The sequence below is a fragment of the Bacillus timonensis genome, from assembly GCF_004799755.1.
Taxonomy (GTDB): Bacteria; Bacillota; Bacilli; order Bacillales; family Bacillaceae_L; genus Ferdinandcohnia; species Ferdinandcohnia timonensis_A.
Window position 1 is genome coordinate 1 of the sequence record NZ_SLUB01000029.1, and the last position, 52,920, is coordinate 52,920.

The following is a 52,920-nucleotide window of genomic DNA, read 5'->3' on the forward strand; positions in this document are numbered from 1 at the left end:
CTTTTATAACAGCATTCCATCGCGCACAATTACGAATATCCCAAGTGATTAAGAATAATAAAATTTTCATAAAAAACTTTTAAAAACAGCAAAAGGCAATATCCCAATGGATATTGCCTTAAAATCACTTTGTCTATAAAAATCTCATCAATTTGCGTACGATTTGTTGATTTTTACATTTTCCTCTTCACTAGTTATTCCATCCTCTTTCGCTTCAGTCAATATTGTTTTCACATCATGTCCAGATGGATTTTGGAATAAGCGAAGCCCAAATTCCTGAGCAACCGCAAAAAGATGGTCAAAAATATCAGCTTGGGTTGTTTCGTACACAGCCCATCTTACATCATTTGTAAATGCATATATTTCAAGTGGCAACCCATGCTCAGTTGGTGCTAGCTGCCGAACCATCAATGTCATGTTCTGATTTATACCTGAATGCTGTTGAAGGTAATTGCTGATATATGCTCGGAATACCCCGATATTCGTAAGAGCTCTTCCATTCACCGGATTATCGCGGTTAATCTCATGCTTGATATTGTACTCTGCAATTTCTTGTTCTCTATTTGTGATGTAATTTGATAATAGTTGGATCTGTTTAAATTTCTCGATCATTTCCTCGGTACAAAATGAAATGCTAGCTGTGTCAATAAATAAAGATCGCTTGATTCTCCGCCCACCTGAGGACTGCATGCCTCTCCAATTGATAAATGAATCCGAAATCATGGCATAGCTCGGAATCGTCGTGATCGTTTTATCAAAATTTTGCACTTTAACTGTGACTAGTGAGATATCAATAACATCCCCATCTGCACCATACTTAGGCATTTCAATCCAGTCACCAACCCGAACCATATCATTGGAAGTCAGCTGCACCCCTGCAACAAGTCCCAGTAAGGAATCCTTAAATATCAACATAAGGACAGCGGATAAAGCACCAATTCCACTTAACAAAAGCAGTGGACTTTTCCCCATTAGATTCGCGATAATCAAAATAACCCCAAACGTGATAACAATAATTTTAACAACCTGGATATATCCTTTTATCGGTCGAGTTTTCGATACTTCATAGGTTTGATACATATCATTAATAGCGTTTAATATGCCACTAAGAACCATTAAACTGACGATGATGATATATGTATTGGCACCCATTTGAATCAAATGCTCATAATTGGGAAAGGTTGTAGAAAAGCGGTGAATGATGATCGCCGGAACAATATGGGAGAGTCTTCGAAATACCTTTCTCTCTAAAAGCATATTATCCCATTGATATTTGGTTTTGGTTACGATTCGAGTGATGATCTTAATGATCACTTTTTTTGTGATAAAATTCGCGACTATACAGATGAGCGCGATAAATAAAATCATCAATACACCCGAAAGGTAATGTGCCCATGTTGGATCCAATCCATATTCTAAAAGTTGCCTATTAATAAACTTCATATTTCCCCTCCATGGTATGTAATGCGTGTTTCCCATACGTCTGTAGTGAGATATATACCATTATAACAGAATAGTGCTGGCTTCTTCTTTACTAATGCATTACGTTTGTCCAAAGAATTGCGGATTTGGTTTGGGGATTTGCGTTGGCCCACTTTTTTTTGCGTCATTTCCCTCGGATTTGCGTCGGCCCACGTTTTTTTGCGTCGTTTCCCTCAGATTTGCGTCAGTCCACGTTTTTTTGCGTTGTATCCAAAGGATTTGCATCTACCCTGACGGTTATGCTTCGCACATAAAAAAGAGACCTAATCACAGTGACCAGGTCCAATTTAATGAAGAAGTGAGTAGTACCCTTTAAATACTCTCTTGTTTCAATCCATCTATAATATTTTCTTTTTTGACTTTTTGTATGGAATACAGCATGGCTGCCCCCACGATCACAAAGATCATGATAACCACAAATAAGATGCTCATCCACGGAAGATTAAATCCATATTCAAAGGTATTTCGAAGTGACCAATAGATTAGATACATGACTGCCAGGCTAATCGGAAGGCCATATAGTAGAGCCTTCACACCATAAAATATACTCTCATAATTAATCATTTTGTTGAAACCTTTTGGCGTCATTCCCACGGAGCGCAGCATCGCAAATTCTCGTTTACGAAGTGAGATGCTTGTTGAGATGGTATTAAAGATATTTGCAATCGAAATTAATGAAATCAAGGCGATAAACCCATACGTAAAGATTGACATCATGACAACCAGTTGCTCTTGTTCTTGTCTTCTTTGATAGACGTTATACACATGCGTACCGGAGTCTGTCATTTTATCCAGTTCGTCTTGTGTCGCCATTGGATCTGAGCTATTCATGTATAATTCAGCCTGGATTTCATTTTTTACCTTCTCATTATCTGATACAAGTTTAGTTAATACATCCTCTGAAACAATGATATCTAATCCACCTGGTCCACTCGTATTGACCCCCATTGGAAGCTGATCGGTTAATGAAGCAATTTCTATTTTATTAACGAATTGTTCTTCTTCATCGTCTTCATAGCTCATCGTATATAAATCTATCGGCTGCCCTACTTTTGTCTGGATTGATTTCGTTTCAACAAATTTTCCGGTCTCTCCATCTTCGTAGGAAATGTTTTCAATAAGGATGGCAGCTAGCGTATCTGTATTTTCAAGTTGCGTAGCATTCGTGCCCACTTTTGCAGCGTAATCCTTGAAACTTTCCCTATCTAAACCATATACCCTAACGTAATACTGAAATTTACCATTTTCTAGCAAAGAAGGGTTGTTTTCTACGTGGTTTTGCAATTCAATTGGTAGTTGGTCCTTCTCGATCCAAGCACTTAAATACGCTGTTTGAACAATAGTCGATTCTGTTACATGTTCAAGATTTGTAAACTGCACTAAATCATCTTTGTCAATTTGATCATTTATCAGTTGAATATCATAATTTATGTCTTCTTGGGATAGTTCAAGGGACTTTTTGAGATTATCTGTAAAAAACGAAACGGTTAAAAAGAGAACAATACTTATCACTAGCGAGAAAACAGTAGCTTGATATCTCTTTTTATTTCTCTTCAAGTTCTTTAAACCAATTTCAGCTTCCATTCCAAATAGTTTACGAACTATTTTTGACGTCTTAATTGTTTTCCCAGATATTTTGATATCCTGCGTTTGCCGGATGGCATCAATCGCCGATACCTTTGAGGCCCTCTTTGCAGGTATATAGGTTGAGATAAAAATCGTAATAATCGAAATTAGACACGCCACTATGAGTGATGCAGGTGTAACGATTACCTTAAGTTTTTCAGAAACATTAAGCGCCCCTTCAAGATAAGAGTTAATAAATGAGAAGGTTACTCCTATTCCTGCTAGACCTGAAAGAATCCCAATGGGAATACTAATTGCACCAATCACTGATCCTTCAAAAAAGACAGAATTCCGCTTTTGTTTTTTTGTTGCCCCTACACTTGATAGCATGCCTAAATGTCTAGAACGTTCAGACACACTAATTGCAAAAGCATTATAAATTAACGCAACCGAACCAATAATAATCACTGTCATGATAATTCCTGCCAATGAAAATAATGTGAGGCGGAGGCTATCATTATCTGTAACTCCATAAAAGCGTAATAAATCTTTGTTATAAGAAACAGAGTGGATCCCATTTTTTTTAGCCATTTCTTCGGAGTGTTTAAACAATGACCCTTTCACTTTTTCTAGCACAACTAGCGCATCCAATGTATGATTTGACGTCATGGCATTTTCATCTACGTATTTAATCACCGTATACCCTGGAGACCAAGTTGGCTCCCAAGTTGGGCGTTTGATTGTCCCTACGATTGTAAATGTATCATGAGTCTCAATCTTAAGATTTTCCGTGGTCCCATTTTCATCTGATTGCAAGGAGTAACTCTGGTCAAGTTGCTTCTCTTCTCCAGCTAGCATCCTTTGACCGATATCGACCGTTAGTGTGTCGCCAATTTTATATGCCACTTTCGCGTTCTTTGCAATTTCTTCGGATATGACAATCTCATTTTCAGAGAATGGTAGTCGTCCGTCTGCTAACTCGATTGGAAATTGCTTAAATCCAGCAGTGTTGTATTCTTTAAAAAACAAATAGGGTTTCCCTTTATTTTCTGACCCTTCAAGCTTGGCATAGCCAAGGTCATTTGAGAGAATCAACTTTTTCGTTTGGTTGTCATTTTCAATTGCCTGTATTTGTTCTTCATTAACGGCATTATATTTAACATGACATTCCCCATTTGTAGCAATATGATCTCGAATCATTAAGTTTAAAAACGAAACACCCAGTGTTGCAACCGCAGTGATCATGGCTACTGAGATGATTACACCAATGATTGTAACAAGTGTTCTGCGTTTGTTTTCCTTCAGATGACGAATCGTTAGTTTGTTGATAATGTTCATGGACGAATCACCTCATCCTTAGCAATCCTCCCATCCTCAATGGAAATAACGCGGTCTGCTTGAAGGGCAATTCGCTCATCATGGGTAATCACAAGTAAAGTTTGATTGTAGGTTTTATTGAACATTTTTAAAAGCTCAATGATTTCGCTGCTATTTTTACTATCTAAATTTCCTGTCGGCTCATCTGCCAGCATAATGGCTGGGTTACTAATCAAGGCACGACCAATTGATACACGCTGTTGCTGCCCCCCTGATAACTGGTTAGGAAGGTGGTTCAAGCGAGTCTCAAGACCAAGGATTTTCACGATATCTGCTAATTGCTTCGGCTCCACCTTATGTTCATCCAACAGCATTGGTAATGTGATGTTTTCTTCTACCGTTAAAATCGGGATTAAGTTATAAAACTGATAGATTAGTCCGATTTGTCTTCTTCTAAAAATCGCCAATTGCGTTTCATTTAAATCATAAATATCCGTGTTATCAATGAGAACCTTTCCACTAGTCGGACGATCAACCCCACCGAGCAAATGTAAAAGTGTTGATTTTCCTGAACCCGATGGTCCGATGATGGCTACAAACTCTCCCTTTTTCACTGTAAATGACACATTATCAAGCGCCTTAACTGCTGTTTCACCTTTTCCATATACCTTAGACAGATTTTCGATTTGTAATATATTCATTGGTAAACCTCCATATTTTCGCATCTTGAGTTCAGTATATCTGCCTAAGGTGACTATTAAGTGACTCTAAAGTGACGATTTATTCACTTTAGATAACCTGTTTATAGAATTTAATCAAAAACTGTGTACCTTCTCCCTCTACACTTTTTACTTCAATATCACCTTGTTGATTTTTAATAATACTATAGGCCATTGCAAGCCCTATTCCCACACTGCCCTCACTTGCATTTTTCCCCTTATAAAAACGTTTAAAAATATAGGGGAGATCCTCTTTGGCAATGCCCTTCCCGTTATCCGAAATGATAATCTCGGTATACATTGCATTTTCTGAAAATGAAATCAAAATATCTCCATCATTCTGTGTATGCTCCACGCAGTTTTTTAAAATATTAATAAGTGCTTCTGCTGTCCAGTTAAAATCCCCAACAAAAGTAACCTCTTTATCTCCATTCACTTTAAGGTTTTGTTGTTTAATATCCATTGGTACAAGAATAGGATGAACCGCACGCTCAACCAATTCTAATACAAAAACAATTTCTTTTTTAAACGGAACAGTACCTGCATCAATTTTCGAAAGCTTTAATAAAGATGATACGAGCCACTCAATTCTTTCTAATTGAACACGAATGTTATTCGTAAATTCAGCACGCTTTGAATCATCTAATTTTGCATCGCCTAGTAAATCAGCCATAACCATCATCGAGGTTAGTGGTGTTTTTAATTGATGAGAGATATCCGATATCGCATTCGTTAATTTAACCTTATCCTGCTGTAATAGCGCACTATGTTCAGATAGCATTAATGTCACTTTATAAATTTCATTTTTTAAAATACTAAGTTCACCTTCATGGTTATCTCTTACATCTAAACTATAAGCACCACTTGCAATTTTACGTAAATACCCAGAGAGCTTCTCAATTTCACGATATCTCCATTTTGTAAAAAGCATGCCACATCCGATTAGTAAGACGGATACGACAAAAACAAAGAGCGCAACTTGTCCAGAAAACAGAAAGTACGCTACTCCTATTGCAAGTAACGAAACGATGATTTGCATAAGAAGATAGAATTGGACTTCGCGGTTACGCAGCATGTCACTCACCAACCTTGTAGCCCATACCACGAATTGTCTTAATGATTTTTGGGCTTTGTGGCTCATCCTCAAGTTTTTCTCGCAATCTTTTAATGTAGACGGTCAATGTATTATCATTCACGAAATCACCCGCCACATCCCAGATCCGTTCAAGCAACTGCGCTCTCGTTAGAATTTGACCGATATGATTTGCAAAAATCAGCAAAAGACGGTATTCCAACGACGTCAGAATGACTTCCTCGTTATTTTTATAAACCTTCCCTTCTAATGTGTTAATCCGTATCTTATCGATTTCTATGATAGTTTTGGGCTGAGTCGCTGTTTGTTTGTTATACCGACGAAGGACAGACTTAATCCGAGACAAAAGCTCACGAATCCGAAATGGTTTTGTAATATAATCATCAGCGCCCATATCAAGACCCATAACAACATTCACTTCATCATCTAGTGCTGTTAAAAAAATAACTGGTTTATCACTTTGCTTTTTAACCAACTCACATAATTCATAGCCACTTCCGTCAGGCAACGATAAATCAAAGAGGCAAAGGTCGATCCCATGTATTTGTTCCGTGATTGCCTTCTTGGCATCCATTGCATGATGACAAACAACCGTCTCATACCCATCCTGCTTTAACGAATAATCCAAGCCAGATGCAATCGTCTTATCATCTTCAACAAGCAATATTTTCATAGGGACGGGACAAAGGGACAGGTCCCTCGTCCCAACACCTCCTATTATATTTATTAAAAACTTCACTTGAATATTTTAACAAAAATAAAAGCCCCTGGATATGTGGTTAGACATTTCCAGGGGCTCAAATTTACAGATAGATAAAATAAGCAATGAACGTAACAAAGAGAACATACATAATCGGGTGTACTTCTTTATGTCTTCCCAAAGCAAGCATCGTAACAGGATACATGATGAATCCTAAGGCAATTCCTGTTGCGACACTAAATGTTAATGGCATCATAATAATCGTTGTAAATGCCGGAATCGCAATATCGAGTTTCGTCCAATCGATATGTCGAACTTCTGCCACCATCATTGCACCCACGATAATGAGGGCGGGAGCTGTTATTTCGGACGTAACAACTGATAACAATGGCGAGAAAAAGAGAGCTAAGAAGAAAAATCCTGAGATGACGATCGACGAAAAACCAGTACGTGCACCTGCTGCAATACCAGCCGTTGATTCAATCAGGGAAGCAGTCGGAGATGTCCCTAGAACTGAACCGATAACAGTAGCGGAAGCATCCGATAATAAAGCAGGCCCCGCGTTTGGAATTTTATTATCCTTTAAAATTCCAGCCTGACTCGCAACAGCAATCAATGTACCTGCTGTATCGAAAAATCCAACAAATAAAAAGGTAAAAATGACAATAATTAAATCTGGTGTAAATACATTGGGAAGCTCAGAAAAAACAACACCAAATGTTGGCTCAAGACTTGGAATGTTCCCAATGATGGCTGTCGGCTTGTCGATGATTCCAAAGATCATCCCTACAATTGAGGAAATAACCATTCCGTAGAAAATGCCACCACGAATTCCCCGAACTAACATGATGGAAGTAATGATAAATCCGAATAAAGCAAGTACAGTTGGACCTGAAGTAAAGTCTCCGAGTGATACGAATGTAGCTTCGTTCCCGACAATGATTTTTGCATTTTTTAATCCGATAAAAGCGACAAAGAAACCAATCCCACCCGCAATCGCATACTTCAAATCCTGTGGAATTACATTAATAATTTTTTCACGCACTTTTAACACACTTAAAATGACAAATAAAATACCTGCGACAAAAACGCCGGTTAATGCGGTCTGCCAAGGAATTCCCATCCCGATAACAACGGAATACGTAAAGAATGAATTAAGACCCATACTAGGGGCAATCCCAATTGGATAATTAGAAAGGATACCGATAAGCAAAGAGCCAAGAATTATGGTTATTGCGGTTGCCGTAAAAACAGCGCCCTTGTCCATCCCTGATTCGCCTAGGACGATCGGATTGACCACAAGGATGTAGGCCATTGATAGAAATGTTGTAAGTCCACCAATAAATTCCTGTTTATATGTAGTTTGGCGTGTACTGAAATCAAAATAATTTTTCATACTTCTATATTCCCCATTTTGATGTGAATTATTTTTCAAAAACAAAAAAGCCTTGATAGTGTAATCCTACCAAAGCACGTACAAATGTATGCCAAAAGAATATTAAGATATCCTTATCAACCATTTGTAGTCAAGCTTTTTACGGTAGCCTGGTAGAAACAATCGGGCCATATTCCCGAATATATACAAATTACTATATTAATATAATTAAGAAAGTGTAACAGTGTTTTTATATCCCGTCAAGAAGTTTTTTGTTATAGATAATATAGAACAGAAGTGTTATAATAGATGTATAACAGAAGGGACGTAGGGACAGGTTCCTTGTCCCAGTTGGGACAGTGAACCTGTCCCTCTGACCCACAGATTGGAGGGATCAAAAATGATTATTCAAATTGAACCTGAATCCGAAATTCCCATTTACCAACAGATTACGAATCAAATCATCGAAGGCATTGCTAGAGGATCGATTCAGCCAGGTGATTCCCTACCTTCCGTGAGAACTTTTGCTACAGACCTTGGCATCAACATGCACACAGTCAACAAAAGCTATCACCAGTTAGAGAAAAAAGGGATTATTCGAATCATGCCAAAGTCTGGTGCAGTGATCTCTTCCCCTCAAGATTTTAATGAATCCTCTTTTGAACGACTAAAAAGTGATTATAAATTACTCATCGCGGAATCGCTTGTTGTCGGTATGTCTAATGAACAAATTCAAGAATTAGTTTCTTCGATTATTCAAAGTTTTAAAAACCCTATAAATAAGGAGGTTTAATTATGACTTTAGCTATCTTTCTTGTGATCGCGGTCATTCTAGCTGGTATTCAAACCGCTGTTCCTTTTATTGTGAAGCGCACAGTTATCTTTGGGGTTACGGTGCCAGAAAAACATATCAAAGATGAAAAGCTTTCTTCTTATAAAAAGAAATATGCCCTATTGGTTTCCCTTTTATCAATTATAGCTTTAGCAAGTTACGTTTCGTGGGTGCTTGGCAGCAGTCCTTCTGAGGGACAAACCGTTCTAATCGGAACCATTATTCAATTTGCGATAATCCTGTTCAGTTTTACTCTTTACTTTTATTTTCATGGGAAAACACTTCAAGTAAAAAAGGAAATGAAATGGGGAGAAAATACGACACAGGTACAAATTGCAGACTTATCAGCTCGTGCTAAGGACGAAATGCTACCATGGTATATCTTTTTACTACCGATGGTTATCACAGTTGGGTTGATTGGTTACACCATTGCACAATACAATCTTCTGCCAAACCAGATTCCAACTCACTGGGGAATTAATGGAGAAGCCGACGCGTTTACTGATAAAACACCAGTATCAGCGATTTCATCGCTACTCATGCTGCTAGTGATGCAGGCTATGTTCTTAACGATTATTATAAGCACAAAAAAATCAGGCATTAAACTAAGTGCAACAGCAACTAATGCATCACGAGCTAGACAACTCACATTACGCAAATATACAAGCTGGCTCATGTTCTTAACAACCATTTTATTGACCGGAATGTTTAGCTTCTTTCAATTAAGAACCATTCACCCTGATATCGTCGATGGGACAATTGTAAAAGCAGTTCCACTCATTTTTCTCTTTGTGACTTTAGGTGCTACCATTGCTTTTGCAATAAAAGTGGGGCGTTCCGATAAAATCAGTATTGGTGAAACAAATACAGGAATAAGAGATTATGATGACGATGTACATTGGGTTGGCGGTCTCTTTTATGTCAACAGACAAGATCCATCCATCTTTGTTGAAAAACGCTTTGGCGTTGGCTGGACCATTAACTTTGGGAACCCAATCGGATATTTTATTATCTTAATCCCACTTGCACTCATCATCCTGTTCAGTATTCTTTAAAAAACGACAAGCTGCGGCTTGTCGTTTTTTCTAGTTTGATGAAGGATTTAGTTTCATTTTTGTATCATAAGACCGGAAAAGTCTGCCGTAAAAATAAGCAAAACTGCCTTGTAAACCTGCTGCTAGATAAAAAGGTAAGGCCAACGCACCCAATCCAAACAGGTATCCTGCTAGGTATGGACCGATAGACATGGGAAGGCGCATTGAAAGAAGATTGATGCTTGATGCAAAGCCGCTACGATGACCTCGAGTTAGGCTCACACTCAGAGCCTGCTGAGCTCCTTGCGATCCTCGATTTAAAGCTGTCCGGAAGAGATAAATAATTGAAACAAGCGCATAGGAAGATAACAATGGCATTAAGATTAGGAGCAGGCAAGCAATGTAACGAACCATTACAATCGAATGAACATTGCCGTACTTGTGCGAAATTCTTGCTTGAAAGATCGAGGTCATCCCAGTTGCAAAAAAAGTGAGGGCTAACGTGCTGCCAATTTGGCCACTGCTGACCCCAAATTTCACTGAGAACCAATAAGCCATCATTGGCCCTGTCAATCCAATTGCAATTCCATTTAACACATTAATCCCAGCTAATTTTAAAATGGCTGTGTTTTCTTCTTTTGTTATTTGTGTATCTTGATTGGTTTGTTTTTTATCTGGTTTCTGCCTGTGCTTGACCTGTGCTTCTCCTTTTGTCGTTAAAATAATGGAGGCTGTCACAAGGGATAAGGCAAATGTAACGTAAAAAGCAAGTTGATAGGAGGAAGCTCCTGAACTAACACTCATTGTGCCAACCAGCATCGCACCTGTCGCCATTCCGAAAAAACTAAGCGCATTGTTCAAGCTATAGATTTTTCCACGCTCAGACGGTTTGATATAAGCTGCCAGCCAAGCCTGTTCCGCTGGAGCAAACGGACTTGCCGAACCGGCATCTGCTTTTCCAAAACCTGAAAAAGCGATGGCGATGAATAGTAAAATTGGGTTGATTGTCATGGTTCCGATCAATGCACACGCGGCTGTTAATAGCTCAGAAAGAAGAATGAACGGTTTCCTGCCGATCCTGTCACTATACATTCCGATTAGTGGTGCAAGGAAAACCCCAAGTAGCCCACCCGCCGCAAGCACAGTTCCGATTCGTATAGCGCTCCACCCTATCATATCAAGGTATAAAGCGAGAACCACAACCATCATGCCTTGTCCAATGCTTCGTATCGTATTGACCAACATCAGCTTTTTAACCACTGGATGTATTGCCGTTGTGTTGTCTTCTTTGATTAGCATCTTTTCACCACTTTATGTAAGGGACTTGATAGTAAAAGCCTTCCATTTAGGGGTGGTAATTATTCACAGGGGTTTTGGGGAGTTTTTTACGAGATGGTGGACTTTTTGAGGAGGGGATGGGTGGCGTTCGGGTCTTAATTACGCTTATGAGGACATGTTTGTCTACTCCTAAGGTTCTTTTTGGTTTTCATACCAGTGATGATGACAGGTTTATCTATTCCTACGATTCATTTTGGTCTTCATACCACCGATGATAACAATTTCACCTTTCGCTATGATTCATTTTGGTCTTCATACCCTTGATGATGACAGATTTGTCTACACCTACGATTCATTTTGGTCTTCATACCACCGATGATAACAATTTCACCTTCCGCTATGATTCATTTTGGTTTTCATAACCACGATGATGACATTTTTTCCTACCGCTATGATTCATTTCGGTCTTCATAACCTCTATGATGACATGTTTGTCCACTCCTACGTTTCCGTTTGGTTTTCATAACCCCAAATACACACTTCAAAAAAAAGATGCTAAAGGCAATTTTAAAAAATCACCCCTAGCATCTTCGTCAGAACTTCATTTTTCGATAAATCAATGGTTCTTGTTCCTCAACCATCTCACGATTCGCCGCCAGCACTGCTTTTTCGACGATATGATGATCTGGTGCCATATGACAGACGGGGTCCGTTGCTGCCGCGTCCCCAGTCAGGGCAAACGCCTGGCAGCGGCAGCCGCCTCCGTCTTGGTGCAGCAAGTCGCATGACCGACACGTTTCCGGCAGCCATTCATCCCCACGAAATCGATTAAACGAATCCGATTCATACCAAATATCCTTTAACGATTGTTCACGTACATTTTCAAAAGTGATTCCTTCTATCATCCCAGCCGTTGGGCATGGCAACACATCCCCATTCGGGGCTACAGTAAGCGCAATGGCTCCCCAACCGCCCATACACGGCTTGGGCGTTGACTCATAATAATCAGGTATAACCCATATGATTTCCATTTCTTTGCCGAAACGCTCTCTTGCTGCCTCGTATGTCTCACTTGCCCGCTGTATCTGCTCTTTACTTGGCAGAAGTTGTTCTCTGTTAAGCAATGCCCAATTATAAAACTGGGTATTGGCCAATTCCAGACGTTCTGCTCCCAATTCGTGAGCAAACGTAATGATTTCATCCAATGTATCAATATTTAACCGGTGCAATACAACATTTAACGATAAATGCATCCCCGTTCGTTTTACTGCTTCCACGGCCTGCCGTTTCTTTTCGAACGCCTTGAAGCCACCAATTCGATCAGATAGCTCCTCCGATCCTGCTTGAAAACTGATCTGAACATTGGCTAATCCGGCTTCCTTCAGCTTCATAGCTTTTTCCTCTGTCATTCCAATCCCGCTCGTAATCAGATTTGTGTACATTTCTAATGAGTTTGCATGTTCGATCAACTCATCTAAATCGCGTAGTAAAAGTGGCTCACCGCCTGAAAAATGAACCTCGACAACGCCGAGTTCTGCTGCTTCTGATAGCACCCGACACCAATCATTTGTGGATATTTCCATTTCTTTTAGTGTCATTTCAATAGGGTTGGAGCAATATGGACAATGCAATGGACAACGATGCGTGAGCTCCGCTAGTAGCGAAAAGGGAGGCTGCACTCTATAGTTCTTTGACTCTAGCATCTTGCATCACCACCCATCCTTCGTCCACCATTTTCAAAATAAACGTCGTGATATCCGCCTTCATGATTTCAAAATCAGGCAATTTCTCTGAGTCTAGCGAACTTCTCATTTTTTCGGTGATGGTGTGAATGGATTCATTTCCGTCACAAAAAGCAAGAATGGATGCGGCAGTGTCATTCAAAACCACCACCTTTTCTGGTAACAAAAGGAGATGCTTCTCTCTCACCTTATCGAATTTGAGTCGCCCCTTTTGTGCGAGTTTTGGAAAACAATTAGTCAAAATCCACACCACCCATCCTATTGAACTTAATTCGGAAAAGCTTTTTCGATTGCATCAAGCTGTGCCCAAAGTACATCACATTTAAACTGTAAGGCCTCCACGGCAAGCTGTTGTTCCTTTAATGTTTCACAATGGTCCAGTACGACATGTAAAGCAAATTTCGTATCTCGCGGTGCTTGTGTTAATCGATTTCTGAAATACCCGAGTCCGGAATGGTCAATCCAGGGATACAGCCGTTCAAGGATTTTTATCCGCTCCGAAATCAATATCGGGGAGAACAGTTCCGTCAATGAAGAAGCAACAGCCTCAAGCCACGGTTTTTCCTTCGCGAAGTTCACATAGGCATCTACTGAAAAACGAACAGCTGGTACCACATGTTCTTCACTTAATACCTCTTCGCGCGATAGCCCGACAACTTCTCCGAGCCTTAGCCATGCCTCAATTCCGCCCTCTTGCTCATCATTCCCGTCATGGTCGATAATGCGCTGAATCCATTCTCGTCTGAACTCTCTTGTCGGAAGTTTGGATAAAATAACCGCATCCTTGATTGGAACTGATATTTGATAGTAATACCGATTGGCTACCCAACCTCGGATTTGCTCCCGACTTAATGTTCCTTCATGCATCGCCACATGAAAGGGATGTTTGTCATGATAGGAAGAACGCCCGACATTTATTAATCTTTCTTTAAATTCCTCACGAGACCATGGTTTTCCAGCTTCATGTGAGACTCTTGCTAACCCTCCTTTTGGCATACTCAAACCTCCAATTCCATACCTTCATAGGCAATCTCAATACCATATTGTTTTAAAATCTCTGATTCCTTTGAACCTTTTTTCAAGATTGGATTACTATTGTTTATATGAATTAAAATTTTCCGTTTCGCTGAAAAAGAGGCTAAGTTCTCAATCAATCCTGAAGAACCACTGATTGGCAGGTGCCCCATATCGCTTGCATTTCGCTTCGTCGCACCTAATAAAACTAGTTCATCCTCAGACCAAAACGTGCCATCTACTAATAAAATATCTGCTTTATGTAAAGCAGACTCAATTTCCGGGGTCATCGTATCTAATGTCGGAAAATAAGCCACACATTTTCCAGACCTTTCATTTTGTAAAAGTAAACCAACCTCCCAAATCTCTTCATGACCATCATGATTTGACTGGGCATAGAGTGGTGGCTTCGTAGAAACAGGAATTGTTTCAATGAGGACACCATCCCCAAGTCGTTCCTTACCATCCGGGCAAAGTGTCTGCCATTCCCATGAACAATAGTTTTGCAGCATGGGAAAGACTGGAAAAGAAGTGTGTAAACAATTTCTCACTGTTTCCGTTCCATAAATCGTTAAATGGGAACCTTCCCTTAACGACAATAAACCGATTGAGTGATCAAGCTCCGCATCGGTTAAAATCACACCAGCAAGTGGAGTTTCTCTAATTCCAGGACCCGCATGAAGGGCAGCAAAGGTTTCAATCTGTCTGCTTACATCCGGGCCCGCATTAATAAGATACCAGTCCTTTTCATTTGCAGTTATGGCAAGGGAAGATTGTAACATCGGTTTTAATGCAGCATCCCCAGCTCGAACACCGCAGCAATTGGGACATGCACAATTCCATTGTGGAAAACCTCCACCCGCTGCTACTCCTAAGACCCTGATTCGAATTTTGCTTCCATCCCTTCTATTCAACTTATTGAACATACCTAATCGCGGATATAGGAATACATCGTTACCTCCGCAGCGGTATTAATCACTTCATACTCAGGAATGATCCACACGCTCTTCACCCCCTTTAGTAATAAAATTTTATTGCCCCTTTCAAGCTATTCTTATGTTCATAAGCCCCGCAAAATAACCATGAATTTCGACAGAAAGTTGTCCAATTTGGCAAAATAAAAAACAATGCCCATAAAAACGAATGGGCATTGTTTATTGTCCTAAACTCGTTCCAGAACGAAACAAGTCCTTCTTCTGCCATCCTCCCCATTTAAAATAAGAAAAGGCAAAGATGCTGCTAATGATAAAACTAATTCCGATTCCGAGTGCAATTCCGTTCTGACCGATTAAACTTGAGCAGAAGTAAGTAAGTGGATAACGAAGAAGCCAAAATGATAGGATATTCAGGACCAATACTTGATACATGGCACCCGCTCCTCTTACGATTCCATTCAAGATAAAATTAATGCCGATGAATGGGTAAAAGAACGCGATAATTTTTAAATAATCTGCACCAAAGGTGACCGCTTCTTTTTCCTGAATAAACAATTTCGTAAATCCTTCTGCGAACAAAAATACAATGGATGCTATTGACAGCATGATGATTACATTAAAAATGGTTCCGTACACCGCAATCTGTTGAACCCGCTCCCATTGGTTGGCTCCAATATTTTGACCTGCCATACTATTTACAGCCGTACCTAATGCCATCGCGGGAATAGTTATTAAACTATCAATTCGTTGTGAAGCACCAAAGCCTGCTACCACAGCTCCTTCGAAAGAATTGACTACCGATAAAATCGCCGTAACCCCTGCGAAAATCACCATCATCTGCAGCCCGGCAGGAATTCCTAATTTTAAAATTAACCACACGTCCTCTTTACTTGGTAGATAGGGAACTGAATATGGAACAAGCTGGCGTCGAAATGTATATCCCAATGCCAATAAAAATGAAAAACCTTGTGCTAACACAGTTGCCCACGCAGCTCCGTGAATACCCCACTTAAAAAGAGATAAGAATAACGGGTCTAAAATGGCATTCAACACAACGGCTATAAACACAAATCGCAATGGCGTTTTACTATCTCCCAATGCCCTAAGAACAGTCCCGATAAAGTTATATCCCATGATAAACAAAATACCGATGAAATTTATTTCTAAATAGGCTTTTGCCTCATTCAACATCTCCGCCGGCGTATTCAAAAATAGCAATAGGGGCTCTGCAAATAAGTAACCTATCAAACCTACTAATATAGAAAGAGTAGATAATAAGACTATAAATGCATTTACATATCTTTTTAATCCTGCTTCATCATCCATCCCTTTTTGTTGGGAAAGAATCGTTAAAGTGGCGTTGTTAATTCCAATGATGAACGCCAATACCGTGACGACAACTGTCGAAGAAATCGTAACCGCACCAAGAGCATTCGCTCCCAGTAAATTTCCAACCCATAAACTATCGATAAATTGATAGGATACTTGAAGCAGATTGGTTAACATGATTGGACCTGCAAAGGAAATTAATTGCCTTCGGATTGACCCATGCGTGAAATCCTGTTGTGTCAAAACATAAACACTCCTTATTTTCCCATTCTTACGCTCTATAGGATATCATACCTTTTTAAAACTGTCTGATTTCCTTAACCCGGAGTTCTGCAAAACTAAAAAAACAATAAAGGAGGTTTCCTCTATTGTTTTTCGACTGGTATAACGAAATATCTATATTAAAAAGATGTCAAACATACTTTTTCATCCCAATCGCACGGCCAGGGCGACATGGTGTAAGATCCAGTTCAATCTCTTCATCCTGAATCAACGAGGCTGCCAAACGACCAACATATGGACCCATTGTAAGCCCGGATGGTCCTAATCCAGTAGCAAGTAAAACTCCTTCGAGAGTGTCTACCGTTCCTAGAATTGGTAATATATCTGGTGCCATTGGGCGAAATCCGATTCGTACCTCTTCCAAAGTTCCATCTTCTAAACCTGGCGCAACTTCCAGAGCTTCTGTGAGTACCTCGTTCACCCCACCGGCAGTCAATCGATAATCAAACCCTGATCCAGTTTCTCTTGTTGCCCCTGCAACGATTTTACCAGCGTCAAATGGGACAATATAATGAGTGGACTGTGGGATAATAATTGGCCAATCAGAGGTATCCTGTCCAGCTAATTTTATATGAGCAATCTGACCACGCTGTGGACTAACGTTTAAATGGATACCTAATGGCTCCAATAATTTCGGAGCCCATGCCCCTGTAGTAATAAGTACTCGATCTGCAAAAATCGTTTTATTATCAACTGTCACACCTATGACCTTCCTGTTCTCATGGACTAGTTCTGCTTCACCTTCGACAAACTCAGCACCGTTACGTTGTGCAGCACGTTTTAGGGCATCACGTAGTAAAGCGCCATCGACTCTTGCCCCTCCTGATACATACAAAGCTTCCAAGTTTTTGTTAAGTGGTGGGAAGAACTCTCGAGCCTGTTCTCCATTGAGACGAAGAATATCACCTATTTCAGGTGCATCAACCCGTTTGTTTTTCACTCTCTCTTCCATTTCATCCAGCTTAACAGGGTCTCGGGATACGCATAATGCCCCTACTTTTTTATAGCCAACTTCATTTTCTCCTTCTTTTTGTAAGGCAGAAATTAAATCGGGATAAAAAAGAAAACTATTCTTAGCAAGGCTATACCAAGTTTCATTTTCTATCTCTTTCATCCAAGGACAAACAATCCCCGCTCCTGCAGAAGTTGCCTTACCTTCTTGTTTTTTATCAATCATGATGACATCCAGATTATTTTTAGCCAAGTGATAGGCGGCACTTGCCCCTACAATTCCTGTTCCGATTATAATGACTTTCATTTACTCACTCCCTCTATTTAATTCATACTATGTAAAAATATTTTAATTACTGTCTGAAACAAAAAAGGAAATAGAGTAGTATCACAACTCTATTCCCTTTTTGATTTTAGGATTCGCTAAACACATATCAAGTTACAGGTATTTTAACAAAGCGGTCATAGCGTAATGGATCTACTGGAATGATCGTATTCTCTTTTTCCAAAATTAACTCCTCTACCAACTTTCCGGTGACAGTGGCTAAACTGATCCCATCCCCTTCATGTCCCGCAGCAATAAAAAATCCAGGTACTTTCTCAACTGCTGAGATAATTGGTAAATGGTCTTCTGTCCAAGGTCTAAAACCCGTATATGTTCGAATCATTTTAAAATCGTTTATTTTCGGGAAAAATCGGAGTGCCCTTTTGGCCATGGTTTCCACAACATTAATATCAACACTACCATCATATCCCACAAATTGACGACTACTACCCAATAAGAAGTTTTGACTTTCTGTAGGTTCTAACACTAATGCGACTCCATGTTCCTTTGTTTGTGGGTCGACTTGGCGTTCACGACCAAATTTATTCATCAAATAGCCAAACTCCATCACATTTCGCATCATAATGGGTTGCTGCCTTGCTCCTACTAGAATATGTCCTTTTCTTGGAATAATCGGTATCTCAATATCTAGCATTTTACCGATAAAAGGAGCCCATACACCAGCAGCATTCACTACTTTTTTTGCAATAATTGTTCCGTTAGTTGTTTCGATTTTAAAATCTTCTTGTTTTGAAATAGCCTTAACTTCTGAATGCGTGCGCAATTTCAGTCCAAATTGCTTAGCTTTTTCAATTAAGGAATAGCAAAATAAATATGGATTAATCAGTGAATCGGTTTCGCATTCCAATCCTCCTGGAATATCATCAGCAAAAAAAGGGGATTCCTGACGTATATCAGACGAATCTAGAACATTAAACTTCAATCCCGCTTTTCGCTGCGTTTCTACCCATTTCTTAGCAGCTTCCATTTCTTCTTCATTATCACAAACGAGAATACTTCCAAGTGCACGGAATTCAAATGCTATATCAAGTTCCTTATGCAGATCGACAATTAGCTCCTGACTCACCCATGACATTTGGCTATCAAAACCCGGATCCTTATCAACGATTGTGACATTTCCATCACACCTGGAAGATGTGCCACTCACGAGATCCCCTTTTTCGATTAAGGTACAATCTATTCCAGCTTTTGAAACATAATACGCAATTGCGCAACCAACAATTCCGCCTCCGATTATGGCTACCTCTGTACGATTACTCATATCTCGGACCTCCCCCTGTAGTTATTCCCCCAAGACAATCATCTTGGACAAAGTTCACATTACCTGATCATAGGCTTGAAAAGCTTTTTCTATTTTAGCTCGTCCCTCATTGATTCCGGGATGGAATTGAATAGCTGCGTCTCTCCTGGTCGCTTTCACCTTTTCCATTGCTTGGACCACTTTATCACTTATGTCAGCAACGTCCTTCAATTTTCGCTTAGCGATAGACAGTCCCGCGAGTGTTCCTTGTGCACCAGCGACTTTTGCACCTTCGATTCCTGTAATGTTTCCAGCGACAAATAAACCTTCAATCGGAGTTTCCATTTGTTCATTGTGAACAGGAACATGTCCACCAAGTTCTTCAATATATTGGAATGGGCAACCGATAACAGAAGCAAGTTCTGCAAGTGGATAAAGTCCACCAGCTATACAAACAAAATCAACATCAATGGTTTCTTCACTGCCTTGTATGCGATCCCCATCTGGAGTAAGATTGCATAGCGTTACAGATTCCACTTGGTCGGTACCGTTTATTTGTACGATGGCTTTACGTATATGAATGGGCATCCCCCACATCTCCATACCATTTCTCGGATAAAATTTCACAGCTAAATCACGTACCCAAGTCGCTTTTGCAAATTTACTTCCAAATCGCAGAAAGGCAGAGGGAGCAAGATGTGCTACACGGATTAATCCATCCATTACCTGCTTTGGATTCCCAGCTTGCTTCGTAACCGAATTTATAGCGGGTAATACCATGCTATGGAGCTCAATTCCTGCTAATTGAAGTTCCCGTGCGATAGCTACTGACAAAACATTAATCCCCGCGATAATCCCTTTTTTCCCTACACGAACCCGCTGTACATTTGTCATGACTTGTGCTGCACCGATGGACATGACCCCAGGTAGAGTCCACCCTGGTATTGGGGCAGGGGTTTCTGCAGCACCAGTTGCAAGTAGTAAGTTTGATGCATTAAATCTACCTTTGTTTGTATGTACACAAAAGCCAGTACTTATTTTTTCAATATGGTGAACGGAAATGCTACATCTTATATCAGTTTCTAATTCAGTTGCCCTTTGTAACAATTTTTTTGCCTCTTCCAATCCATTCCACCAATCTCCATTGGAGTCTTGATAAAGCTGGCCAAGTAATCTGCCACCTGGTTTCGGGTATTCATCTATGACCAGGACGTGCAAATCCCATTCGCGGCAAGCGATAGCTGCTGACAATCCTGCAGGACCCGCACCAATGACAATAGCATCATACATGTGTACCTTCCTCCTTGTGACTATTGCATTTTTTAGTGAATTCTTCATATGTACGAGGCAAATCATCTGCACTTGTTGTTTTCGCAAATGGGAGCGGCTGTATTTTTCCGCTTTCAATAATCATATTTTCCTTTAGCTCCGTCAAACAGGCGCGCACACCTGACATTTCATTGACAGTCATACGACATTCAAAGCAATGGCCAATATTACAATAAATCCCACGTGGTGCCCCACTTTGTTCATGCACACGTAATAGACGAATACCGTTCGCAAGAAGTGCCGAAGCGATCGTATCTCCTTCAAATCCTTGGAGAACTTTTTGATCATATGTAAAAGTGATTGTTTTTTTGTTTTCTAAATCACCTAAAACAGGATGCTTTATGATACGGTTTTGATTCATGATTGACCTCCCAATGCTGAAAGCGATACTGGTCGGACGGGCGGTTTAATATTTAATGGAATTTCATTACCAGGCTTTTCCCCTTTTATCTCATGTAAAACGGCATCAACTGCAGAACGGCATACACGTCCGCCACAATACCCCATTCCCGCTCTCGTGCGCAATTTCACTTCACGTGCAGAGCATTCATACTTCATAACTGTATTATTGATATCTTCTAACGTCACTTCTTCACATCTGCAAATAATCAGGTTATTCATTGGCTTGAAATCCTCCTTTTCCCAAGTAGTGGTATGGTTGAAAATCATCTAGGGTTTGTCATCTAAGACCAGAATCCCCCATAAAAAAATCCGTAAAACAAGAATAAGCAGAAGAAAAGCAAGCGCTTTCTTCCACTCTATCATACTATGATTTAATAAAAATTAAACCCCTATATTCGTTTTAAAATCTTTATTAAACGTAAATAAGAAAAAGAAAGACACTCCCCATGTCAGGAATTGGTCGTTATCTTTACTTTCTCCGTTAACAAAGATGAAAACTAAAAAATCCCCACACTGTGAGGATCTATGCTTTACTATTCATTTGGGACGATGTACCTGTCCCCTTGTCACAGTTAATTTACCTCTTCTAAAACTTTTTTGTATCCATGGTATTGATCAATGTACGTGTAATCCTTGTCTGTTCGATTTTCTAGAATCTTGTTGCGGAGCAAGGTTGTGATAGGATTCGTGGTATGGATAATTTCTCCCCAGTTTCTTGCACTTGTTTGCACATAGGCTGTGCGCGGTAGACGTTCTTTTTGATAGTCTAAAAACGCTTGATGAAAGTTATCACCGTGTTTTCTAACCATATCAGCTAGGTATCCAGCATCTTCTAATGCTTGACAAGCCCCTTGTGCCAGGTATTGAAGCATTGGATGGGCTGCATCCCCCATCAGGGTAATGTTACCTTGTGTCCAGTTTTCAATTGGATTACGGTCATACATCGGCCATCTTCGTTGTCTTGAGATATACGAAATCGCCGTCTTCACTCGGTCACATGTATCCTTAAAGACCTCATCCATTTCTTCTGGAGTACCCCACTGGTCGGTATGTTCTATTTCTTTTCGATACTGGTTACTCTTAAATACAACGACCTGGTTGTATAGTTCTCCACGTCTTACCGGATATTGGACAACGTGCATGTTTGGCCCAATAAACATATACACATCTTCTGGGTCTCCTACATTTGCACTCGCTACTTCTTCCATCGGAATCGCTCCACGATAGGCTACATATTCAGAGCAAATAGGCTCATCGTCGACAAATAATTTACGTGTCTTTGACCAAATCCCATCTGCACCAATTACAGCTGAACCTGTAAAGGATTCTCCAGCTGCTGTAAATACTTCTACAGAATCACCATTATCAGCTGCCGTTTTGATTTCTTGATTTGTAAGAAGTTCGACCTTTGGATGGGCGACACATGCGTCAAGAAGAGCTTTTTGAAGGTCCGTCCGATGCAAGACAATATAAGGTGCACCATATCTTTCACGATAAACTTGATCGATGTCGAGTGCAGATAATTCTTTGCCTGTAAACGCATCCATTAATACCAAACGTTTTGGAAAAACGGCATTTTCGCTGATTTTATCCATTACTCCTAGTTTTTGAAGTACATTCGTTGCATTTGCAGCAAGCTGAATTCCAGCCCCTACTTCCCCAAATTCCGGAGCTTGTTCTAAAACTTTTACATATTTATCAGCTTGGGCAAGTCCAAGTGCTGTTGCCAACCCGCCTATTCCGCCACCTACTACGATTATTGGATGTTGTTTGCTGTTTGTCATATTTGTCCTCTCCCCTCAAGTGAAATAGCTAGGGAAACAACAAGGCTGTTTCCCCTCTTTAATGTTCTTATCTAAAATCCGGTTTGAATTCTCCTGTAACTGTTTGATGTCCATTGTTTTTCTCATATTGTTCTTCTCTTTCTAATTCAAAGCGGTCCATAATTGGAAGATCATTAACCGAGAAGAGATATGAATCCTCTACAGAAACATGTTCATACCAAGCCCAGTTTGGAACAACGAAATAGTCGCCTGCTTTCCAATCAAAACGGACACCATTAATAATCGTATAGCCAGATCCTTTATATGCATGATAAATAGTCGAATGCGTATGACGAAGTGACTTTGTGTTGAATCCTTTTGGAAGGAACTGCATTCGTGTACCCATCGTTGGATTGGCTGACTTTCCAGTGGTTGGGTTAATATAGTCGACAGCAAAGCCATGGTTTGGATTTGGATCAAATTCCATTAACCCTTTTATCGCATCAACGGTACGACTCCATTTATAGTTTGCGAGTGGTGCAACATCATATTTTTCATCGCCAACAGGCCGTACCATTCCGCCTCTATATCGTTTCTCTGAGAAGTTGTCAGGAACATTCGGCTGTTGTAAACCATCTGCATACGGCTCAAAGAAGGTACCACCGAGATTGTAAATCGTAGGAATATCTAACGCATCCATCCAGATCATACGTTTACTGCCAAGATGACCGTGCCCATGCCATAGATTTTTCGGCGTGATTAAGAAGTCTCCTTCTTCCATAAAGATTCGTTCACCTTGAACAATCGTATAAGCACCTTCCCCCTCTGTAATAAAACGAAGCGCACTTTGTGTATGGCGATGTGACGGTGCTTGTTCCCCAGGTAGAAGAAGCTGAACGGCAGCATATAAAGTTTGAGTCGTTGAAACATGTCCCCAAGGCTGACGGTAGGTTAACCCAGGGTTTTGAAAATAGATCGCTCGTCTTTCCCCACCACGTTCTGGTGTAAAGATTTCTGCAGCTTCCATTAGCTTCTTTTCAAGCAATTCCCCTGTCCATAAATAAGCTTGTGCATGAGGTTCTGGGGTTTTATTCATTACTTCCGGAATGGCTTCCCATAATGGGCCAAGATTATACTGCTGAATATCTTTCGTAAAGTCCTTTACATCTTGGTCCTTCAGATAACTTGCTTTTTCAGCCATATTAAACCTCTCCTCTATTCATTTTTATTTTGAATTTTTACTACTTAACTTGGAAAGATTACGATTCATTTGACCTTCATGTTTGTTCACATGCTGATCAATCAAATGTTCAATAATAAATGACAGCGGTTTCGTTCCAAAGTTTGGATTTACACTTGTTGCTTCTGCCGAGAGCTGTTCTTCTGTTAAATGTTCAATTCCTGCTTGAACTGTTTGTTTAACCTTTTCAAGCTTCTTCACCATTTCAACCACAGAAATGGCATCAACCGTTTCAGGCTTTACCGCTTCTAAACGCCCCTCATGGAGATGGTTTCTCCCCCATTCTTTACCTGGTGTCTCGACTAGCAGCTTAATTTCTTCGATCCAATAGGGTAATGCTTCTACGATATGGGCCATGATTTGCATAATCGACCATTCATCGTTTGTTGGCTGCCAACGAATGGTTTCTTCCGATAAACCATTCACTGTTTCTATAATTCTATCAATCGATTCATTCACAGAAGTAATATTCTTTTGCGTCATGTTCCTACTCCTCCCTCGTTTTCCTTACTGTATTTTCTAACACGCCGACTTGCTCAATTTCGACACGGACAACATCGCCGTCCTTCAACCAAACTTGAGGATCCATTGCTTGAACGACACCACCAGGAGTTCCCGTTATCACAAGATCACCCGGCTCTAATGTTACTAATTGTGATAAAAAGGAAACTAAACGTTTTACAGTAAACACTTGGTTTGCTGTGTTTGTTCGTTGTCGTTCTTCACCATTAACGGTTAAAACCATTTCCAAACATTGTGGATCTTTGATTTCATCTGCCGTCACTAACCATGGACCAAGTGGCAAACTTCCATCTACTGTTTTACCTTGAAGCCATTGCAGGGTGCGTCGTTGTATATCGCGATATGTCACATCATTTGCAACGGTATACCCTGCTACATAATCGAGAGCATCCTCTTCCGAAACATTTTTCGCACGCTTTCCGATGACAAATGCGAATTCAGCTTCATAATCTAGCTGTTCTGAAACCGGCTGGAACGGAATATCATCTTGTGGGCCAATAATGGTATTTGCAAACTTAGCAAACAACACTGGGTGTGTTGGAATTTGACGACCCATCTCCAAAATATGTTCACGGTAGTTATGTCCAACCGCAAAGATTTTCCCAGGTCTATTCAATGGTGCCTCGATTTTAACGTCTTCCTTATTAAATATGAGTTGATGTTTATATGTAGTTGGATTCTCTAATGCGAAATGAACGGCATTCTTAGCCATTTCAATGCTTTCTTTACCACCTTGTAAAAACGCTTCCATTTCTGACGGAACAAATGCCTCTGCAATTTCCTTAAAGCGATACTTTCCTTCACTTTGTAATTGGGCTTGATAAGCATAATTTAGATCGATGACTTTATTGTTGTCTGTCAGTGCTCCAATTCTTGTAAAACCGTTTGCCGTAAAAGTGATTAGTTTCATTGTATTCTCCCTTTTCGTTGAGTTTTTCTTTGTATAGATCCTTTTCACGAATGAACATTTCCACACTATTTATATTGAAAAATGCACACCATGTTTTACAGTAAAACCACCTACCTCAATATATATTTTCCACTATTGTGATAATCGGTTATACTATATATAATAATTATATGTCAGAATTTTTTATAAAGTCAATGTCTAAATTGTTTAAATTAACTAATTTTACAGATAATAGAGGAGAAGTGAAATGGAAACAACAAAAAAAAGTAGAGACACCATTCAATCCTTAAGCATTGGAATTTCAATATTAGATGCAATAGCGAAAGCGAAAAGGCCGTTAAAGATTACCGAAATCCAAGAAGAGACAAACATAACTAAAAGTAATTTATATAAATATATCAATACCCTTGTCCAAGATGATTTAATTTTTCGCGATCAAAATAGCGGTTTGTACCACTTAGGTTCAAAATTAATCCAATACGGAATGACAGCGATGGGCAACCAAGACGTCCTTGCGATCATGTCGCCTTATTTACAATCGATTAGTGAACATACAAACAATACAGCCCTATTTTCGGTGCCAACCTTTAATGGACCTGTGATTGCAAAAATCACCCGTTCCAATCAAATCTTAAATATCGGTGCAGAGATTGGAACGTTACTGCCACCCTATTCTGCGGCCGGAAAGATTTTCAACCTTTTTGCCGAGCAGCATAAAACAAAGAAATGGAAAGAAAATTATCAATCGACTATCGTGGAAGATCTAGATGAAGCCCAAACCATACGAAAGGAAAAAATCGCTTTTGCAAAGGAGCCTTTGATTTCTGAAGTGTCTTCTGTCGCTCTACCTATCCTGAACTATCTAAATGAATTAATCGGGATCATTACACTTGTTGGTTTTTCATCCGATATACCAGGAACCATTGATCATCCACAGAGTAAATTCTTACAAGAAATGCGAGTAGAAATATCAAAGAATTTTTAGACAAAGCACAATAAATATTTGGGAGACAAATGAAAAAAATTTTCGAACCCCGAAAGAAAATGTTTGGAATATAGAGCAGTTTCTATTATTATAAGTATTATCAAAAAAATCATAAAAAGAGCGACCCATGAAATTGGCAACTTTAGGGTAGAACGTATTTTTTTGAGAGTAATGGAAGTAAAGGAGAAATGTATATGAGCAACAAAATTAGACTAGGCATCGTAGGTTACGGTAATCTTGGAAAAGGTGCAATTCAAGCTATTAAACAATCTCCTGATATGGAATTAGTAGCAGTTTTTACTAGAAGAGCCCCAGAAAGCCTAAAGCTTGAGGATGCAAATGTAAAAGCTGAACATATTTCAAATGCAAGTGATTATCAAGGTAAAATTGATGTCATGCTCCTTTGTGGCGGTTCTGCTACAGATCTACCTGAACAAACTCCACAAATTGCTAGCATGTTCAATACTGTAGATAGTTTTGATACACACGCAAAGATTCCAGAGTTTTACCAATCTGTAAATGAAGCTGCAAAAAATACAACGGCTATTATCTCAGTAGGTTGGGATCCAGGTCTATTCTCAATCAATCGTGTGATGGCGGATGCCATTTTACCAAATGGTGAAAATTACACATTCTGGGGCAAAGGTCTTAGCCAAGGGCACTCTGATGCAATTAGACGTGTCGAAGGTGTTAAAAACGGTGTCCAATATACAATTCCGTCTGAGGATGCGATGGAAAAAGTTCGCAGTGGTTCAAATCCAGAACTAACAACTGCTGAAAAACACCGTCGTGTTTGCTATGTGGTTGCAGAAGAAGGTGCAGACAAAACTGCTATTGAAAATGAAATTAAAACAATGCCTAACTACTTCGCGGATTATGAGACAGAAGTGAACTTTATTTCTGAAGAAGAATTGAATCGTGACCACTCTAAGGCTCCACATGGTGGGTTTGTGATTCGCGGTGGAGAAACAAGTGAAGGCACTAAACAAATTTACGAATTCTCTTTAAAACTAGATAGTAATCCTGAGTTTACTTCGGCTGTATTGGTTGCATATGCAAGAGCTGCATACCGCTTAAGCCAAGAAAAACAATTTGGTGCAAAAACAGTATTTGATGTAGCGCCAAGTTATATCTCTCCTAAGTCACCAGAGGAATTACGTAAAGATTACTTATAAGATAACAAAAAATCACTCACAATTTTGCGAGTGATTTTTTATTTTAATTATTCATCACTGCCCCTGTAGCGTTTATATGGCAGTGGGTTCCAAATCCGGTATTGAAGATCTTCGGAACGTAAAGGTGCCGGAATATCATCAAAGATTTTCCTTGCCACTTCTAGTTCACGCATCGCTTCCGACTTATCTTGGTACATGAATTCGTCTGAAGCTTGATCTAGCGCTTTATCCACCTTTTCTTCTAAATACTCAACCACCATCTCTTGTTGTCGATGAATGGATTCCCTCGCAGATGCCACCCAGTCCGGCTGTGCAGTACGAAGGGTGTCCGATACATAACTGAACTCTTTGAAAATATCCTTATAAATTTTATCCGCATTTTCACGTGCATCCGTGATAGCGTTCTCTAAATCTTCAATCGTAAGCTCCTCAACCTCAAGAGGCTTTCTACGTGTTGGACCACCGATTCCGGACCTCGTCAAATAATATGGGAAAATACTTTTAATTGTTTTTCCGACTGGTGAGATCGCCATTTGATTCTCGTCTACACCCTTTGGCTGCACGCCCTGCATGGCAATTCGAGCCGATTCTGGTCTTACAATTTCCTTTGGTGGCAACACACCATAGCGTAACAGCTCGCGAATTCCTGTCCCCGAGATATTAATCCGGTATTGCTCATCATGTGGACATGTTTGTTCAGTTGCTTGCGCACTACATCGTGTACAATAAAACACTTCATGGAACAGACGAATATCAATTCCTAATTCGGCTGGTGTAAATTCGTCAAAAATGGTATGGCTCGCATATTTGTCATAATAATCACCAATACCGGCGTGGTCTCGTCCGATTAGGGCATGTGTACATCCGTAGTTTTTCATAATCAATGCATGAAGGACGGCCTCACGTGGTCCCGCAAATATATAGGTAACACGCAATGGTGCTAGAATCGTTCTTTCCTTTGGATAATATGTATCTAGCACACTTCGGTAGGACAATACACGGAACTCATGGCGTGTATATTCACGCTTTGCCATTTCTACCAGCGGCTGAACAAATAAACCTTCCAATTCTTCTAAAGCATTTCGATGAATATACTCGTGTCCGCGGTGTAAAGGATTGGCCCCTGTAATAAATCCTCCCACCGACTTAAACTTCTTCGTCTCATAAAATAGCTTCCAAGTATCCTTAGGCTCCATTCGAATCTCTTCAAATGGCCCCCAGTGGGCTCGACGGAGCAATGTAATGGGTCCCGCCAAGGCTGTATCACCCATTCGACGATAGATTGAATCTACACCTGGGTGGTTGCGGTCAGTTGTGCCGAACACATGGTTTGCACGGAATTCACGATCATAGTGAAAAATATCCGTCAATGTAAGAATGGCGACTGGCACTCTTGTTTCATCAGCAAGAGCCACCTCATCCCCTACTGATAATGTCTTAATTATCTGCGCGTTCCGGTCACCAATTGGTGCGAAACTAAGTGGCACCGGCCAAACGACCCCATTTTTCAAGCGGCCTTTTGTCAAAACAGACTTATAATCTTCCTCATCCATAAAGCCTTCGTTAGGAGACAATACCCCAGTTGCAATCATTTCAAGTGTTATGACTGCCTCCAAATCCACCATAATCATCGGTAACTGCTTGGCCCTTTCCATCGCTTCCTCTTGCTCTTTCCCCGCAAGAACACGATTCACCAATTTGCCGCCATGTGGTTGCTGTGGATAACCTGCAAATGTTTTTTCATCCAATACATCTGTAAATTGATTCATCATATCACCCTCCCCTTACCACATATATTCTATTGATATCCTTTATATCCTTCTTAAACTTAATATCTTTTTAGAAAATTCAGGTAATTATACGTTAATCGACAAAAATAGACAAATGGCGAATCGATAAATATATTTTTAATGTAAGCGCTACACTTCAGAATTTACTCTTGTTCGACAATAATTTTAAATTTATGATTATTATGTAATTGAATTCGCATAGGAGGATTGACATGGAGTTAACGTACACAGGTAAAACAAAAGATGTCTATGAATTACCGAACGGAAATTACTTACTACAATTTAAAGACGATGTCACAGGCGTTGATGGGGTTTTTGATCCAGGTGCAAATACAGTTGGGTTAACCATTGAAGGTGCAGGACGTGCTGGATTAAAACTAACAAAATACTTTTTTGAGAGATTAAATGAAAAAGGGATTCCAACTCACTATATTGACGCTGATATCGCACAAGCAACCATGACAGTCAAACCGGCCGAAGTATTCGGTAAAGGGCTTGAAGTCATTTGTAGATACCGTGCTGTCGGCAGCTTTCTACGCCGCTATGGCTTATATGCTGAAGAAGGACAAGCCTTGGATGCTTTTGTGGAAGTGACCTTAAAAGATGACGGTCGTGGAGATCCTCCAATCAGTGAAGACGCTTTGGACATGCTTGGCATCTTGTCTAAAGAAGAATATCAAATATTAAAAGACCTTACCCAACAAATTGCCGGGATTGTCAAGGATGAACTTGCAAAGAAGGGTATTGAGCTGTATGATATCAAATTTGAATTCGGACGTACTGGCGAGAACAGACAAATCGTGCTGATCGATGAAATCTCTGGCGGAAACATGCGCGCATACAAAGACGGCGAATATGTCGAACCCCTCGAATTAGAAAAAATGTTTTTATAATTAAAAAAAGAAGCCAAAGCAACATTATTAACGGGTTCCGATTCAGGGTGCAAAACAGTAAATCACAATACGGTTTTTAGCGTGAATTCACATACGAATTCACGCTTTAATTTTCTAGTTATAGTAAGGTTTAATGCAGTTTTTATAAAAAAATAATTAAAACTCACATCCGTTTTTTGGAGGTGTGACAATACTTGTAGTACATGAGAATGTGATTGTGAAAATAGGTGTGATATCGTCGGTGAATTACTGTTCGATGCAAAGTTGAAGATGCAACAGCGTGTTTGCTGTGTGAAGTAAATTCTATTATTAAAGGAGTTACTCGACTTCAGACATAACCACGTTGTTTTTGCTTTCCTTTGTCTGAAGATGCCGCGACTTCAGACACAACCACGATGTTTTGGCTTTCCTTTGTCTGAAGATGCCGCGACTTCAGACACAACCACGATGTTTTGGCTTTCCTTTGTCTGAAGATGCTACAACTTCGGACACAACCACGATGTTTTGGCTTTCCTTTGTCTGAAGATGCTACAACTTCGGACACAATCACGATGTTTTGGCTTTCCCTTGTCTGAAGATGCCGCGACTTCAGACACAACCACGATGTTTTGTTTTGGCTTTCCTTTGTCTGAAGATGCCACCACTTCAGACACAACCACGATGTTTTGGCTTTCCTTTGTCTGAAGATGCCGCGACTTCGGACACAACCACGATGTTTTGGCTTTCCTTTGTCTGAAGATGCCGCGACTTCGGACACAATCGGGATGTTTTTGCATTAATGTATATCTCTTTTCTTAAAGTTGCCTCCTTTTACTTCCGAAACGTCATATACAACAACAAAGGCCTGTTTGTCTATTTCGTAAATAATTTCTTTCATTTTACTGTCCTCTAAACGGTTAATAATACAAGTAATTTCTTTGAATTGCTCATTTGAATAACCGCCTTCAACTATATTGTATGTTGCACTTCGACCTAAACGATCCCGTATCGTTTCTACCATTAATTCGGGTTGACTTGTTATAACTTTATAGGTTTTAGAACCACTTAAGCCTTCCTCAACAGTATGGATCACCTTAGACGCAATAAAGTAAGCAATACCGGATAAGAAAGCCCCTTGTAGTCCAAAAACGGTTGAAACTACTATAAAAACAAATAAGTTTAAGAATAAAATGAGGTCACTTGTTCCAAACGGTAATTTCCGGGATAGTAATACCGCTAACATATCAATGCCATCTAATGCACCACCATTACGTAATGCGACTCCCATACCGAATCCGATAATAATACCACCAACAACGGTTACTAACAGGGTGTCTCCTTGAATAATGGTTGGAATGTGGTGCATAATGCTTGTCCCATATGCTAATGAAGCAATGCCAATAACAGAATAAATAGCAAAGCTTTTCCCGATTTGTTTATAACCTAAAAATATGAAAGGTATATTTAGAACAGCAATCAAAATTCCTAGAGGTATTCCCATTAGTTCTGAACCAACTATGCTTAGACCAGTCACACCGCCATCTGAGACGTTGTTTGGAATTAGTATTGCCTCCAGTCCATATGCTGTTATAAATGCCCCGATTATAACCGATATTGCGCGTAATACCTTTTTAAGTCCATTCGTTCTTCTTTGCGCTGCCATTGTACCCATTTTTGAGTCCTCTTTCCCAACTAATCTCTTTTTTTCTATTAAAGGTCATTATTTGCTACTTCTTTAAATCATATTCAATCCGACATGCCGTGTTAAGTTATATGACACTTTGTCACATCGTAAAAATTTTATATGACAGAGTGTCATTTGTCAATGAAAATATGACACTCTGTCACACCAAAGGGAAGGAAACACCCTCATATATACCAAGCATTTTTGACCATAAAAAAATGGTATCAGCCCCCAATACTGTAGTTTCATACCGTACCGAGGTTCAGGCACCACAATTTTTAAACAAAGCCAAGCTAGTTTGAAAACATCATTAAAAGAGGCCCAAATAATGTTGGAACAAGCAATAGTAAAACTAATCCTGTAAACATATAGGTTACGTATTTTTTTCGATCTACACCTGCTCTTAGTTCCCACAAGCCGATTGTAATGAAATATAAACCTATCATTACTACTATTGCGGGTAGCATAATAAAAATATTCATCTAGTTTTCCCCTCTCAACACACAATCCACATTAACATAATATTCCAGATATCTACCGAATTTCCTGCTTCAATCACACAAAAAAACGACTGCCTTGTCAGCAATCGCACATGTTGAAGAATGTTTAACCTTACTCAATAAATTCCCAATCTGGATTCCAAACTACTTCCCACAAATGTCCGTCTGGGTCTTGAAAGTATCCAGAGTACCCTCCCCAAAAGGTATCGTGTGCTGGAACTGTAATAGTTGCACCAGCTTTCCTTGCCTGTTCCATTACCGTATCTACCTCTGCTTTACTCCCTACATTATGACCAATCGTGAAATCAGTGGGACTAATTGGAGTCTGTTCTATGCCTGTGTCATGAGCGATGTCCTTCCGACTCCAAATGGCGAGTTTCAACCCTGATTGTAAATCGAAAAATGCAACAGCACCGTGCTCAAATTCCTGACCGACTATTCCTGTTGTTGGTAGCCCAAGTCCGTCCCTGTAAAATTTTAAAGACCTTTCCAAATCATTTACACCCAACGTGATAACTGAAATTCGCGGTTTCATCGCCTATCCCCTAACTATTTTTTTCGTTTAATTTATTAAACCAAAAACCAAATACCTATACCCATCACCATAAACATAACGCCAAAAATGAATAACGAAATTCTTAGAGCTATAGGATGATGACTCCGAAAGTTATTTTATATAGTTTGTGCAGCCCCATTAAAATCCATCCAACGATTAAAAAAAGCCAGTTGCATCTGGACTTTCATTAGTTTCCTCATAAAACCCTTCTGCTTTCTTAGAAAATGAAAAGCAGAAAGCCATAATACTTAATACTCCCGTGATTACCGTTACGCCTAAAACAGTCAAAATGTCCAAACTCAATACCCCGCTGTAAAATTCTGTAATAGTAACCTAGCTTATATACGAAAGATAACATAAAATGTTTCATTAACGATTCCTCTATTCTGTGCCAACATACATAAATTCATCTTCTTTACCAAAGCGAAAATGGATATCATACTTTGTTTCACTTCCATACTGGTTGTAACCATAAAGAAAATAACCGACCTCAGTAAAGTCATTTTGCGGATTATAAAAGCTAAAATACATGGGTAATCCGGCAATTTCGGTTGGAAAGTATTGTTCGACTGGAGCATCAGCAAGTTCATCAAAATAGAGCTTGCCATCAATAACTTCAAGTTCAACATCAAATTCACTTCTTATTTTATCGAATTCGTTTTGCGCTATATAGTTCATAATGTTTCTTGCGTTATGGTCAAATATTTGTAGTTTCTCTCGGTTCTTCTTCTCTTGCTCCAATTCGTACTTAACAAGGATCAGTTCATCTTTTAACATACTAATCTCTAAATCTTTCTCTTCAATCTGAGTTTCGTATTTCAAAGCTAAAGATTGCTTGTCATTTTTATCATCAGAGCTTGCAGATATGAAACTTACAATCAATACAATTCCTGGAAAAAGAATAGACCGTTTCATTTTATCAACCCCAACTATATCATTCCCCTTATTCCTTTCTAAAGAAAACTGTCCTAATAGCGTAGTAACTTCAACACCAATAAGCGATAATCCTTCCTGGAACGTGATATAGACGTATATCCTATGAAAATAGCTCCCTATTATTTAATTAAAAAAAAGGTTCCTTTATACCTCAATTCCAGTAGAGGTATGTTATTATAAAAAGTAAAATAAACCCATTTTTACAATGTTTTTACGAATATATAGTAAGGAAGGTATAGTTGCATGTTAAAAAAGCTTTTCGCCAAGAAGAAACCTTCAGAAGATGAATACCGCCTCATTTACGATTTATTTTATGATCGGCTCTACCATGATGCTTATTTCATTACTCGGGATCCGTATTTGGCTCAAGATGTTGTTCAGGATACTTTTATAAAAGCTTTTAGAGATTTAGATAGTTTAAGAGATCGATCAAAAATGGGTGCTTGGTTATCCACCATTGCGTCGAGGACAGCTATTGACTTAATTCGTAAACAAAAAGTGTGGAACGGAATCCCTACAGAAGACGTCTATTTAGAAAATGATCAAAGTTACCATTCAAATCCAGTTGAAATGGAAGTTGAAGTAAAGCTTATGTTAAAAGAAGTAGGAGAAGTTCTTTCTGAGATTAGTGTAGAGCACCGAGAGATTCTGCTATTAAAATACATACATGAATTAAAAGAGAAGGAAATAGCAGAGTTACTTAATCTTAAAGAAGGTACGGTAAAATCTAGAATATTTCGCGCTAAAAAAGAGCTGAGAAAAATATTAATTGGTAAAAACTTTACTCAGCAGATGGATGGTGAAGTATTATGAAATACGACGATTCTCTAAAGCATGATGTTCTTAGGGATTCAATGAAATCTGAATATAAAAATGCCCCTTTGCCCCCTTCTTCAAAAGAGGAAACATGGTTACACATACAGCAGGAATTAAAAGAAAATAAAAAGAAAAAGGTGTTTTTTAAACCAGGCTTAGTTGCTGCCTCCATATTAATAGCATTTATTGTTGGGACATTATCATTTGAAAATAGCCAAGGTAATGCCTTCGGGTGGATCACTAAATATTTCCAAAAGGATAATGGCACTATTACCCAAATACAAGATTCGATTAGTACAGGCGAGTCAAATAGTCTCCCACTCCCGTCTGCTAATTCTTTACAAGAAATTGGCACTCTAACAAAAGAAGAAAACATGAGTTTATCTGAAGCACAAGAAGTTTCAGGATTCCACATATTAACCCCCACTTATTTACCTGAAGGATACGAACTGTTAGATGTCACTGTTGTTTATGGGGAGAATGAAACAAGTAATGAGATTATATTAAATTTCAGCAACCAACTCATGATCCAACAAATTGGAGGAGCCGAGGACATGGGGAATACTTTACTAATTGACAATGAAGATACCAAGGTAGAAACGATTACAATTAAAGGCGAAAAAGCCACCCTTTTAACATTTAAGGATCATACAAGTAGGCTACTCTTTAATCATTTGAAGACCAGAATAATAATTAGCGGAAGTTTACCCGGAGAAGAGTTAATCTTGATAGCAGACTCTATGAAATAAGAAAAAGCTAACTTTAATAGTCATATAGAACTATTGGAGTTAGCTTTTTTCATTTCCCATATTAAAAATAATAAATGGAGGTCGAAACACTATTAAATGTTTCCGTTATGCTACCCATTGTAATCTTATGCACTCCCCTAGTACAGTAATAATATCCCTTTGGGCAATATACTCTACAAAATTATACAAATAATTGGTCCCATATTTCACAAATTCTTTCCCACTACTATAATCAACCCATCTAGCTCTAGAGGAGCCCCACACTTGCAAATACAAGGTTGTTGTAATTTTATCAGCAATCGTATAGCTATCAGTATGTTTTCTTCAACTATAGCTACCCGTTAGTTCAATAATATATTGAATTAATTTAGGTAATATCTAGTATTTCAATGTTGATGCCCAAATTAAAAGATAAATGGGAGCAATAAAACAAATAGCCAAAAGAGTAAGCGAGATTATAAAAGGTAGACTAGAATCGATTCCGACTGAATATCTTAGCAATGCTTCGTTAGCTAGTATAAAGGATATAAAACTAAGATTTTGAATCAGTATCATTACTTTTCCAGTTTTTGAAAACTGAATTTCTTTATTTGCTTCAGTTAAATTGATATAGTTCAATTTTTCTGGCTTTTTAACTAATAAACCAATAAGGAACCAAATGAAAATACCCAAAATAGGCATTATATACAGGATGTATTTCGGACCCCAGTTATCTGGAGTGTCGTTAGTAAAGTGTATTGCGATACGTTCGGGAATATCTGCCCAAAGGTAGAATAATTTAAAAATATGGTAGCAAAGGATAGAAATTGAGATTATAACAAGAGTTACTTTAAAATGTTTCATTTTATCACCTTTCATACTTAAAACTTTATTGCACAATCCTGCCCCTTAACTTCAATACGTTTGACACGTATAAAAGTTCCAATATTAAGTAAAATATCCAGTTTAAACTAACAAAAATCCATTTCTGCTTATTGAACTAACCTGACCCGTTACTTCAATAAGAAAAAAACGCCTCTACTTATTGTAGAAACGCAATTTGAAAAGGGTTTATTCAGTTTTTTTACCGACATACATTATATGTTCAGCTAAACTAAGTAATTCCTTTTTTTCACATACCTTTTCTGCTAAATCTAACCAAGCATTTATTACTTCGGGTTGCTGTTCAAGTAGTTCTGGCTCACGAAGATATAAAAAGCTTTCGCTGTTCAGTAAATGAAGTGTTTCAAGGTTAAATTGATTAAAAAACGGAAGTACGTTTTTAGGAGATATAAAAAAGTTCTCTGAAAACCCTTGTCCAGTAAAATCTCCATCATCGACTATTTTATATAGTTGTGATTTCCTTTCTTTATCTAAAATAAATTCAGGGTTACGTATTAGATAGTCCCAAACAAACGCATAAGAAGAAACGAATGCCACAAAAATGATTCCGTTTGGCTTTAACTTTTTTAAACATTCCCTAATAGTTTTTGCCCTATCTTTCTCGCTCTTAAGATGATACATTGGACCCATACATAGCACATAGTCAAATTGACTATCCTCAATAGTTGATAAATCACGACTATCAACTTGCAAACCTTTAAGTGGGAATCCTAATTCTTTTGCTTTATTCAATGCAAAGTCTACATTCTTTTGTGAAAGGTCAGCTAATGTTACATCGCAGCCATGTTCAGAAAGATAAAGTGAATACCTCCCTGGACCACCGCCGAGATCCAATACCTTGTCATTAGGCTTCATATAACGGTTCATAAAGCGTTTGTTAAGTTCAAACTCGACTTTATGACGTTCGAGTCTCTCCCACTCATCATTTACTGTTTCATCATAAAATTTCCTCACCACTTCTAAGTTATCCATACTAAATCCCCTTTCTAATTTAATTTATTATACAAAAAAACTCCCACCTCCAAGAAATAATTCTTGAGGACGATTTCAGGAAAGCACCCACAGGAACTCAGAGTAATTATGGCTGCTAACAAAAAAGGAAATTTCATTGTATCCCCCCAATTCAATTATGAACTTCAAAGCCTACCTTTACTGTTTAGACGATGTTATGATTGATTTTGTTACCAAATTCTTGAATCTTTCTCCCTCTCAAGGTACACCTTTGCTTCCTACTGGAGAGCCTTTCACGTACATAAAAAGAAATCTTGAAAACCATCTCTTGCTTCTTTTTGGAAAAAGTTAGATGTAAGAACTAGGATTCTATAATATAATGAAAGATAGATTAAAAAAGGGTAGGTGAATTAGCCATGACAAAAGATGTACGTCCTACATACTATAAAGAATTAATTGATCTACAAGATGTAGATGCACTAGAAACTCAGATTCAAAGTTTACTGAATGTTCCAATTGAATCCGTTTCCGATTTAGAAGAGTGGTTAAAAGATGAAAAGAATTTAACGATTAAAATTTCGGAAGCGATGACAGGTCACCAAGTCGACTTCTATCGGAACACCGAGGATGCAGAAATCAAGTCGACATATCTTCACGATCAGCAAGTCATTCAACCACTTTTAATGAAATACGAAGCAAAACTAAATGAGAAATTCTGTGAGTCTCCTTATGTACATCAATTGGATGAAAAACGGTACGGCTTAATGCGACAAGTTCGCGAGTCTAAAGTGAAACTGTTCAGAGAAGAAAATATTCCATTAATGGTAAAAGAACAAGAGCTCTGCACGAAGTATAGTGAAATTATGGGAGGATTAACAGTTGAATGGGACGGCGAGGAAAAGCCTTTTCCGTTTATCCAATCCCAACTCGATAATCTTGACAGAAGCGTGCGAGAAAAAGCGTATAAAAAAATGGGCTCCGCCTTTCGTCAAATTAAGTCTGACATGGATGCCATTATGGATGAACTCGTTCAACTACGCCATCAAATCGCTTTAAATGCAGGCTTTGAAAATTATCGTGATTATATGTTTGTGGTCAAAAACCGCGAGTATAGTGTCCAAGACTGTTATGACTTTCATGAAAATGTAGAGAAACACATTATTCCAGCTTGGAATCGATTAGCGGCTGTTTTTAAATCAAAACTTGGTGTTGATACCTATCGCCCTTGGGACAACACCGCTAAATTGATGAAAAACCCACCATACACCGAGGTGTCTACTCTTATGGATGGCGTTTCTGAAATGTTAGGGAAAACCGACTCATACTTTGCAGACCGTTTCAATTACATGAGAGAGAATGGGTTACTAGATCTTGGAGATCGGAAAGGAAAAAGCCCGGGTGGTTTCTGTACTGGCTTACCTGTTTCAGGGGATACCTTTGTGTTTGCAAACTTTAGTCCTTCCTTTTTCTCTTTGATCGCATTAATTCATGAAATGGGCCATGCGGTAAATGGATACCTCCAGTTTTCCGAGCACGGGCCTACTGAAGACTACCAGCACCGAATGGAAGTAGCTGAACTGTATTCTCATGGGATGGAATTGCTTTTGTTGGATAAACTGGATCGTTTTTATCCAGATGAGGAAGATTTTAAGAGCGCACAGCGTGAAGAGTTAAGAAGGGCATTTACAATGTTATACGGACCATTGTCAGGAGATCTCTTCCAGCATTGGATGTATACAAATCCTACTCACACTGCCAAAGAACGTGATGAAAAATTCTTTGAAATCTCAAAACGTTATGGCTTAAACCCTGTCGATACTTCTGGGCTTGAGGAAGAAATCGGAATGAGCTGGGCGGGAACCCTTCATTTCTTCGAAGTTCCTTTCTATAATATTGAATACTCAATCTCGATGCTTGGGGCTTTACAATTGCTTGAGAATTATCAAAAAGACCAAGAGCAAGCGATCGAATCCTTTAAAAAAGGGGCAAGTGCGGATTACAATCAAACCATCGCAGAAATTTATAAAGAAACTGGCGTCAGTTTTGATTTTTCAGAGCCAGCCGTTAAACGCATGGGTAAATTCTTAGAAAAGGTTATTCAAGACATTCATTAATGAAGGTAGTCATTGGGAGACTATCGACGTTCAAAAAAGGCACCACTAGTGATATGAATCTAGTGGTGCCTTTTGTTTTACTCATACCCGCAAAATTTTTGCGCAACATAGGTCAGGCACCGGTTAAGATGCACGTTGACGTAGCCTTGGTTGAGTACTTGGTAAATATTTTTTCTTTTGTAGTCTTACAAACAGATTATTTGCCACAAGTGAAAGAATGATAAAGACAGTGCCTAAAATATCAAACAATGTCACGTTGTAGCCCTGAAAAATCGATACTAAAAGGGTCGTAACAGGTACAAAGTTAATGAATAATAAGGCATTGATTGGCGATAAAATACTGACACCAATGTTCCAGCCAAGTAGTGCAATCAGTCCTGGAAAAAGGATCATAAACAGCAAATGCGGAGCTGTTGCCGTAATCTCTTCTTCTGTTGGAACCGATACATATCCAATTAGAGTTGCTACTGCTACAACCACACCCGCTGTTATCGTTCCAAGTAAACAACTTAGTGTGGAATACCGCAAAACAGACCAATCACTAAACTTACTTCCGCCCATTGTGTAAATAACCCATCCAACAACTGCAAGGAATATAAGAATAGACGGAATCAAATTGTCCGTTGCACTTAAAAATGATTGAATATCCCCTTTTGTAATCACGAATACCGCGCCAATTAATGCCACAATTACACAGGCCAAAGTAAATGAATGTGGACGTTTTTTATATAACATCCAGACGATGACAATCGAAATCATTGGCATAAGCGATTCATTAATGGATGCAACCATGACTCCTGGTTCCCCCAATAAATCTTCTCCCCAGAAAATAAACAGATTATAGACCGTAAAGGCCATTGTCCCGAAAAACCATAATGGCAGACCTTTTCCTTCAAATCGAAAAGCCTGTTTTCCTTCTTTCCATAAAAGCATCGCAACCAAAAGAATGGTAACTGCTCCATACCGTATAATTGTAAAATAAAAAGGATCAATATGCTTAAAAGCTGCATGTGCTACCGGAAACATGGCACCCCAAGAAACCGCAGCAACAAAACATAAAACAGCTCCCCATAACACATTATTTCTCACTTTCCCTCACGCCTCCCTTATATGAATAGCAATCTTGATTATCTCCCCTTTTTGATATCTTGTAAAATGAATAATAATGATTAACTACCATCACTTTTCGTGATATCATAGAACTATAGAATAATAGCGAACGGAGGCTGAAAAATGGAATTTAAAGACTTAGAGATTTTCCAATTGGTTGCAGAAAAAGGAACCATTACAGAAGCGGCAAAAGACTTGAAATATGTGCAATCCAATATTACATCCCGAATTCGTAAACTAGAGGATGAACTGAACACTCCGTTATTTAATCGCCATCGACGCGGAATGAGCTTAACACCTGAAGGAAAAAAACTCTTAACCTATAGTAAAAAGATCATTGCGTTAACAGAAGAAATGAAACAAGCGGTTCAATCCAATGGGGAACCCTCAGGAAAATTAGAAATCGGTACAGTCGAAACCGTTATTCATTTACCTAAAATTTTGTCTAGCTATGTAAAAAAATATAAGGATGTCGATTTGTCTGTATTTACGGGGGTAACAAGTACACTTGTGGAGGAAGTATTACATCATAAGCTAGATGGTGCGTTTATTACGGAATCGGATTTGCATCCTGACCTTGTAGCCCATGAAGTGTTCCAAGAAGAGCTCGTCCTCATTTCCGATAATCGAGTCTCCAGTCTAGATGAGTTAGTCGAAGAACCAATCTTATGCTTTAGTAAAGGCTGTGGATACCGGGCACGGCTAGCAGAATGGTATCGGGACCAAGATATATCACCCAAAAAAATAATGGAATTCGGCACATTAGAAACCATCCTACGCAGCACGACCATGGGACTAGGCATTGCATTCGTTCCAAAATCAGAGGTGACGCAAATGGAAAAGAATGGTCTCATTCGATTCCATCAAGTCCCAGAGCAATATAGTAAAATCAAAACGGTATTTATCAGAAGAGCTGACACCTCCTTAACACCCACCATCGAAAAATTTATTGAGACGATTGAATCTAGTAAAAAGGAGAATCTGTTTTCCAAATAAACGCAAAAGTCCTCACAAACATTGGTTTACTAACATTTGTGAAGACTCTTTGTTTTATAATTTCAGTAATGCCCAGGGGATTCATATTCCCCATAACCTATTTCTTGTTTTGACGATACAACTCTAGCGTTTTATAACCTTGTGATAAGATATCAACCATTTGCTCCTGACGCTTTTCACGAGTTTTTTGTTGTTTTGCAGAAAAAATATAACGAGCCCAATCTCTTTGATAACCGGGTGTTAACTTTTGATAAAATACCAGTTCACTTGGGTGATCCACTAAAATTTTTTCAATATCTCCTACGTTGTTTTCATAGTCTCCAACACTCTGGCTCGCAGCTGATGATTTTTTTGATTTCTTCTTCTCCTGTTTTAAGCCGACAACAGTAAACACATCATCCATGCTCACCATTCGCGAAAATTTCAAATCACTCCCCTGTATATAACCATCTTCTCCAACATTCATGGCTGGAAATATTTCATCTCGATGTACAAAAGTAGGATATCTCTTATTCCCTTTCTTCGGATAAGCAAAAAATAAATATCCTTTCTCAAGCAAGTGATGTTCATGAATGATATGCTGAGTATGCTGGACCATATCTTCAATTGTTTCAACAAAAATGAAAATAGCATCATGTTCCTCAGATAATGACGTCTTAAAATCAGCAAATACGTCATAATCACTCGGCTGATTGAGAACAGCCATGTTTTTATACTTTGTTAAGTTTAATTTATCGATGATCGTCATGAGATACTCCTTTATGTATAAACATATTAACATTTCTGTGGATTTGCCTCTTCTTTTACTATACCTTCTATCGTATAACCGTCAACTCGTAAATTCCAAAAATCGTCGAATTCACTATATGAAATAGCACCTGCAATACGTTGAACTTCAACATTTGCAGGTGCTCAAGGAGTGTGCGGTTAATTTAATAAAAACTCGTTACACCCACCACATATTCCCTGGTAGTTCTGCGAGTAAGACGGATTTTAAATTTCGAACAGCACGGGAAAATCCTTCTTCAATGGACATGATTGGGTCCTCATGCTCAATACTTACGACATAGTCGTATCCATAGGTTCGTAGGGCACTCATCATATCCGACCATTCTTGTAAACTATGACCACAACCTACAGAACGGAATGTCCATGCTCTCGTTTGAACCTCTCCATATGGCTGCATGTCTGTTAACCCATACATATTGACGTTATCTTGATCAATATATGTATCCTTCGCATGGAAATGATGGATCGCATTTGCCTTACCTAAAATCTTGATCGCCGCTACAGGATCAATTCCTTGCCACCATAAATGACTCGGGTCAAGGTTCGCACCAATGGCATCACATGTTTCCTCACGTAGTTTTAGAAGCGTATATGGGGTGTGTACCAAAAAACCACCATGAAGCTCTAGCCCGATCTTTACATTATGATCTTTTGCAAACTGACCACATTCCTTCCAATAGGGGATTAATTTTTCCTCCCATTGCCATTTTAAAATATCACCATACTCATTTGGCCATGGAACAACCGGCCAGTTTGGAAATTTCGCACCTTCGTGGTCTCCAGCAGTTCCCGAGAAACAGTTTACAACAGGAACATCTAGTAAACTAGCAAGCTTAATCGTTTTCACCAAAGCCTGGTGCGACTCCTCGGCAAACTTTTGATCAGGCGAAATCGGATTTCCATGACAGCTAAACGCACTTATTTGGAGTCCGCGTGAAGTCACTTTTTCCATATATTCGTTTCGTTTCTCTTCACTTTCTAATAAGGCATCAAGATCACAATGAGCCTTTCCTGGATATCCACCCGTCCCAATTTCAACTGCGTGTAATCCAGATGCAGCTACATAATCGAGCATGTCTTCAAAGCTCTTTTCTGAAAATAATACAGTAAATACACCTAGTTTCATTCTTTGTTTCCCTCCCGCTACATTTTAATGCTGTTTCCTGTTTCACTACTTTTATAAATGGCATCGATGATTTTGGAGACTTGTAAAGCTTGCTCTGGTTTCACGATTAGTTCATCGATTCCTAAACAACTATCCACAAAGTTTTTCGCTTGAGGAATATCTGGAGAGTCTTCACCTGGTACCCAGTTCGCAACCGTATTCAAGAGCATTCCATGCTTCGCTTGATTCAGTTGAAGTGGGAATAAATCAATCCCACCCTTATCCCCCGAAATGCTAACTCCTTCCTCATCCTGCGGAATATTGGCTGACCATGACGTTTCAAAAAGCATCGAAGCACCGTTTTGAAACTTAATATAGGCCGTTACATGATCATCCACATCAAAGGATTCCGCATCAAAACTTCCCCATTGATTGACTTGGTTTGGCATCTTACTTAGGCGGTTATAAGCTGTACCGCTTACCTCAACAGGCTCTGGATTTCCCAGTAACCATAAGGATAGATCTAAGAAGTGACAGCCCCAATCGATAAGGGTTCCTCCACCTTGCAGTTCTTTATTAGTAAAGACACCCCACCCTGGTACCTTACGTCTTCTTAATGCTTTTACCCTCGCAACGATGGGTTCACCAATTTCATCCTCTAAAACTAGCTTTTTTGCAGCCTGTGAGTCTTTTAGAAAACGATAATGATATCCAACCGCCAACACTTTTCCGGAACCTTTGGCTGCATCAATCATTGCCTGACATTCCTTTGCTGACATCGCCATTGGTTTTTCACATAACACATGAACACCCGCATCAAGTGCTGCAATTGAAATATCAGCATGAAATTTATTCGGGGTACATACAACAACAGCATCCACTTCAGCAAACATTTCCTGATAGTTCGTATAGATCTTTGAAATCTGGTATTTTTCTGCAACAGTCTTTGCGATTTCTTCATTCACATCACAAATGGCTTCAATTGTGACTTGCTCGGCTAATTGTTGGAATGCAGGTATATGTCGTGCTTGTGCAATTCCACCAGCTCCTATTATTCCAATTCGCAGTTTACTCACGGTTTACACCTCAATTGATCGTGATAATCTTGCTCGTCTCTTTTGATTCAAGTGCTGCTAATATGACCTGTAGCGATTTCATTCCTTCTTCCCCAGGTACAGGTGGAATGGTGTCAGAAATGATTGATTGAACAAAATGGGAAATAACGTGAGAAGTTGTTTGCCCACCCTCTTCATTTGTTTGAATGCCGCCTAATTCACATTTCACAACCTCCCCATTTTTATATTGAAGAATAAGGTTATGAACAGGGTCTTCCTCAAGACGTAGAATCGCCTTTTCTCCGTAAATAACCGTTGAGTTATCCTCCTTTGACACGTAAGACCAACTCGCAGCCAATGTTCCGATAATGCCAGATTCTGTTCGTAAAATACAAACGGCTGTATCATCTACATCCGCGTTTTCCTTGGCACTTGTTTCAATGAATGCTCCCACCTCGACAAACTCTTCCCCTAACAAAAACCGCAGCAAGTCTGTTTTATGGACGCCAAGATCACCCATTGCGCCAATAAAGGCTTCGTTCTTCTTAAAAAACCAACTTTCCTTTCCGTCCACACTCCATCCTTCCGGACCACCATGTCCAAATGCGGTACGGAAGCTATAAATCTTTCCTAATTCACCATCTTCAATTAGCTTTCGAGCCTTTTGATGGGAAGCGACAAATCGCTGATTATGCCCAATCATTAGCTTCTTGTTTGATTTCTTCGCCGCTTCAATCATATTCATCGCTTCTTCGCTAGACGTAGCCATTGGCTTTTCACAGAGCACGTGCTTTCCTGCTTCCAATGCGGCAATCGAGATCGGTGCATGCAAATAGTTCGGTGTACAAACACTTACTGCTTCTATCTCTGGGTCTGCAAGTAGTTCTTCATAGTTTGTATAAGCTATGACACCGTACTCACTTGCGACCTTATTGACACGTTCCTCGACAATATCACACACCGCCACAATCTCAACATGTTCATTCATTGCATATTCAGGCAGGTGACGGTGCTGGGCAATGCTCCCACAACCGATCACAGCAATTTTTACTTTACTCATCCTTCATTCCTCCTCTATGTATTTATTTACTTGCTTTGATTTCTTCAAGTGGTTGGGCATTCCCATAAATAGGCTTTGGTAGCTTAGTAGGCTTTGCCCATTTGACGGCATTGCAAATCACTCGTTGAATGTCCTTGTGATAGTATGTTGGGTATGTTTCATGACCTGGTCGGAAATAAAAAATTTTCCCTTTCCCTCTTTGATAGGTACAGCCACTTCTAAATACCTCTCCACCTTCAAACCAACTCACCATTAACAGCTGGTGAGGTGCGGGAATATCAAAATGCTCCCCATACATTTCTTCTTTTTCAAGCTCGATATATTCACCCAGCCCTTCCACAATCGGATGGCTTGGATCGACAATCCAAATTCGTTCTTTTTCATCCGCTTCTCGCCATTTTAAATCACAGGATGTTCCCATTAAGCATTTAAAAATCTTCGAGAAGTGACCTGAATGAAGAACAATGAGCCCCATCCCATCAAGTACCCTTTGCTTCACCTTCTCAACAATCTCATCACGTACCTCATGATGGGCAAGATGCCCCCACCATACTAAAACATCTGTATGTTCAAGAACATCATCAGTTAAACCGTGCTCAGGCTCATCTAGGGTGGCTGTTCGAACCTGGAATTTCTCCTCTTTTAAAAAGCCTGCAATCGCCCCATGTATCCCTTCCGGGTAAACCTCCCGTACAATCGAATCCTTCTGTTCATGTCGATTTTCATTCCAAACCGTTACTTGTAGCATGTTACGTCCTCCAGTCTGCTCATTTTACCTTCACTTTCCTATTTCGATATTCATTCGGACTTACCCCAATTAACTTTTTAAACAGTTTGCTAAAGTATTTCTCATTCTGATAGCCCACCAGATTTGCAACTTCATAGATTTTTAAATGTGGGTTTTCCAATAATTCTTTTGCTTTTTCCATCCGTATTTTCATTACATAGTCTGTAATGGTATCGTCAAACTCTTGCTTGAATTTCCTTGAAATATATTCCCGACTAAAAAAGAATCGGTCCGCTATGTCTTGCAGATTGATTTCATTCTGATAATTGTGTCTGACGAATTCTTCAATCAAATGGATGCCCGTTTTCCCACTTTGATGGTTTTGATTCGGAACCAATGTCTTTTGATGAAGAGCTTCCTCCTTCCATTCGACAATCGCTTTTTCTAATGTTTCATTAAGCACGTCCGGCTCAATTGGCTTTAATAAATAATCAAAGCTTTTATAAAAAATAGCATTCCTCATATACTCAAAGTCGTCGTAACCGCTTACGACTATGGTTTTACTAAAAATCCCGGATGCGTGTATCCATTTTAAAAGACTAATTCCATCTCGTTTTGGCATTCTCATATCTGTAAAAATAATCGCAGGCTGATGCTCGTTAATGAGGTTCACAGCCTCTTCCCCATCTTTTGCCTCAAAAATCGTATTGATTCCAAATCTTTTCCAGTCTGCTAGTAAAAGAAGTCCGTCGCGCACATGCTTTTCATCATCAATAATGATCGCTTTCATAATTAGCACCTTCCACATCCATCGGAAGTCTCATCGTCACTAAAAGACCGCCTTCCTCATTATTTTGAAGTTGTAAAGTGGCTTGGTCATGATAATAAAGCTTTAATCTTGCATATACATTTTTGAGTCCAATATTGGTTCCCTCACCCATACTAGTTCCACTATGAAAATATGAATCGATTTCCTGCAGTCTCTCTTCAGATACACCCGTCCCATTGTCTTTTACAGCAATGAATAATTCATATTGTTCAATTGAACATGTTAGCGTAAGCATACCAACTTCAGTCCGATCATCAAATCCATGCTTAAAATAGTTCTCAATAATCGGCTGCAGAATCATTTTCGGAACCTTCACATCTTGTGCATTTTCATTAACATCAATGATGAATTCGAATTGTTCTCCAAATCTTTCTTTTTGTAAAAGCAGAAACGCTTTTATATAAGTTATTTCTTTAATCAATGGAATGATGTCTTCTTCCATATTCATTCCGTATCTCATAATCTTCGAAAGCTGAGTAATCAACGAATAAATTTGTGGGACATTGTTTTTTAACGCAAGTGTACCTATCGATTGAAGTGCATTGTATAAAAAATGCGGATTAATTTGTGATTGAAGTACACGCAATTGATTGGTTTTGTTTTCGATTTCAAGCTTATATTCCTTATTGATATGATGATTGATTTTTTCTATCATTTGTTTAAAGCGATTTCCTAAAACCCCAATTTCATCTTCACCCAAAGGCTGAAAATTCACATCCATGTTTCCCTCTTCAACCTGACGGATGTTGTGAAGAAGGATTCGAATAGGAGACGTTATTTTAAATGAGACGAACAGGGTTGCAAGTACAACTAGGGTTAATCCAATCACCCCAAACAAGATGTTGATAATCGCGACGTTATTCACGCTTTCATAGAGAGTGGTATAAGGAATTCTTTTGACTAACACCCAGTTCCCAGCAATCTCTGGAAGCTTATTATAGACCATGACCCCATGAAAGGAATCATCACTCCATTCCATCGTCCCCTGCTCATCATTAGTATGAACGACTGTATCAATCCATTCTCTGTGTTCTGCCTTTTCCCCTTGTGTAGATTGATAGATAAAATCTCCTTCAGCAGAAACGATATAAAATTCCTCGTTTTCTTTGTTATAAAGATTTTCACTTAATTCAATGATTTTATCTGGTGTAATTTCCAATGTGACAAAGGCAAGAACGTCATTAGATGGTGAATTAATAAAAGAACGGTGAATCGATAATACGGTTTTTGGCCGTTTAACATTTACAATATCGTCCAAGTCATTTTGGATATGAATCGGTTCGATATACATATTCCCTAGACTTTTTTTTGCTTTTTCCAAGGCATCATCGTTACCATTCTCTACCTTATTTGCAAATACAACTGCTGACTGCTTTGAAATAGAGATGATTCGGTCATCTTTTTCAAACGTAATATAGACTCGTTCAATATTTTCTTCCGCATATAAAATCGTTTGCAGAACATCTTTCACAGTATCCAAGATCTGATAATGTTTCTCCTTATGTGGAGACCTTAAAAAACTCACAATATCAGGATTATTATAGAGTGAGAGCGATAATCCATTCAGCTCTCGGATATAGTTCGAAAGATTTTCCTTCCCTTGATATAAAAGACTCTTATTCTCTTGAACGACTTGATCCTTCAACGATTCTTTAATATGAAAATAGGTAATCGCAATAGACGTTCCAAACGGCACGATTGTAGTGAGTAGTAATAACACAATTAGCCTATTTCGAATACTCTTTTTGAACAAAGGGCTCTCCCTCCTAAATATATACATTCTTAGTATAAAATAGAAAGCATATCTAGTATAGACATGCTTTCTATCAAGAAGGGAGTCATCACTGAATGACTGCTTTAGGCTTTGATTATTTCAGGTTATCCCATGTCTCTTGAAAACGAGCTAGTAATTCATCGTAATCAATTTTTCCTGCAGCATATTCTTGGATGGCCGCTGCTTTTTCCATATTTGCCCCATCTGGCCATCTGAACCATGTCCAAGGAATTGTTTTCTCTTCCTTAGAATATTCCAAGATTGATAGACCCAGATCCCCTAATCCTTTCGGTTCGATGTTATCAAATGCCGGGATAAACGCGAACTCTTCGGTAATAAAACGCTTACCAGTTTCGGATGACACCATCCAATTCAAGAAATCTTTAGCTTCTTGTAGATGCTTTGAATTTTTATTCAGTACCCAGTTATTCGGAACTCCAACTGGCAGACGATTTGCTGCTGCTTCATCATCTGTCATTGCAATTGGAAGGAAGCCCATATTGATTTCAGGATTAATTTCATAAATCATGTTTTCTGTCCAGTTTCCTTGTTGCAGCATAGCTGTTTCACCAGATCCAAATAAAGTAACTTGGGTATTATAATCGGTCGTTAACGGATTATCATTTGCATATTTTAACTCTAAATCTAGAACATTCTTAAAATCTTCAAAATGCTGGTTCCCAACAATTTTTTCTGTTCCATCATAAAGCCCTTCGATAAATTTAACAGGGTCATCCTGTTGGGCAAACGGGATATTGAGTAAATGTTGACCAATAACCCACCATTCTCCATAACCCGCTGAGAATGGAGTAATCCCTGCTGCTTCAAGCTTTTCTGCAGCTTCTTTTAACTCTGAAAATGTAGTTGGAGCTTCTTTAATGCCAGCTTTTTCAAATAAATCCTTGTTATACACAAATCCATAGCCTTCTAAGTTAACAGGCATCCCATATAGCTTTCCATCTGTATCTGTCATTGGAACTTTACCAATTGGCAACACATGCTCGACCCAAGGCTCATCAGAAAGATCGGCTAAACGTTCTTTCCAAAGCTCTAATTCCTTAAATCCTCCATTGTTAAAAATATCTGGCTCATCGCCTGAAGCAAATTTCGCTTTTAATGCCGCACCATAATCAGCACCACCACCAACAGTTTCAAGCTTAATCTTGATGTTTGGATGTTCGTTCTCATACTCATCAATCATCGCTTGAAGCTGATCGGCAATCTCAACCTTGAACTGCATCATGTTTAGCGTAACGGTTTCCCCGTCAGTTCCTCCATCTCCCTTGCCATCCGTCTTCTCCTTATCTGAACAGGCGCCAAGGATGGCTAAAAACAAAACCATTGTTAACAAAAGCAATTTGCGTTTCATTAACTATTTCCCCCTTTATCATGTGAATTTTTGTATTATACAAAAACGTATAACCTATTTAATCGAGCCTGAAGCAATTCCCTTAATAATATGCCTTTGTAAAAACAAGAAGAAGATGATGATGGGTGTGATCCCCAGAACGAGTGCTGCTAATCCCATATCCCATTGCTTTGTATACTGAGCAAAGAAAGAGCTTGTTGCTAAAGGAATTGTTCGTAGTTCTGCATCTGTTAAAACTAGAAGAGGCAGTAAATAATCATTCCAAATCCATAAGGTGTTTAAAATAATCACCGTCACCGTAATGGGTTTTAGTAACGGAAATACAATTCTCCAAAACACGCCAAACTGTGAACAGCCATCTATTCTCGCTGATTCCTCAATTTCAATTGGCACTGTTTTCACAAAGCCGTGAAACAGGAATAAGGACAATGGAACGCCAAACCCAAAATACATGATCACCAAACCTGGAATACTATTAACAATTCCCAACATCCCACCAAGCTTCATCAACGGAATCATGACAGACTGGAAAGGAATTACCATCGCTGCGACAAAAAAAATAAACAAGAAGTTGCTAAACTTGCCACCCGTTCTGCCTAATTTCCATGCAGCCATTGAACTAATTACGACAATACCAATATTACTGGCTACCGTAATAATCAATGAATTCCAAAACGCTCGTGGAAAATGAATAATGTCCCATACCTTCACAAAATTCGTAAATAGAAATTCCTTAGGCCAGGCAGCCGCGTCTATTAAAATCTCAGAAAAAGCCTTCATCGAATTAATAAAGACAAAGTAAAATGGGATGAGAAAAATGAGACCTAGCACAATTCCAAGAATCTCTAGAAGTAGTGTCTTCTTTGTGTACCTTTGGTTCATTATGCCTCAACCTCCTTTTTCTTCGTCATCACAACTTGAACAGTCGTAAAGACTGCTACAATTACAAAGAACAAGACCGCTTTGGCAGTTCCTAGACCGAAGTTGTTATACTGAAAGGCTTCCCGATATATATTAATCGCAACAGATTCTGTTGAGTTGAACGGTCCCCCGTTCGTTAACGAAATATTTATATCGAAAATCTTAAAGGCCATCGAGATCGTCAAAAAGAAACAAATCGTAAACGCTGGCAGAATTAACGGCATCATAATCTTCGTTAAGACATTCCAATTCGAAGCCCCATCAATTCTAGCAGCCTCTACTAAAGATTGATCGACTCCCTGCAAAGCTGCGATATAAATGACCATCATATACCCAGCCGTTTGCCAAGCGAATACAATCACAATTCCCCAAAACGCAGTAGCTTCATCACCTAACCATGCAAGCTTAAAAATCCCAATATCGGTATATTTCCCAACCGAGGCGAACCCCTTCACAAAGATGAACTGCCAGATAAATCCGAGCAAAAGTCCGCCAATGACATTTGGCATAAAAAAGACCGTTCGTAAAATATTCCTCGTTTTCAATGCGCCATTTAGCAATAACGCTAATCCGAATCCTAACAAATTGCTAATGACTACAGCTGCAAACATAAACCTTGTTGTAAACCAGAAGGAATTGAAAAACTTCGCATCGTTGGTAAAAATCTTTTTATAGTTCTCCAATCCAACCCAGTCCACCGCTGCACTAATTCCATTCCAGGATGTAAATGAATAATAGATCCCCATCAAAAATGGGATAATTTGAATTACCACAAAAAACAATAATGCAGGTCCAACAAAAGCAGCATAGGTTAACACGTTTTTCCATTTTATTTTTCGTTTTGGCTTGAGTTCCGGTTTTCGGCTTAGTTGTCCTACATTTACTGCTGTCTTCGCCTCCATTTACACCACCCCCTCACTTTTTTGAAACCGTTTTCTTTTATTATAGCCGGTCGAAAATGAGAATACAGGAAACAATATTGACGGATAGGGGGTACTGAATTGACCTTGTTATGTCTTTTTGGTTATTTTACTGAAATTCCCGAAAATCATCTATTGTGGGCAAAAATCCGAGGCTTGGGGAAGTTGAGGCAAGAACAAGGAGCTTGGAAATTCCTAACGAGTTTACTTCAGAGGTGCAAACATAGTAAAACACATAGGGTTTCGAAGATCAAATTACAGTAAAAGTCAAAGTAGATCGCTTTAGAAAAATAAAATCAGTAAATATTCGGACAAAGGAAAGCCAAGACAGCTTGGTTGTGTCTGAAGTTGAGACATCTTCTGACAAGGGAAAACCAAAACAGCTTGGTTGTGTCCGAAGTCGAGACATCTTCTGACAAAGGAAAGCCAAAACAGCTCAGTTGTGTCCGAAGTTGTGGCATCTTCTGACATAGGAAAGCCAAAACAGCTTGGTTGTGTCTGAAGTCGAGACATCTTCTGACAAGGGAAAGCCAAAACAGCTTGGTTGTGTCTGAAGTTGAGACATCTTCGGACAAAGGAAAGCAAAAACATCTCGATTGTGTCTGAAGTCGTGGCATCTTCTGACAAAGGAAAGCCAAAACAGCTCAGTTGTGTCCGAAGTCGAGACATCTTCAGTCAAGTCCTAAATTTTGTGTAAAAGTGTCAAACAATGATAATCGACTTATTAAAAAAATTTGTATAGTGATCTACAATTATTTCGAATTTACATTGAGGGGTGGGCATGATAGCCTGGAGGGCAAGCCAGGTGTTGTTAAACTCCTGGCTTCCTGGCTTTACATCATGCCCGCCGGAGG

The 52,920-nt window shown here is 39.1% G+C and carries 47 protein-coding genes, 1 pseudogene and 1 riboswitch; of the genes and pseudogenes, 9 read left to right on the forward strand and 39 right to left on the reverse strand.

All coding sequences use genetic code 11. The annotated features are described in order from the left end of the window. Positions 1–147: 147 nt before the first annotated feature. The 6 genes from E1I69_RS15040 to E1I69_RS15065 form a co-directional block, all read right to left on the reverse strand. On the reverse strand, positions 148–1,443 hold the full coding sequence (locus E1I69_RS15040; RefSeq protein ID WP_136380390.1) for a mechanosensitive ion channel family protein: 1,296 nt from the start codon (positions 1,441–1,443) through the stop codon (positions 148–150). Positions 1,444–1,794: 351 nt separating this feature from the next. Then, positions 1,795–4,386, reverse strand: coding sequence for an ABC transporter permease (locus tag E1I69_RS15045; protein ID WP_136380391.1), 2,592 nt, complete (start codon positions 4,384–4,386; stop codon positions 1,795–1,797). Next, complete coding sequence (locus E1I69_RS15050) at positions 4,383–5,066, reverse strand: ABC transporter ATP-binding protein (protein ID WP_136380392.1); 684 nt, start codon at positions 5,064–5,066, stop codon at positions 4,383–4,385. The genes E1I69_RS15045 and E1I69_RS15050 overlap by 4 nt, the downstream gene beginning before the upstream one ends. Positions 5,067–5,154: 88 nt before the next feature. Then, entirely contained in the window at positions 5,155–6,159 is a 1,005-nt protein-coding gene (locus E1I69_RS15055; protein WP_136380393.1) for a sensor histidine kinase, read from the reverse strand. A gap of 1 nt (position 6,160) precedes the next feature. Then, entirely contained in the window at positions 6,161–6,850 is a 690-nt protein-coding gene (locus E1I69_RS15060) for a response regulator transcription factor (protein ID WP_136380394.1), read from the reverse strand. A gap of 130 nt (positions 6,851–6,980) precedes the next feature. Beyond that, positions 6,981–8,273 carry an NCS2 family permease gene (locus tag E1I69_RS15065; protein WP_136380395.1) on the reverse strand — a complete coding sequence of 431 codons (1,293 nt, stop codon included), beginning with the start codon at positions 8,271–8,273 and terminating at the stop codon, positions 6,981–6,983. A 107-nt stretch (positions 8,274–8,380) separates the two neighbouring features. Beyond that, positions 8,381–8,482, reverse strand: a riboswitch (purine riboswitch). 170 nt (positions 8,483–8,652) lie between these two features. On the opposite strand from E1I69_RS15065, the gene E1I69_RS15070 reads away from it, so the two are divergent. Together E1I69_RS15070 and E1I69_RS15075 are read left to right on the forward strand one after the other, a co-directional pair. Beyond that, entirely contained in the window at positions 8,653–9,045 is a 393-nt protein-coding gene (locus E1I69_RS15070) for a GntR family transcriptional regulator (RefSeq protein ID WP_136380396.1), read from the forward strand. 2 nt (positions 9,046–9,047) lie between these two features. Next, entirely contained in the window at positions 9,048–10,139 is a 1,092-nt protein-coding gene (locus tag E1I69_RS15075; RefSeq protein WP_136380397.1) for a DUF1648 domain-containing protein, read from the forward strand. 30 nt (positions 10,140–10,169) lie between these two features. Here the strand turns inward: E1I69_RS15075 and E1I69_RS15080 are convergent, their stop codons facing one another. The 15 genes and pseudogenes from E1I69_RS15080 to E1I69_RS15150 all read right to left on the reverse strand — a co-directional run bounded on the left by E1I69_RS15080 (position 10,170) and on the right by E1I69_RS15150 (position 25,401). After that, positions 10,170–11,417, reverse strand: a complete 1,248-nt coding sequence (locus tag E1I69_RS15080; protein ID WP_136380398.1) for an MFS transporter — start codon at positions 11,415–11,417, stop codon at positions 10,170–10,172. Positions 11,418–11,989: 572 nt separating this feature from the next. Beyond that, positions 11,990–13,099 (reverse strand): pyrroloquinoline quinone biosynthesis protein PqqE, encoded by a 1,110-nt coding sequence (pqqE, locus tag E1I69_RS15085; RefSeq protein WP_136380399.1) that lies wholly within the window; start codon positions 13,097–13,099, stop codon positions 11,990–11,992. Beyond that, positions 13,077–13,379, reverse strand: a complete 303-nt coding sequence (gene pqqD, locus E1I69_RS15090) for a pyrroloquinoline quinone biosynthesis peptide chaperone PqqD (RefSeq protein ID WP_161974909.1) — start codon at positions 13,377–13,379, stop codon at positions 13,077–13,079. Before pqqD ends, pqqE begins: the two co-directional genes overlap by 23 nt. Before the next feature lie 26 nt (positions 13,380–13,405). Continuing rightward, positions 13,406–14,134 carry a pyrroloquinoline-quinone synthase PqqC gene (gene pqqC, locus E1I69_RS15095; RefSeq protein WP_136380401.1) on the reverse strand — a complete coding sequence of 243 codons (729 nt, stop codon included), beginning with the start codon at positions 14,132–14,134 and terminating at the stop codon, positions 13,406–13,408. Positions 14,135–14,136: 2 nt separating this feature from the next. Next, positions 14,137–15,066: a pyrroloquinoline quinone biosynthesis protein PqqB gene (pqqB, locus tag E1I69_RS15100; RefSeq protein ID WP_161974910.1), complete on the reverse strand. Its 930-nt coding sequence runs from the start codon at positions 15,064–15,066 to the stop codon at positions 14,137–14,139. A 240-nt stretch (positions 15,067–15,306) separates the two neighbouring features. Then, entirely contained in the window at positions 15,307–16,659 is a 1,353-nt protein-coding gene (locus E1I69_RS15105; RefSeq protein WP_136380403.1) for an MATE family efflux transporter, read from the reverse strand. 169 nt (positions 16,660–16,828) lie between these two features. Continuing rightward, the gene (locus E1I69_RS15110) at positions 16,829–17,956 is read right to left on the reverse strand and encodes an NAD(P)/FAD-dependent oxidoreductase (protein WP_136380404.1); all 1,128 of its coding nucleotides are present in this window, start codon (positions 17,954–17,956) and stop codon (positions 16,829–16,831) included. Between the two features lie 127 nt (positions 17,957–18,083). After that, complete coding sequence (locus tag E1I69_RS15115; RefSeq protein WP_136380405.1) at positions 18,084–19,256, reverse strand: NAD(P)/FAD-dependent oxidoreductase; 1,173 nt, start codon at positions 19,254–19,256, stop codon at positions 18,084–18,086. Between the two features lie 54 nt (positions 19,257–19,310). Beyond that, complete coding sequence (locus tag E1I69_RS15120) at positions 19,311–20,525, reverse strand: NAD(P)/FAD-dependent oxidoreductase (RefSeq protein ID WP_136380406.1); 1,215 nt, start codon at positions 20,523–20,525, stop codon at positions 19,311–19,313. A 94-nt stretch (positions 20,526–20,619) separates the two neighbouring features. After that, positions 20,620–20,925 (reverse strand): annotated as a pseudogene (locus E1I69_RS15125) ((2Fe-2S)-binding protein); the annotation flags it as partial. Next, entirely contained in the window at positions 20,922–21,185 is a 264-nt protein-coding gene (locus tag E1I69_RS15130) for a (2Fe-2S)-binding protein (RefSeq protein ID WP_136380408.1), read from the reverse strand. The pseudogene E1I69_RS15125 and the gene E1I69_RS15130, both read right to left, overlap by 4 nt. 353 nt (positions 21,186–21,538) lie before the next feature. After that, positions 21,539–22,750 carry an FAD-dependent monooxygenase gene (locus E1I69_RS15135; protein WP_136380409.1) on the reverse strand — a complete coding sequence of 404 codons (1,212 nt, stop codon included), beginning with the start codon at positions 22,748–22,750 and terminating at the stop codon, positions 21,539–21,541. A gap of 67 nt (positions 22,751–22,817) precedes the next feature. Then, entirely contained in the window at positions 22,818–23,930 is a 1,113-nt protein-coding gene (locus E1I69_RS15140) for a cupin domain-containing protein (RefSeq protein WP_136380410.1), read from the reverse strand. 24 nt (positions 23,931–23,954) lie between these two features. Beyond that, complete coding sequence (locus E1I69_RS15145) at positions 23,955–24,452, reverse strand: DinB family protein (RefSeq protein WP_136380411.1); 498 nt, start codon at positions 24,450–24,452, stop codon at positions 23,955–23,957. A 4-nt stretch (positions 24,453–24,456) separates the two neighbouring features. After that, entirely contained in the window at positions 24,457–25,401 is a 945-nt protein-coding gene (locus E1I69_RS15150) for a fumarylacetoacetate hydrolase family protein (protein ID WP_136380412.1), read from the reverse strand. Between the two features lie 247 nt (positions 25,402–25,648). Here E1I69_RS15150 and E1I69_RS15155 point away from each other — a divergent pair, with 247 nt between their 5' ends. Together E1I69_RS15155 and E1I69_RS15160 are read left to right on the forward strand one after the other, a co-directional pair. Then, positions 25,649–26,386, forward strand: a complete 738-nt coding sequence (locus E1I69_RS15155; protein WP_136380413.1) for an IclR family transcriptional regulator — start codon at positions 25,649–25,651, stop codon at positions 26,384–26,386. A 194-nt stretch (positions 26,387–26,580) separates the two neighbouring features. Further along, entirely contained in the window at positions 26,581–27,561 is a 981-nt protein-coding gene (locus tag E1I69_RS15160) for a diaminopimelate dehydrogenase (protein ID WP_136380414.1), read from the forward strand. 47 nt (positions 27,562–27,608) lie between these two features. On the opposite strand, the gene E1I69_RS15165 is transcribed toward E1I69_RS15160, so the two are convergent. Then, positions 27,609–29,333, reverse strand: coding sequence for a sulfate adenylyltransferase (locus tag E1I69_RS15165; protein WP_242634609.1), 1,725 nt, complete (start codon positions 29,331–29,333; stop codon positions 27,609–27,611). Positions 29,334–29,563: 230 nt separating this feature from the next. Between E1I69_RS15165 and E1I69_RS15170 the strand changes: the two genes are divergently transcribed. Beyond that, positions 29,564–30,244 (forward strand): phosphoribosylaminoimidazolesuccinocarboxamide synthase, encoded by a 681-nt coding sequence (locus tag E1I69_RS15170; protein ID WP_136380416.1) that lies wholly within the window; start codon positions 29,564–29,566, stop codon positions 30,242–30,244. Between the two features lie 775 nt (positions 30,245–31,019). Here E1I69_RS15170 and E1I69_RS15175 read toward each other — a convergent pair. From E1I69_RS15175 to E1I69_RS15190, 4 genes are all read right to left on the reverse strand, one after another. Next, positions 31,020–31,886 carry a YitT family protein gene (locus E1I69_RS15175; protein ID WP_161974912.1) on the reverse strand — a complete coding sequence of 289 codons (867 nt, stop codon included), beginning with the start codon at positions 31,884–31,886 and terminating at the stop codon, positions 31,020–31,022. 314 nt (positions 31,887–32,200) lie between these two features. Next, positions 32,201–32,389 (reverse strand): hypothetical protein, encoded by a 189-nt coding sequence (locus tag E1I69_RS24620; RefSeq protein WP_136380418.1) that lies wholly within the window; start codon positions 32,387–32,389, stop codon positions 32,201–32,203. A gap of 130 nt (positions 32,390–32,519) precedes the next feature. After that, entirely contained in the window at positions 32,520–32,942 is a 423-nt protein-coding gene (locus E1I69_RS15185; protein WP_136380419.1) for a VOC family protein, read from the reverse strand. A gap of 402 nt (positions 32,943–33,344) precedes the next feature. Next, positions 33,345–33,878: a hypothetical protein gene (locus E1I69_RS15190; RefSeq protein ID WP_136380420.1), complete on the reverse strand. Its 534-nt coding sequence runs from the start codon at positions 33,876–33,878 to the stop codon at positions 33,345–33,347. Between the two features lie 264 nt (positions 33,879–34,142). Between E1I69_RS15190 and E1I69_RS15195 the strand changes: the two genes are divergently transcribed. Next, positions 34,143–34,712, forward strand: coding sequence for an RNA polymerase sigma factor (locus tag E1I69_RS15195; RefSeq protein WP_136380421.1), 570 nt, complete (start codon positions 34,143–34,145; stop codon positions 34,710–34,712). Continuing rightward, entirely contained in the window at positions 34,709–35,464 is a 756-nt protein-coding gene (locus E1I69_RS15200; protein WP_136380422.1) for a DUF4367 domain-containing protein, read from the forward strand. Before E1I69_RS15195 ends, E1I69_RS15200 begins: the two co-directional genes overlap by 4 nt. Positions 35,465–35,842: 378 nt before the next feature. On the opposite strand, the gene E1I69_RS15205 is transcribed toward E1I69_RS15200, so the two are convergent. Continuing rightward, positions 35,843–36,307 carry a DUF1648 domain-containing protein gene (locus tag E1I69_RS15205; protein WP_161974911.1) on the reverse strand — a complete coding sequence of 155 codons (465 nt, stop codon included), beginning with the start codon at positions 36,305–36,307 and terminating at the stop codon, positions 35,843–35,845. A gap of 207 nt (positions 36,308–36,514) precedes the next feature. Continuing rightward, a complete protein-coding gene (locus tag E1I69_RS15210) occupies positions 36,515–37,318 on the reverse strand; it encodes a methyltransferase domain-containing protein (protein ID WP_136380424.1) in 804 nt (267 codons plus the stop codon). Between the two features lie 395 nt (positions 37,319–37,713). Between E1I69_RS15210 and E1I69_RS15215 the strand changes: the two genes are divergently transcribed. After that, complete coding sequence (locus tag E1I69_RS15215; protein ID WP_136380425.1) at positions 37,714–39,411, forward strand: M3 family oligoendopeptidase; 1,698 nt, start codon at positions 37,714–37,716, stop codon at positions 39,409–39,411. 123 nt (positions 39,412–39,534) lie between these two features. On the opposite strand, the gene E1I69_RS15220 is transcribed toward E1I69_RS15215, so the two are convergent. Continuing rightward, on the reverse strand, positions 39,535–40,500 hold the full coding sequence (locus tag E1I69_RS15220; RefSeq protein ID WP_136380426.1) for a DMT family transporter: 966 nt from the start codon (positions 40,498–40,500) through the stop codon (positions 39,535–39,537). A gap of 144 nt (positions 40,501–40,644) precedes the next feature. Here E1I69_RS15220 and E1I69_RS15225 point away from each other — a divergent pair, with 144 nt between their 5' ends. Beyond that, a complete protein-coding gene (locus tag E1I69_RS15225) occupies positions 40,645–41,517 on the forward strand; it encodes a LysR family transcriptional regulator (protein ID WP_136380427.1) in 873 nt (290 codons plus the stop codon). Positions 41,518–41,614: 97 nt separating this feature from the next. Here E1I69_RS15225 and E1I69_RS15230 read toward each other — a convergent pair whose 3' ends face one another. The 10 genes from E1I69_RS15230 to E1I69_RS15275 form a co-directional block, all read right to left on the reverse strand. Next, on the reverse strand, positions 41,615–42,265 hold the full coding sequence (locus E1I69_RS15230) for a YdeI/OmpD-associated family protein (RefSeq protein ID WP_136380428.1): 651 nt from the start codon (positions 42,263–42,265) through the stop codon (positions 41,615–41,617). A gap of 198 nt (positions 42,266–42,463) precedes the next feature. Continuing rightward, the gene (locus tag E1I69_RS15235) at positions 42,464–43,432 is read right to left on the reverse strand and encodes a sugar phosphate isomerase/epimerase family protein (protein ID WP_136380429.1); all 969 of its coding nucleotides are present in this window, start codon (positions 43,430–43,432) and stop codon (positions 42,464–42,466) included. Between the two features lie 17 nt (positions 43,433–43,449). Further along, complete coding sequence (locus E1I69_RS15240) at positions 43,450–44,487, reverse strand: Gfo/Idh/MocA family protein (RefSeq protein WP_136380430.1); 1,038 nt, start codon at positions 44,485–44,487, stop codon at positions 43,450–43,452. A gap of 10 nt (positions 44,488–44,497) precedes the next feature. Continuing rightward, positions 44,498–45,526, reverse strand: coding sequence for a Gfo/Idh/MocA family protein (locus E1I69_RS15245; protein WP_136380431.1), 1,029 nt, complete (start codon positions 45,524–45,526; stop codon positions 44,498–44,500). 22 nt (positions 45,527–45,548) lie between these two features. Beyond that, a complete protein-coding gene (locus tag E1I69_RS15250; protein ID WP_136380432.1) occupies positions 45,549–46,274 on the reverse strand; it encodes a ThuA domain-containing protein in 726 nt (241 codons plus the stop codon). Positions 46,275–46,293: 19 nt separating this feature from the next. Then, positions 46,294–47,043: a response regulator transcription factor gene (locus E1I69_RS15255; RefSeq protein ID WP_136380433.1), complete on the reverse strand. Its 750-nt coding sequence runs from the start codon at positions 47,041–47,043 to the stop codon at positions 46,294–46,296. Continuing rightward, positions 47,024–48,835, reverse strand: a complete 1,812-nt coding sequence (locus E1I69_RS15260; RefSeq protein WP_136380434.1) for a sensor histidine kinase — start codon at positions 48,833–48,835, stop codon at positions 47,024–47,026. The genes E1I69_RS15255 and E1I69_RS15260 overlap by 20 nt, the downstream gene beginning before the upstream one ends. Positions 48,836–48,950: 115 nt before the next feature. Further along, on the reverse strand, positions 48,951–50,225 hold the full coding sequence (locus E1I69_RS15265; protein WP_136380435.1) for an ABC transporter substrate-binding protein: 1,275 nt from the start codon (positions 50,223–50,225) through the stop codon (positions 48,951–48,953). Positions 50,226–50,279: 54 nt separating this feature from the next. Next, positions 50,280–51,107 carry a carbohydrate ABC transporter permease gene (locus tag E1I69_RS15270; protein ID WP_136380436.1) on the reverse strand — a complete coding sequence of 276 codons (828 nt, stop codon included), beginning with the start codon at positions 51,105–51,107 and terminating at the stop codon, positions 50,280–50,282. After that, on the reverse strand, positions 51,107–52,048 hold the full coding sequence (locus E1I69_RS15275; RefSeq protein WP_136380437.1) for a carbohydrate ABC transporter permease: 942 nt from the start codon (positions 52,046–52,048) through the stop codon (positions 51,107–51,109). Before E1I69_RS15275 ends, E1I69_RS15270 begins: the two co-directional genes overlap by 1 nt. Positions 52,049–52,920: the final 872 nt, after the last annotated feature.

Excerpts from the sequence above, each read along its gene's own strand:
- E1I69_RS15040 (WP_136380390.1), bottom strand. The coding sequence starts at position 1,443 with ATGAAGTTTATTAATAGGCAACTTTTAGAATATGGATTGGATCCAACA.
- E1I69_RS15045 (WP_136380391.1), bottom strand. The coding sequence starts at position 4,386 with ATGAACATTATCAACAAACTAACGATTCGTCATCTGAAGGAAAACAAA.
- E1I69_RS15050 (WP_136380392.1), bottom strand. The coding sequence starts at position 5,066 with ATGAATATATTACAAATCGAAAATCTGTCTAAGGTATATGGAAAAGGT.
- E1I69_RS15055 (WP_136380393.1), bottom strand. The coding sequence starts at position 6,159 with ATGCTGCGTAACCGCGAAGTCCAATTCTATCTTCTTATGCAAATCATC.
- E1I69_RS15060 (WP_136380394.1), bottom strand. The coding sequence starts at position 6,850 with ATGAAAATATTGCTTGTTGAAGATGATAAGACGATTGCATCTGGCTTG.
- E1I69_RS15065 (WP_136380395.1), bottom strand. The coding sequence starts at position 8,273 with ATGAAAAATTATTTTGATTTCAGTACACGCCAAACTACATATAAACAG.
- E1I69_RS15070 (WP_136380396.1), top strand. The coding sequence starts at position 8,653 with ATGATTATTCAAATTGAACCTGAATCCGAAATTCCCATTTACCAACAG.
- E1I69_RS15075 (WP_136380397.1), top strand. The coding sequence starts at position 9,048 with ATGACTTTAGCTATCTTTCTTGTGATCGCGGTCATTCTAGCTGGTATT.
- E1I69_RS15080 (WP_136380398.1), bottom strand. The coding sequence starts at position 11,417 with ATGCTAATCAAAGAAGACAACACAACGGCAATACATCCAGTGGTTAAA.
- pqqE (WP_136380399.1), bottom strand. The coding sequence starts at position 13,099 with ATGCTAGAGTCAAAGAACTATAGAGTGCAGCCTCCCTTTTCGCTACTA.
- pqqC (WP_136380401.1), bottom strand. The coding sequence starts at position 14,134 with ATGCCAAAAGGAGGGTTAGCAAGAGTCTCACATGAAGCTGGAAAACCA.
- E1I69_RS15110 (WP_136380404.1), bottom strand. The coding sequence starts at position 17,956 with ATGAAAGTCATTATAATCGGAACAGGAATTGTAGGGGCAAGTGCCGCC.
- E1I69_RS15115 (WP_136380405.1), bottom strand. The coding sequence starts at position 19,256 with ATGAGTAATCGTACAGAGGTAGCCATAATCGGAGGCGGAATTGTTGGT.
- E1I69_RS15120 (WP_136380406.1), bottom strand. The coding sequence starts at position 20,525 with ATGTATGATGCTATTGTCATTGGTGCGGGTCCTGCAGGATTGTCAGCA.
- E1I69_RS15130 (WP_136380408.1), bottom strand. The coding sequence starts at position 21,185 with ATGAATAACCTGATTATTTGCAGATGTGAAGAAGTGACGTTAGAAGAT.
- E1I69_RS15135 (WP_136380409.1), bottom strand. The coding sequence starts at position 22,750 with ATGACAAACAGCAAACAACATCCAATAATCGTAGTAGGTGGCGGAATA.
- E1I69_RS15140 (WP_136380410.1), bottom strand. The coding sequence starts at position 23,930 with ATGGCTGAAAAAGCAAGTTATCTGAAGGACCAAGATGTAAAGGACTTT.
- E1I69_RS15145 (WP_136380411.1), bottom strand. The coding sequence starts at position 24,452 with ATGACGCAAAAGAATATTACTTCTGTGAATGAATCGATTGATAGAATT.
- E1I69_RS15150 (WP_136380412.1), bottom strand. The coding sequence starts at position 25,401 with ATGAAACTAATCACTTTTACGGCAAACGGTTTTACAAGAATTGGAGCA.
- E1I69_RS15155 (WP_136380413.1), top strand. The coding sequence starts at position 25,649 with ATGGAAACAACAAAAAAAAGTAGAGACACCATTCAATCCTTAAGCATT.
- E1I69_RS15160 (WP_136380414.1), top strand. The coding sequence starts at position 26,581 with ATGAGCAACAAAATTAGACTAGGCATCGTAGGTTACGGTAATCTTGGA.
- E1I69_RS15165 (WP_242634609.1), bottom strand. The coding sequence starts at position 29,333 with ATGATGAATCAATTTACAGATGTATTGGATGAAAAAACATTTGCAGGT.
- E1I69_RS15170 (WP_136380416.1), top strand. The coding sequence starts at position 29,564 with ATGGAGTTAACGTACACAGGTAAAACAAAAGATGTCTATGAATTACCG.
- E1I69_RS15175 (WP_161974912.1), bottom strand. The coding sequence starts at position 31,886 with ATGGCAGCGCAAAGAAGAACGAATGGACTTAAAAAGGTATTACGCGCA.
- E1I69_RS24620 (WP_136380418.1), bottom strand. The coding sequence starts at position 32,389 with ATGAATATTTTTATTATGCTACCCGCAATAGTAGTAATGATAGGTTTA.
- E1I69_RS15185 (WP_136380419.1), bottom strand. The coding sequence starts at position 32,942 with ATGAAACCGCGAATTTCAGTTATCACGTTGGGTGTAAATGATTTGGAA.
- E1I69_RS15190 (WP_136380420.1), bottom strand. The coding sequence starts at position 33,878 with ATGAAACGGTCTATTCTTTTTCCAGGAATTGTATTGATTGTAAGTTTC.
- E1I69_RS15195 (WP_136380421.1), top strand. The coding sequence starts at position 34,143 with ATGTTAAAAAAGCTTTTCGCCAAGAAGAAACCTTCAGAAGATGAATAC.
- E1I69_RS15200 (WP_136380422.1), top strand. The coding sequence starts at position 34,709 with ATGAAATACGACGATTCTCTAAAGCATGATGTTCTTAGGGATTCAATG.
- E1I69_RS15205 (WP_161974911.1), bottom strand. The coding sequence starts at position 36,307 with ATGAAACATTTTAAAGTAACTCTTGTTATAATCTCAATTTCTATCCTT.
- E1I69_RS15210 (WP_136380424.1), bottom strand. The coding sequence starts at position 37,318 with ATGGATAACTTAGAAGTGGTGAGGAAATTTTATGATGAAACAGTAAAT.
- E1I69_RS15215 (WP_136380425.1), top strand. The coding sequence starts at position 37,714 with ATGACAAAAGATGTACGTCCTACATACTATAAAGAATTAATTGATCTA.
- E1I69_RS15225 (WP_136380427.1), top strand. The coding sequence starts at position 40,645 with ATGGAATTTAAAGACTTAGAGATTTTCCAATTGGTTGCAGAAAAAGGA.
- E1I69_RS15230 (WP_136380428.1), bottom strand. The coding sequence starts at position 42,265 with ATGACGATCATCGATAAATTAAACTTAACAAAGTATAAAAACATGGCT.
- E1I69_RS15235 (WP_136380429.1), bottom strand. The coding sequence starts at position 43,432 with ATGAAACTAGGTGTATTTACTGTATTATTTTCAGAAAAGAGCTTTGAA.
- E1I69_RS15245 (WP_136380431.1), bottom strand. The coding sequence starts at position 45,526 with ATGAGTAAAGTAAAAATTGCTGTGATCGGTTGTGGGAGCATTGCCCAG.
- E1I69_RS15250 (WP_136380432.1), bottom strand. The coding sequence starts at position 46,274 with ATGCTACAAGTAACGGTTTGGAATGAAAATCGACATGAACAGAAGGAT.
- E1I69_RS15255 (WP_136380433.1), bottom strand. The coding sequence starts at position 47,043 with ATGAAAGCGATCATTATTGATGATGAAAAGCATGTGCGCGACGGACTT.
- E1I69_RS15265 (WP_136380435.1), bottom strand. The coding sequence starts at position 50,225 with ATGAAACGCAAATTGCTTTTGTTAACAATGGTTTTGTTTTTAGCCATC.
- E1I69_RS15270 (WP_136380436.1), bottom strand. The coding sequence starts at position 51,107 with ATGAACCAAAGGTACACAAAGAAGACACTACTTCTAGAGATTCTTGGA.
- E1I69_RS15275 (WP_136380437.1), bottom strand. The coding sequence starts at position 52,048 with ATGGAGGCGAAGACAGCAGTAAATGTAGGACAACTAAGCCGAAAACCG.